Annotated in this window: 50 protein-coding genes, 2 tRNA genes and 3 rRNA genes (2 of these 55 only partly in view); 26 read left to right on the top strand and 29 right to left on the bottom strand. The window is 58.2% G+C overall.

The window, feature by feature from the left end; translation table 11 throughout:
* Positions 1 to 392: the 3' portion of an SOS-induced cell division inhibitor SulA gene (gene sulA / locus P3G59_RS19680; RefSeq protein ID WP_007910472.1), read on the top strand. The gene continues 82 nt to the left of window position 1, outside the view; the window shows 392 of its 474 coding nt (coding positions 83-474); its start codon lies beyond the left edge, outside the window; it ends in the stop codon at positions 390 to 392.
* A 94-nt stretch (positions 393 to 486) separates the two neighbouring features.
* On the opposite strand, the gene P3G59_RS19685 is transcribed toward sulA, so the two are convergent.
* The 7 genes from P3G59_RS19685 to P3G59_RS19715 all read right to left on the bottom strand — a co-directional run bounded on the left by P3G59_RS19685 (position 487) and on the right by P3G59_RS19715 (position 8894).
* Positions 487 to 720 (bottom strand): hypothetical protein, encoded by a 234-nt coding sequence (locus tag P3G59_RS19685; RefSeq protein ID WP_119427030.1) that lies wholly within the window; start codon positions 718 to 720, stop codon positions 487 to 489.
* A 106-nt stretch (positions 721 to 826) separates the two neighbouring features.
* Complete coding sequence (locus P3G59_RS19690; RefSeq protein WP_277758623.1) at positions 827 to 1351, bottom strand: DUF6586 family protein; 525 nt, start codon at positions 1349 to 1351, stop codon at positions 827 to 829.
* 143 nt (positions 1352 to 1494) lie between these two features.
* Complete coding sequence (gene topA, locus P3G59_RS19695; protein WP_277758624.1) at positions 1495 to 4125, bottom strand: type I DNA topoisomerase; 2631 nt, start codon at positions 4123 to 4125, stop codon at positions 1495 to 1497.
* Positions 4126 to 4239: 114 nt separating this feature from the next.
* Positions 4240 to 4476: a DUF1653 domain-containing protein gene (locus tag P3G59_RS19700; protein ID WP_007910467.1), complete on the bottom strand. Its 237-nt coding sequence runs from the start codon at positions 4474 to 4476 to the stop codon at positions 4240 to 4242.
* A gap of 99 nt (positions 4477 to 4575) precedes the next feature.
* Positions 4576 to 5751: an acetyl-CoA C-acyltransferase FadA gene (fadA, locus tag P3G59_RS19705; RefSeq protein WP_053122093.1), complete on the bottom strand. Its 1176-nt coding sequence runs from the start codon at positions 5749 to 5751 to the stop codon at positions 4576 to 4578.
* Positions 5752 to 5780: 29 nt separating this feature from the next.
* Entirely contained in the window at positions 5781 to 7928 is a 2148-nt protein-coding gene (gene fadB / locus P3G59_RS19710) for a fatty acid oxidation complex subunit alpha FadB (protein WP_277758625.1), read from the bottom strand.
* Positions 7929 to 8456: 528 nt separating this feature from the next.
* Positions 8457 to 8894: a hypothetical protein gene (locus P3G59_RS19715; protein ID WP_277758626.1), complete on the bottom strand. Its 438-nt coding sequence runs from the start codon at positions 8892 to 8894 to the stop codon at positions 8457 to 8459.
* Between the two features lie 103 nt (positions 8895 to 8997).
* Here P3G59_RS19715 and P3G59_RS19720 point away from each other — a divergent pair, with 103 nt between their 5' ends.
* Positions 8998 to 9435 (top strand): universal stress protein, encoded by a 438-nt coding sequence (locus P3G59_RS19720; protein ID WP_122595418.1) that lies wholly within the window; start codon positions 8998 to 9000, stop codon positions 9433 to 9435.
* 173 nt (positions 9436 to 9608) lie between these two features.
* Here P3G59_RS19720 and P3G59_RS19725 read toward each other — a convergent pair whose 3' ends face one another.
* Positions 9609 to 11528 carry an ATP-binding cassette domain-containing protein gene (locus tag P3G59_RS19725; RefSeq protein ID WP_277758627.1) on the bottom strand — a complete coding sequence of 640 codons (1920 nt, stop codon included), beginning with the start codon at positions 11526 to 11528 and terminating at the stop codon, positions 9609 to 9611.
* A gap of 214 nt (positions 11529 to 11742) precedes the next feature.
* On the opposite strand from P3G59_RS19725, the gene P3G59_RS19730 reads away from it, so the two are divergent.
* The gene (locus P3G59_RS19730) at positions 11743 to 13671 is read left to right on the top strand and encodes a transglycosylase SLT domain-containing protein (RefSeq protein WP_277758628.1); all 1929 of its coding nucleotides are present in this window, start codon (positions 11743 to 11745) and stop codon (positions 13669 to 13671) included.
* Between the two features lie 81 nt (positions 13672 to 13752).
* Here the strand turns inward: P3G59_RS19730 and P3G59_RS19735 are convergent, their stop codons facing one another.
* Positions 13753 to 15558, bottom strand: coding sequence for an ABC transporter transmembrane domain-containing protein (locus P3G59_RS19735; protein WP_277758629.1), 1806 nt, complete (start codon positions 15556 to 15558; stop codon positions 13753 to 13755).
* A gap of 256 nt (positions 15559 to 15814) precedes the next feature.
* Here P3G59_RS19735 and P3G59_RS19740 point away from each other — a divergent pair, with 256 nt between their 5' ends.
* Positions 15815 to 15994, top strand: coding sequence for a PA1571 family protein (locus P3G59_RS19740; protein ID WP_064588443.1), 180 nt, complete (start codon positions 15815 to 15817; stop codon positions 15992 to 15994).
* 168 nt (positions 15995 to 16162) lie between these two features.
* On the opposite strand, the gene pdxB is transcribed toward P3G59_RS19740, so the two are convergent.
* Entirely contained in the window at positions 16163 to 17305 is a 1143-nt protein-coding gene (gene pdxB, locus P3G59_RS19745) for a 4-phosphoerythronate dehydrogenase PdxB (RefSeq protein ID WP_277758630.1), read from the bottom strand.
* A 159-nt stretch (positions 17306 to 17464) separates the two neighbouring features.
* Here pdxB and P3G59_RS19750 point away from each other — a divergent pair, with 159 nt between their 5' ends.
* Positions 17465 to 18874 (top strand): MATE family efflux transporter, encoded by a 1410-nt coding sequence (locus P3G59_RS19750; protein WP_277758631.1) that lies wholly within the window; start codon positions 17465 to 17467, stop codon positions 18872 to 18874.
* 133 nt (positions 18875 to 19007) lie between these two features.
* Here the strand turns inward: P3G59_RS19750 and tusA are convergent, their stop codons facing one another.
* Complete coding sequence (gene tusA / locus P3G59_RS19755) at positions 19008 to 19259, bottom strand: sulfurtransferase TusA (protein WP_277758632.1); 252 nt, start codon at positions 19257 to 19259, stop codon at positions 19008 to 19010.
* 165 nt (positions 19260 to 19424) lie between these two features.
* A complete protein-coding gene (rlmM, locus tag P3G59_RS19760; protein WP_277758633.1) occupies positions 19425 to 20498 on the bottom strand; it encodes a 23S rRNA (cytidine(2498)-2'-O)-methyltransferase RlmM in 1074 nt (357 codons plus the stop codon).
* Between the two features lie 221 nt (positions 20499 to 20719).
* On the opposite strand from rlmM, the gene acnA reads away from it, so the two are divergent.
* Positions 20720 to 23461, top strand: a complete 2742-nt coding sequence (gene acnA, locus P3G59_RS19765) for an aconitate hydratase AcnA (RefSeq protein ID WP_277758634.1) — start codon at positions 20720 to 20722, stop codon at positions 23459 to 23461.
* A gap of 324 nt (positions 23462 to 23785) precedes the next feature.
* Here the strand turns inward: acnA and P3G59_RS19770 are convergent, their stop codons facing one another.
* Together P3G59_RS19770 and P3G59_RS19775 are read right to left on the bottom strand one after the other, a co-directional pair.
* Entirely contained in the window at positions 23786 to 24601 is an 816-nt protein-coding gene (locus tag P3G59_RS19770) for an aminoglycoside phosphotransferase family protein (RefSeq protein WP_277758635.1), read from the bottom strand.
* Positions 24588 to 25076, bottom strand: a complete 489-nt coding sequence (locus P3G59_RS19775; protein WP_095121031.1) for an SRPBCC family protein — start codon at positions 25074 to 25076, stop codon at positions 24588 to 24590. Before P3G59_RS19775 ends, P3G59_RS19770 begins: the two co-directional genes overlap by 14 nt.
* A 227-nt stretch (positions 25077 to 25303) precedes the next feature.
* Between P3G59_RS19775 and P3G59_RS19780 the strand changes: the two genes are divergently transcribed.
* Complete coding sequence (locus P3G59_RS19780; RefSeq protein ID WP_277758636.1) at positions 25304 to 25708, top strand: lysozyme inhibitor LprI family protein; 405 nt, start codon at positions 25304 to 25306, stop codon at positions 25706 to 25708.
* 167 nt (positions 25709 to 25875) lie between these two features.
* Here P3G59_RS19780 and P3G59_RS19785 read toward each other — a convergent pair whose 3' ends face one another.
* A complete protein-coding gene (locus P3G59_RS19785; protein ID WP_277758637.1) occupies positions 25876 to 26316 on the bottom strand; it encodes a MerR family transcriptional regulator in 441 nt (146 codons plus the stop codon).
* A gap of 114 nt (positions 26317 to 26430) precedes the next feature.
* Between P3G59_RS19785 and P3G59_RS19790 the strand changes: the two genes are divergently transcribed.
* From P3G59_RS19790 to P3G59_RS19805, 4 genes are all read left to right on the top strand, one after another.
* Complete coding sequence (locus P3G59_RS19790) at positions 26431 to 27069, top strand: NAD(P)H-dependent oxidoreductase (protein ID WP_110720545.1); 639 nt, start codon at positions 26431 to 26433, stop codon at positions 27067 to 27069.
* A gap of 308 nt (positions 27070 to 27377) precedes the next feature.
* On the top strand, positions 27378 to 27983 hold the full coding sequence (locus P3G59_RS19795; RefSeq protein ID WP_277758638.1) for a hypothetical protein: 606 nt from the start codon (positions 27378 to 27380) through the stop codon (positions 27981 to 27983).
* Positions 27984 to 27992: 9 nt separating this feature from the next.
* A complete protein-coding gene (locus tag P3G59_RS19800) occupies positions 27993 to 28199 on the top strand; it encodes a helix-turn-helix transcriptional regulator (RefSeq protein WP_016983714.1) in 207 nt (68 codons plus the stop codon).
* A gap of 84 nt (positions 28200 to 28283) precedes the next feature.
* Positions 28284 to 28955, top strand: a complete 672-nt coding sequence (locus tag P3G59_RS19805; protein ID WP_277758639.1) for a hypothetical protein — start codon at positions 28284 to 28286, stop codon at positions 28953 to 28955.
* 65 nt (positions 28956 to 29020) lie between these two features.
* On the opposite strand, the gene mrdA is transcribed toward P3G59_RS19805, so the two are convergent.
* The 6 genes from mrdA to P3G59_RS19835 form a co-directional block, all read right to left on the bottom strand.
* Positions 29021 to 30913, bottom strand: a complete 1893-nt coding sequence (mrdA, locus tag P3G59_RS19810; RefSeq protein WP_277758640.1) for a penicillin-binding protein 2 — start codon at positions 30911 to 30913, stop codon at positions 29021 to 29023.
* 223 nt (positions 30914 to 31136) lie between these two features.
* Positions 31137 to 31252, bottom strand: a 5S ribosomal RNA gene (gene rrf / locus P3G59_RS19815).
* A 157-nt stretch (positions 31253 to 31409) separates the two neighbouring features.
* Positions 31410 to 34303, bottom strand: a 23S ribosomal RNA gene (locus P3G59_RS19820).
* A 247-nt stretch (positions 34304 to 34550) separates the two neighbouring features.
* Positions 34551 to 34626: transfer RNA gene (locus tag P3G59_RS19825), tRNA-Ala, on the bottom strand.
* A gap of 30 nt (positions 34627 to 34656) precedes the next feature.
* Positions 34657 to 34733 (bottom strand) — tRNA-Ile (locus tag P3G59_RS19830).
* 81 nt (positions 34734 to 34814) lie between these two features.
* A 16S ribosomal RNA gene (locus P3G59_RS19835) occupies positions 34815 to 36351 on the bottom strand.
* Together the 16S, 23S and 5S rRNA genes with 2 tRNA genes alongside form the textbook arrangement of a ribosomal RNA operon.
* Positions 36352 to 36963: 612 nt before the next feature.
* Between P3G59_RS19835 and rhtA the strand changes: the two genes are divergently transcribed.
* Together rhtA and P3G59_RS19845 are read left to right on the top strand one after the other, a co-directional pair.
* Entirely contained in the window at positions 36964 to 37851 is an 888-nt protein-coding gene (gene rhtA, locus P3G59_RS19840) for a threonine/homoserine exporter RhtA (RefSeq protein WP_277758641.1), read from the top strand.
* 168 nt (positions 37852 to 38019) lie between these two features.
* Entirely contained in the window at positions 38020 to 38301 is a 282-nt protein-coding gene (locus P3G59_RS19845; protein WP_007917561.1) for a hypothetical protein, read from the top strand.
* 1 nt (position 38302) lies between these two features.
* Here the strand turns inward: P3G59_RS19845 and P3G59_RS19850 are convergent, their stop codons facing one another.
* Complete coding sequence (locus P3G59_RS19850) at positions 38303 to 38866, bottom strand: TetR/AcrR family transcriptional regulator (RefSeq protein ID WP_277758642.1); 564 nt, start codon at positions 38864 to 38866, stop codon at positions 38303 to 38305.
* A 91-nt stretch (positions 38867 to 38957) separates the two neighbouring features.
* Between P3G59_RS19850 and P3G59_RS19855 the strand changes: the two genes are divergently transcribed.
* Positions 38958 to 39686 (top strand): SDR family oxidoreductase, encoded by a 729-nt coding sequence (locus P3G59_RS19855; protein WP_277758643.1) that lies wholly within the window; start codon positions 38958 to 38960, stop codon positions 39684 to 39686.
* A gap of 39 nt (positions 39687 to 39725) precedes the next feature.
* The gene (locus P3G59_RS19860) at positions 39726 to 40322 is read left to right on the top strand and encodes a 2-hydroxychromene-2-carboxylate isomerase (RefSeq protein ID WP_277758644.1); all 597 of its coding nucleotides are present in this window, start codon (positions 39726 to 39728) and stop codon (positions 40320 to 40322) included.
* A 43-nt stretch (positions 40323 to 40365) separates the two neighbouring features.
* On the opposite strand, the gene P3G59_RS19865 is transcribed toward P3G59_RS19860, so the two are convergent.
* The 4 genes from P3G59_RS19865 to P3G59_RS19880 all read right to left on the bottom strand — a co-directional run bounded on the left by P3G59_RS19865 (position 40366) and on the right by P3G59_RS19880 (position 44575).
* Positions 40366 to 42174 carry an aminopeptidase P family protein gene (locus P3G59_RS19865; RefSeq protein WP_277758645.1) on the bottom strand — a complete coding sequence of 603 codons (1809 nt, stop codon included), beginning with the start codon at positions 42172 to 42174 and terminating at the stop codon, positions 40366 to 40368.
* A gap of 56 nt (positions 42175 to 42230) precedes the next feature.
* Entirely contained in the window at positions 42231 to 43397 is a 1167-nt protein-coding gene (locus tag P3G59_RS19870) for an aminotransferase class V-fold PLP-dependent enzyme (RefSeq protein ID WP_277758646.1), read from the bottom strand.
* A gap of 204 nt (positions 43398 to 43601) precedes the next feature.
* Positions 43602 to 44216, bottom strand: a complete 615-nt coding sequence (locus tag P3G59_RS19875; RefSeq protein WP_116030582.1) for a LysE family translocator — start codon at positions 44214 to 44216, stop codon at positions 43602 to 43604.
* A 101-nt stretch (positions 44217 to 44317) separates the two neighbouring features.
* A complete protein-coding gene (locus P3G59_RS19880) occupies positions 44318 to 44575 on the bottom strand; it encodes a hypothetical protein (protein ID WP_277758647.1) in 258 nt (85 codons plus the stop codon).
* 390 nt (positions 44576 to 44965) lie between these two features.
* Between P3G59_RS19880 and msuE the strand changes: the two genes are divergently transcribed.
* From msuE to P3G59_RS19900, 4 genes are read left to right on the top strand one after another with little or no spacing between them, the layout of a single operon-like run.
* Positions 44966 to 45529: an FMN reductase gene (gene msuE, locus P3G59_RS19885; protein ID WP_277758648.1), complete on the top strand. Its 564-nt coding sequence runs from the start codon at positions 44966 to 44968 to the stop codon at positions 45527 to 45529.
* 10 nt (positions 45530 to 45539) lie between these two features.
* Entirely contained in the window at positions 45540 to 46685 is a 1146-nt protein-coding gene (ssuD, locus tag P3G59_RS19890) for an FMNH2-dependent alkanesulfonate monooxygenase (RefSeq protein WP_277758649.1), read from the top strand.
* A gap of 46 nt (positions 46686 to 46731) precedes the next feature.
* Positions 46732 to 47943: an acyl-CoA dehydrogenase family protein gene (locus P3G59_RS19895; protein ID WP_277758650.1), complete on the top strand. Its 1212-nt coding sequence runs from the start codon at positions 46732 to 46734 to the stop codon at positions 47941 to 47943.
* 36 nt (positions 47944 to 47979) lie between these two features.
* A complete protein-coding gene (locus P3G59_RS19900) occupies positions 47980 to 49083 on the top strand; it encodes a sigma-54 dependent transcriptional regulator (protein WP_277758651.1) in 1104 nt (367 codons plus the stop codon).
* Here the strand turns inward: P3G59_RS19900 and P3G59_RS19905 are convergent.
* Positions 49080 to 49445, bottom strand: a complete 366-nt coding sequence (locus P3G59_RS19905) for an antibiotic biosynthesis monooxygenase (protein ID WP_277758652.1) — start codon at positions 49443 to 49445, stop codon at positions 49080 to 49082. The genes P3G59_RS19900 and P3G59_RS19905 overlap by 4 nt on opposite strands.
* A gap of 94 nt (positions 49446 to 49539) precedes the next feature.
* On the opposite strand from P3G59_RS19905, the gene soxR reads away from it, so the two are divergent.
* The 4 genes from soxR (at position 49540) to P3G59_RS19925 (ending at position 52620) form a co-directional block, all read left to right on the top strand.
* Positions 49540 to 49992: a redox-sensitive transcriptional activator SoxR gene (soxR, locus tag P3G59_RS19910; RefSeq protein WP_277758653.1), complete on the top strand. Its 453-nt coding sequence runs from the start codon at positions 49540 to 49542 to the stop codon at positions 49990 to 49992.
* Between the two features lie 105 nt (positions 49993 to 50097).
* Positions 50098 to 50556 carry a VOC family protein gene (locus P3G59_RS19915; RefSeq protein ID WP_277758654.1) on the top strand — a complete coding sequence of 153 codons (459 nt, stop codon included), beginning with the start codon at positions 50098 to 50100 and terminating at the stop codon, positions 50554 to 50556.
* A 213-nt stretch (positions 50557 to 50769) separates the two neighbouring features.
* Positions 50770 to 51645, top strand: coding sequence for an alpha/beta fold hydrolase (locus tag P3G59_RS19920; RefSeq protein ID WP_277758655.1), 876 nt, complete (start codon positions 50770 to 50772; stop codon positions 51643 to 51645).
* 24 nt (positions 51646 to 51669) lie between these two features.
* On the top strand, positions 51670 to 52620 hold the full coding sequence (locus tag P3G59_RS19925; RefSeq protein WP_277758656.1) for a LysR substrate-binding domain-containing protein: 951 nt from the start codon (positions 51670 to 51672) through the stop codon (positions 52618 to 52620).
* A gap of 84 nt (positions 52621 to 52704) precedes the next feature.
* Here P3G59_RS19925 and leuD read toward each other — a convergent pair whose 3' ends face one another.
* The gene (leuD, locus tag P3G59_RS19930) at positions 52705 to 53319 is read right to left on the bottom strand and encodes a 3-isopropylmalate dehydratase small subunit (protein ID WP_277758657.1); all 615 of its coding nucleotides are present in this window, start codon (positions 53317 to 53319) and stop codon (positions 52705 to 52707) included.
* Entirely contained in the window at positions 53316 to 54734 is a 1419-nt protein-coding gene (gene leuC / locus P3G59_RS19935) for a 3-isopropylmalate dehydratase large subunit (RefSeq protein WP_277758658.1), read from the bottom strand. Before leuC ends, leuD begins: the two co-directional genes overlap by 4 nt.
* A 405-nt stretch (positions 54735 to 55139) precedes the next feature.
* Here leuC and P3G59_RS19940 point away from each other — a divergent pair, with 405 nt between their 5' ends.
* The 3 genes in view from P3G59_RS19940 to P3G59_RS19950 are tightly spaced (each overlapping or abutting the next) and all read left to right on the top strand, a layout consistent with a single transcriptional unit that may run on beyond the window.
* Positions 55140 to 56339 (top strand): PepSY domain-containing protein, encoded by a 1200-nt coding sequence (locus tag P3G59_RS19940; RefSeq protein WP_277758659.1) that lies wholly within the window; start codon positions 55140 to 55142, stop codon positions 56337 to 56339.
* Positions 56336 to 56878, top strand: a complete 543-nt coding sequence (locus P3G59_RS19945) for a thiamine pyrophosphate-binding protein (protein WP_277758660.1) — start codon at positions 56336 to 56338, stop codon at positions 56876 to 56878. The genes P3G59_RS19940 and P3G59_RS19945 overlap by 4 nt, the downstream gene beginning before the upstream one ends.
* A protein-coding gene (locus P3G59_RS19950; protein ID WP_034155181.1) for a hypothetical protein crosses the window boundary here: on the top strand, positions 56875 to 57052 show its 5' portion. The gene runs 164 nt beyond the window's last position; only the first 178 of its 342 coding nucleotides appear in the window; the start codon lies at positions 56875 to 56877; its stop codon lies beyond the right edge, outside the window. Before P3G59_RS19945 ends, P3G59_RS19950 begins: the two co-directional genes overlap by 4 nt.

The following is a 57052-nucleotide window of genomic DNA, read 5'->3' on the forward strand; positions in this document are numbered from 1 at the left end:
AAGACGTGGTCGAACGCCCTTGGAATGCCGAACCCGAAGTATTCAGTGAGCTGTCACTGCGTGGTGCTGCCGGGAACTGCCTGAACCTGCTCGCCCCGATCCTGCGCGAACTCAGTGAAGATCAGGACGCGCGCTGGCTGACGCTGATCGCGCCACCTGCCAGCCTGACCCAGACATGGCTGCGGGATGCCGGGCTGAATCGCGAACGCATTCTGCTGTTGCAACCAAGGGGCGCTCAAAGCGCTCAGCAACTGGCGTGCGAAGCTCTGAAGCTGGGTCGCAGTCACACCGTGGTCACCTGGCTCAACCCGCTAAACACCCACTCGCGGCAACAACTGATCAGCGCTGCACGCACGGGCGACGCTCAGAGTCTAAACATTCGCTTGGGTTGATTGCTGGCAGCACGCGCTGTGTGAAGCGCAGGGCTTCTCCAGGGACAGAGAAGCCGATCTGAAGCGGTTACATCAAAAAGAAAAAAGACGGGGATCAATGAAGAACCCGCGCGCCCTCTTCCTTATCAAATTCGCCTTCGACCATACGGCCGGCCATCTGAACGCCAACGCTTAACATCGCCTTGGCGATTTCCACATGCTGACCTTGCAGGAACGCCTTGGCATCCTCGGAGAAATCCAGCGTCACCAAAGAACCCTCGTCCTCAGCCCTGCGCAGTTCGATTCGGCCGTCGGGTAACTCGACAATTTCTAGAAAGGACGTTGGCATATAGGTCTGTTCTCCACGAAAGGCAGGGATTATATAGACATCATTCAGGCTTCGCTCGGGATCTTGACCAGCAGCATGTTTCAGATTGCCACCGTGTCAATCGCCTTCAGCACTCGTTCAAGCCTTCGCGGAAACGTATCGCCAGACCTTTCAAGTTCTGCCGCCAGCTCTCCAGTTCCTCTCGACTCAACTCCTCTGGCGCTTCTTCTTCATCCAGATTAATCGCCTGAATCAACGGCTGCGTCACATCACCTTTCGGTTTGTGTGGCACCCGTGGCGGCTGGAACAGCGCCGAATGCGCAGCCAGCAGTTTTGCCAGCCAGGTTTCAGAGTTGCCCGCCAACTCAACCATTTCGGCCAGTTCGGGAATCGCAATCGACTCCAGCACTTCACGCGTCAGCAGCATCTCGGCCCGTGGCGCACTGGCCTGCGGCAGACGATAGAAACCCGCGATCTCATGGCAAAGACCCAGCAAGGCGCCGTACAGGTGAAACAGCGCCGATTCACGCCCGGCCTGAATCAACGCCAGAGAATTCATCGCCCGCCCCTCTTCAGCGCGAGCCAGGGCTTCGAGCGAAAGGCCAGCGAAATAGATCTTCTGATTGGTACGGGTATAGAGTTCGTGAGCCATGACGGCGCTCTCCACAACGAAATAATTGCTTCACACAGGCCGGACAGTGTCGTGGATCAGCCGATCCCACCGCAAGCACAAAACAAAAAGGCCGCATGAAAACCCAAGGGTTCTCATGCGGCCTTTCAATATCAGGCTAATGCTTATTCAGCTTTGGCCTTCGTACGCTTGTCTTCAACCGTCCACTTGCCACCGTCGTAGTAAGCCTTCCAGCCAGTAGGCTTGCCGTCGACTTCGGTCTGCACGTATTGCTCCTTGGTCTTGCGACTATAACGAATCACCGCTGGCAGACCATCAGGGTCTTTCTGCGGGGCTTCGCACAGGAAGTGATACTTCGGATCAATCTCGTCCTTGTGCGGCAGAATCTCGATCACCAGCGGAGCACGGGTCTCGCGGTTTTTCGGAAACTGACTGGCCGCCAGGAACAGACCAGACGCACCGTCGCGCAGGATGTAGGTGTCGTTGACCTTTTCGCATTTCAGCTCAGGCATCTTCACCGGATCCATCTTCGGCGGCGCCGCGTCACCGCTCTTCAACAGTTTGCGGGTGTTCTTGCAGGTCGGGTTGGTGCAACCGAAGAACTTGCCGAAACGGCCAGTCTTGAGTTGCATCTCGCTGCCGCACTTGTCACATTCCAGGCTCGGACCTTCGTAGCCCTTGATGCGATAGCTGCCCTCTTCGATTTCGTAGCCAGCACAATCCGGGTTGTTACCGCAGATGTGCAGCTTGCGCTTCTCGTCGAGCAGATAAGCGTCCATCGCCGTGCTGCAGATCGGGCAGCGATGCTTGCCGCGCAGAACCAGCGATTCCGACTCGCCCTCGTCGTCCGCAGCGATTTCGTCGCCCGGCACCAGGTTGACGGTGGCCTTGCAGCGTTCTTTCGGCGGCAGGCTGTAGCCCGAGCAACCGAGGAACACGCCGGTCGACGCAGTACGGATCTGCATCGGGCGGCCACAGGTCGTGCACGGAATGTCGGTCATGACCGGCTGGTTGGCGCGCATGCCGCTGTCCGGGTTTTCGGCTACTTCAAGTTTCTTTTTGAAATCGCCGTAGAACTCGTCCAGCACGCTTTTCCAGTCGCGTTCGCCCTGCGCCACATCGTCGAGGTTCTCTTCCATGCCGGCGGTGAAACCGTAGTCCATGAGGTTGGAGAAGCTTTCCGACAGTCGCTCGGTAACGATGTCGCCCATCTTTTCCGAATAGAAACGACGGTTATGCAGGGTCACGTAGCCGCGATCCTGAATGGTCGAAATGATCGCGGCATAAGTCGAAGGACGACCGATGCCACGTTTTTCCATTTCTTTCACCAGGCTGGCTTCCGAATAACGCGCTGGCGGCTTGGTAAAGTGCTGGGACGGATCGAGCTTGATCAGCTTCATCACATCGCCCTGCGCCATATCAGGCAGAACGTCGTCATCGCCTGGCTTGGCAATTTGCGGCATAACGCGGGTGTAACCGTCGAACTTGAGAATACGGCCCTTGGCACGCAGCTCGAAATCGCCAGCACCAACGCTGACGGTGGTCGACAGATATTGCGCCGGTAGCATCTGGCAAGCGAGGAACTGACGCCAGATCAGCTCGTAGAGACGCTCAGCGTCACGCTCCATGCCTGCAAGCTTGCTCGGAATGGTGTTGGCGTCGGACGGACGAATCGCTTCGTGAGCCTCTTGTGCGCCTTCCTTGCTGCTGTAGACGTTCGGCGTTTCCGGCAGGTACTTCTTGCCGAACTCGTCTTCGATATAAGTACGCGCCATCGCCACGGCATCAGCCGAGAGGTTGGTCGAGTCGGTACGCATGTAAGTGATGTAGCCGGCTTCGTAGAGACGCTGGGCCATCATCATGGTTTTCTTCACGCCGAAGCCCAGGCGGTTACTCGCAGCCTGTTGCAGTGTCGAGGTGATGAATGGCGCCGAAGGCTTGCTGCTGGTCGGCTTGTCTTCGCGCTTAACGATGCTGTAGCTGGAAGACTTGAGCTTTTCCAGCGCGGCCATGGCCTGGGCTTCGTTGAGCGGCTTGAAGGCCTCGCCTTTCTCGCGAGCCACTTCGAAACGCACGGTCGAGCCTTTGGTGGTGCCGAGATCGGCATGCACTTCCCAGTACTCTTCCGGGTTGAACGCACGGATTTCACGCTCACGCTCGACCACCAGTTTCACGGCAACCGACTGCACACGACCGGCAGACAGGCCACGGGCGATTTTCGCCCACAGCAGCGGCGAAACCATGTAACCCACAACGCGGTCGAGGAAACGACGGGCCTGTTGAGCGTTGACACGATCGATGTCCAGCTCGCCCGGTTCCGAGAAGGCTTCCTGAATCGCCTTCTTGGTAATTTCGTTGAACACCACGCGCTTGTAGCGGCTGTCATCACCACCGATGGCTTCGCGCAGGTGCCAGGCAATGGCTTCCCCCTCGCGATCCAAGTCGGTTGCGAGATAGATGGTGTCAGCATCTTTGGCGAGCCGGCGCAGCTCTTCGATGACCTTCTCTTTACCTGGAAGGATCTCGTACTTGGCTTTCCAGCCATGATCGGGATCGACACCCATACGCGAGACCAGCTGCTTGCGCGCTTTCTCTTTCGGCGAGAGCACCGGACCTTCGCCCGCAGCAGCCTTGCCGCGCTTGGCGGCTGGCTCTTTGCTGGCGCTAGCCGAACCGCTGGTGGGCAGGTCTCGGATATGGCCGATACTCGACTTCACCACGTATTGGTTACCCAGATACTTGTTGATGGTCTTGGCCTTAGCCGGGGATTCCACAATGACCAGCGATTTGCCCATGGATCAGAAAATTCCTGAATTCTAGAAGTGAAAGGCGGTTGGCGCCTGACGCGGCACCGCTATATATAGTTGATACAAGGTGAGGTCAAGCACAGGGTTCTGTGCACACTCGCCTCATGCCTTGGAAAAAAGGCTCGGTTCGGCTTGCACCAAAGCAAAGCGCGGCACCTGCTCGCCGTCAACTTCGACCGACTCGAGAAACATGCTCAGAGGGCGCACCCAAAAGCCGTAATCGCCATACAGGGCTTGGTAAAAGACCACTTCTTCTTCGGTCTCGGAGTGCCGCGCAACACTGAATACGCGGTACTGCGGACCTTTGTAATGTTGGTAGAGCCCAGGTTGTATCGGCATGCTTCGGCCCTCACTCAATTTTTTTTCAAAATAAAAACAAAATAAATCCACAAAAACAAAAACCGGGGCACTTGGCCCCGGCTTCCATCGACGAGACGCTTAAACGCGTTCGAAGACGGTAGAGATGCCTTGGCCGAGACCAATGCACATAGTGGCCACCCCGAAGGTGCCGCTATTCTGCTTCATCACGTTCAGCAAGGTGCCGGAAATACGGGCACCGGAGCAACCGAACGGGTGACCCAAGGCGATCGCGCCGCCGTGCAGGTTAACCTTCTCGTTCATCTTGTCGAGCACTTTCAGATCTTTCAGCACTGGCAGGGCCTGTGCGGCGAAAGCTTCGTTGAGCTCGAAGAAGTCGATATCGTTGATCCCGAGACCCGCACGCTTCAGGGCTTTTTGTGTTGCCGGAACTGGACCATAGCCCATGATTGCCGGATCCACACCCGCCACTGCCATCGAACGGATAACCGCCATTGGCTGGATACCCAGGTCCTGAGCACGCTGCGCCGACATCACGATCATGCACGACGCACCATCAGTGATCTGCGACGAAGTACCGGCAGTCACGGTGCCGCCCTTTGGATTGAAGGCTGGCTTGAGAGCCGCCAGACTTTCCAGGGTGGTTTCCGGACGAATGGTTTCGTCGTAGTCGAACAGTTTCAGGAAACCGTTCTCGTCGTAGCCTTGCATCGGGATGATTTCGTCTTTGAACTTGCCTTCCACGGTGGCCTTGTGGGCCAACTGGTGGGAACGCACGCCGAAAGCGTCTTGCTGCTCGCGAGTGATGCCGTGCATTTTGCCCAGCATTTCCGCGGTCAGGCCCATCATGCCCGAGGCTTTCGCCGCGTACAGCGACATGTGCGGGTTCGGATCGACACCGTGCATCATGCTCACGTGGCCCATATGCTCGACGCCACCAACCACGAACACGTCACCGTTGCCGGTCATGATCGCTTGCGCAGCGGTGTGCAGTGCGCTCATCGACGAGCCACACAGACGGCTGACGGTCTGGCCGGCCGAAGTGTGCGGGATCTGGGTCATCAGCGACGCCATGCGCGCGATGTTCCAGCCCTGCTCCAGGGTCTGGTTGACGCAGCCCCAGATCACGTCCTCGACTTCAGCAGGATCGACCTTGACGTTGCGTTCCAGCAATTTGCTGATCAGGTGCGCCGACATGTCTTCAGCACGGGTGTTGCGGTGCATGCCGCCCTTGGAGCGGCCCATCGGAGTACGACCGAAGTCGACAATCACGACGTCTCTAGGATTCAAGCTCATAAGTTCACTCTCACTCTAGTTGGGGGCGCTTAACCGAAGAAGCTCTGGCCGGTTTTGGCCATTTCACGCAGCTTCGCGGTCGGGTGGTACAGCGCGCCCAAATCAGCGTACTGGTCAGCCAGGGCAACGAACTCGGCAACACCGATAGAATCGATGTAGCGCAGCGCACCGCCACGGAATGGAGGGAAACCGATACCGTAGACCAGACCCATGTCGGCTTCGGCGGCGGTTTCAACGATACCGTCTTCCAGGCAACGCACGGTTTCCAGGCACAGCGGGATCATCATCCAGTTGATGATGTCTTCGTCAGTGACTTCGCGCTGCTCGTAAACGATCGGCTTGAGCACTTCCAGCACCGACGGATCGGCGACTTTCTTCTGCTTGCCTTTCTTGTCGGCCTCGTAGGCGTAGAAGCCCTTGCCGTTCTTCTGGCCCAGGCGCTTGGCTTCGTAAAGCACATCGATGGCCGAACGACGGTCATCCTTCATGCGATCCGGGAAGCCTTCAGCCATCACGTCACGACCATGGTGACCGGTGTCGATGCCGACCACGTCCATCAGGTATGCCGGGCCCATCGGCCAGCCGAATTTTTCCATGACCTTGTCGATACGGACGAAGTCCACACCGGCGCTGACCAGCTTGGCGAAACCGCCGAAGTACGGGAACAGTACGCGGTTGACCAGGAAGCCCGGGCAGTCGTTGACGACGATCGGGTTCTTGCCCATTTTCTTGGCGTAGGCAACGGTAGTGGCAACGGCCAGCTCGCTGGACTTCTCACCACGGATCACTTCCACCAGCGGCATCATGTGCACCGGGTTGAAGAAGTGCATGCCGACGAAGTTTTCCGGACGCTTGAGGGCCTTGGCCAGCAGGCTGATGGAAATGGTCGAGGTGTTGGACGCGAGGATGGTGTCCTCTTTGACCTGACCTTCGACTTCAGCCAATACGGCTTGTTTGACCTTTGGGTTCTCGACCACGGCTTCGACCACCAGATCGACGTGACCGAAGTCGCCGTAGGACAGGGTCGGACGAATGCCGTTGAGCACTTCAGCCATTTTCGCAGCCGTCATGCGACCTTTATCAACGCGGCCAACCAGCAGCTTGGCGGCTTCAGCCAGACCCTGCTCGATACCGTGCTCGTTGATGTCCTTCATCAGGATCGGCGTACCTTTGGAGGCCGACTGATAAGCGATACCGCCACCCATGATGCCAGCGCCCAGTACAGCGGCCTGCTTCACGTCTTTGGCGATTTCGTCGTAGGCCTTGGCCTTTTTCTTCAGTTCCTGATCGTTCAGGAACAGACCGATCAAGCTCTGCGCGGCAGAGGTCTTGGCCAGTTTGACGAAACCTGCAGCTTCGACTTCCAGCGCCTTTTCACGACCGAAGTTCGCTGCTTTCTGGATGGTCTTGATCGCTTCAACCGGCGCCGGGTAGTTCGGGCCAGCTTGCCCTGCCACGAAACCTTTGGCGGTTTCGAAAGCCATCATTTGTTCAATGGCGTTCAGCTTGAGTTTTTCAAGTTTCGGCTGACGCTTGGCCTTGAAGTCGAACTCACCGGAGATGGCGCGTTTGATCAGTTCAAGAGCCGCTTCCTGCAGCTTCTCCGGAGCAACCACGGCGTCGACGGCGCTGACTTTCAGGGCGTCTTCAGGGCGGTTTTCCTTACCGGAGGCAATCCACTCGATCGCGTTGTCGACACCGATCAGGCGCGGCAGACGCACGGTGCCGCCGAAGCCTGGGTAGATGCCCAGTTTGACTTCCGGCAGACCGATCTTGGCCTTGGTCGACATGACGCGATAGTCAGCCGCCAGGCACATTTCCAGACCGCCGCCCAGTGCGATGCCATTAATGGCCACTACGGTTGGGACGTTGAGGTCTTCGAAATCGCTGAAGATCTTGTTGGCTTCGAGATTGCCAGCAACCAGCTCGGCATCCGGCAGCTTGAAGTTGTCGACAAATTCGGTGATGTCGGCGCCGACGATGAACACGTCCTTGCCACTGCTGACGATCACGCCCTTGATCGAAGCATCTGCCTTGATGGTGTCTACGGCCTGACGCAGCTCGTTCAGGGTTAGACGGTTGAACTTGTTGACGGACTCACCCTTGAGGTCGAATTTCAATTCGACGATGCCACTTTCAAGAGCTTTAACCGTGATGGCTTTACCTTCGTAAATCATCAACTGATCTCCACGATATGGAAGCTGAACAGTACACGTCGGACGCAGGCGAATGGCTTGGCAGGACGCTTTTTCGTCGATGCTGGCGCCAATCCACCCGGCACACCCGCCAACGCGATAGTCGGGATTCTGTAGGAGCAGTCTGTAAGACAAACGCTCAATTCATACGCCCGTTTGATTTGGGTACGTCACCTTCACGGAATTTCCGACAATTGTCAATCGCCCAAAATACGGGTTGAAATGCGACTTTGCGGTCATTTCTGTAAGACGAAGACCCGCAACACGCGTTTGCATGTAAAGCCATTCATAGAATCAATAGTTAGAAAAGTCGCCCTAATTCACGGCAGCCCTTGTTTAAAGGGCTACGCTGGGGACTACAGGTAAATGCGCTGAGCGCTGCAAGCCGCATCTCAACATCAAAAAAGGTTTCCGGCCTGCCTGGCCAACCCCGCCCGATGAATCATGTCGGGCTTTTTATTGCGTGTCTGCCGGACGTTTCACACCATTGCAGTGCGAAAAGTCCGCGCGTCACGCCAGCGCTTTCAGAGTAGCGTCGATATCCTGTAAAACCGAGGCTTCGCCCTTCTCGCCCCAGTACAAAGCGATCATCTGCTTGTCTGCCTCGACTTTGAAAACGTTGCCCGGCAATTTTTCGAAATGATTGAGCAGCGCACGATCTTCACAGACTTCCTGCCACTGATTGACCCATACACCCGGCGATTTCTGCCAGTAAGTCCAACAGACAGGCTGCTTGCTGCGACGTGGCCGATGATACTGCGCACACGGATTCGGCGGCTCTTGCGCCAGCCAGTGCGGCCATTCCTGAGGTGCCAATTGCATGGCCAGACCGATACGTCGAGCCTCCATGCGCAACGCGATGCGGCCGCTTTGCGCGCGCGACGGGCGCAACCACGCCAGCGGACTTAAAACCACCAGCAGGATTGACACCACCAACCAGACCGTCATATCTCTATTCCCAATTCTTGGTGAGCGCACTGTGTCACTTTGGAACCAATGCGCTTGAAACCAGCCATACTTAACAATATTGAAACCTCACGAGGAGCACCTCATGCCCTACCACCACATCCTGGTCGCCGTAGATCTGACGGAAGAGTGCGACCCTGTGATTCACCGCGCCCGAGAGCTATCGGTGAGCAATGGCGCCAAGCTGTCGCTGGTGCATATTGTCGAGCCGATGGCCATGGCATTCGGCGGCGACGTGCCGATGGATCTGTCACAACTGCAACAACAGCAGTTCGATCAGGCCAAGGAACGCCTTGAGCGTCTGAAACTCAAGTACTCCGAACTCGAAGGCGCCAACTGCCATTTGACCTACGGCCAGCCGCGTCAGGAAATCCATCATTTCGCCAAGGAACAAACGTGCGATCTGATCGTGGTCGGCAGCCACGGGCGTCATGGCCTGGCATTGTTGCTCGGATCGACCGCGAACGACGTACTGCACGGTGCGCCTTGTGATGTATTAGCGGTACACCTGGTCAAACGCTGAAATACCGTTCCATGCAGGAGTGAGTCTGCTCGCGATAGCGTTGTGACAGTCGACGAATTCGTTGAATGCTAAACCATTATCGCGAGCGGGCTCACTCCTACAAGGGAACTGCGTTTACATATGAAAAGCCCGGCCTCATCACTGAGCGCCGGGCTTTTTTGTTACCGGATCAATCAGGCATCCAGCTCGGCCCAACGCTCCACCAACGCATCCAGCTCAGCCTGCAACTGCTCCAGCGAAGCAATCACCTTGGCCGTTTCAGCCGCCGGACGCTGATAGAAACCGGCTTCAGCCATTTCGGCCTCTACCGCAGCGATCTGCTGCTCTTTGGCATCGATATCGCCCGGCAACGCTTCCAGCTCGCGCTGCAGCTTGTAGCTCAGCTTCTTCTTGGCAGCCGGGGCGGCGGCAGGCGTTGCGACCACAGCAGGCTCAGCGGTCACCACCGCCGAATTCAAGTCAGCCTTGCCCGACTTGCTTTCAGTCACGCCCAGCAGGCGCGGCGAACCACCCTGACGGATCCAGTCCTGATAGCCACCGACGTATTCACGCACCTTGCCTTCGCCTTCGAAAACCAGAGTGCTGGTGACCACGTTGTCGAGGAATGCCCGGTCGTGGCTGACCATCAGCACGGTGCCGTTGAAAGTCAAAAGCACTTCTTCGAGCAGCTCAAGGGTTTCCACGTCGAGGTCGTTGGTCGGTTCGTCGAGGACCAGCAGGTTCGCCGGCTTGCTGAACAACTTGGCCAGCAACAGACGCGCACGCTCACCACCCGACAACGCCTTGACCGGCGTGCGGGCACGCTGCGGGCTGAACAGGAAGTCGCCAAGGTAGCTCAGCACGTGACGGCTCTGGCCGTCGATATCGATGAAGTCGCGACCTTCGGCGACGTTGTCGATCACGGTTTTTTCCAGATCCAGCTGATGGCGCAGCTGGTCGAAGTACGCCACGTCGATTCGCGTACCCTCCTCCACTTTGCCACTGGTCGGTTGCAGACCGCTGAGCATCAGTTTCAGCAGGGTGGTCTTGCCGGTACCATTGGCGCCGAGCAGACCGATACGGTCGCCGCGCGTCAGCACCATCGAGAAATCCTTGATCAGGAACGGGCCGCCCGGGTGCGCGAAACTCACGTTCTCGAGCACCATCACCTGCTTGCCGGACTTGTCGGCAGTGTCCAACTGAATGTTGGCCTTGCCAGTGCGCTCACGACGTTCGCTACGCTCGACGCGCAAGGCTTTCAGGGCGCGGACGCGGCCTTCGTTACGGGTGCGGCGCGCCTTGATGCCCTGGCGGATCCAGACTTCTTCCTGGGCCAGTTTCTTGTCGAACAGCGCGTTGGCGGTTTCTTCAGCGGCCAGCGCGGCTTCTTTGTGCACGAGGAAGCTGGCGTAGTCGCCGTTCCAGTCGATCAGGCCACCGCGATCCAGTTCGAGAATGCGCGTCGCAAGGTTTTGCAGGAAGGACCGGTCGTGCGTGATGAACAGCACGGCGCCCTGGAAATCTTTCAGTGCTTCTTCGAGCCAGGCAATTGCACCGATGTCCAGGTGGTTGGTTGGCTCGTCGAGCAGCAGCAGATCCGGCTCGGACACCAGCGCCTGCGCCAGCAGCACGCGACGACGCCAGCCGCCGGACAACTGGGCGAGAGTCTTGTCAGCCGGCAGTTGCAGACGGCTCAAGGTGCTTTCGACCAAAGTCTGCAAACGCCAGCCATCCCGGGCTTCGAGGTCTTGCTGAACATGCATCAGCTTGTTCAGGTCTTCTTCAGTGACGCAGTTCTGCGCGAGGTGATGGTACTCGGCGAGCAACGCGCCCACGCCATCAAGGCCTTCAGCGACCACGTCGAACACCGTCCGATCGTCGGCCACCGGCAGTTCTTGCGGCAATTCGCCGATTTTCAGACCGGGGGCACGCCACACCGAGCCGTCATCGGGCTTCTGGTCGCCCTTGACCAGTTTCATCATGCTGGACTTGCCAGTGCCGTTGCGGCCGATGATGCACACCCGCTCACCACGGGCGATCTGCCAGGACACCTTGTCCAACAACGGCATAGCGCCGAACGCAAGGGACACATCGCTGAATTTGAGCAGGGTCATGAGCTTCTCCAAAAACCGGGCGCGCATTCTACCTGAGTTAGGGCTTCAACAGGCCGGCAATTTGTCTGTCGAAGCACTCTGCACAACATTTGTTGCGAACTTGTGCTGCGAGGCCCGCAAAGCTTTCGCCGCTTGCTGGCAAAAGGCTAAGCTACAGACAATTCAGTGCTGACCGAGGTTGGCACTTGTCATGATTTCTCTGCCCGGATGTCTCATGCGCAGTCGCCTTTTCAGTGTTTTGTCCTGTTTGCTACTTACCGCCGCTGCCGCTCAATCCGCTCAGGCGGTGGACCTGTCCACCCAACGCCAGTACTACGATGAAGCCAAGCGCGCGCTGGCCAAGGGTGATACCGGCCCATACTTTCGCTACAGCCAGGCGTTGGCCGATTACCCGCTAGAACCGTACCTGGCCTACGACGAACTGACCGCGCGCCTGAAAACCGCGAGCAATGCGGAAATCGAAAAATTCCTCGCCGAACACGGCGATCTGCCCCAGGCCAACTGGATGAAACTGCGCTGGTTGCGCTGGCTCGCCGACCGTGGCGACTGGGCGACCTTCGTCAAGTACTACGACCCGAAACTCAACTTCACTGAACTGGACTGCCTGAATGCGCAGTACCAGATCAGCAGCAACCATAAGGCCGAGGGTTACGCCAACGCCGACAAGCTTTGGCTGACCGGTAAATCGCAACCTGCGGCCTGTGACGCGCTGTTCGGCATCTGGGCCGCTGACGGCCAGCTCACCGAACAAAAACGCTGGGAGCGCACCAAACTCGCCGCTCAGGCCCGCAACTATCCGCTGGCCAACAGCCTGGTCAACGGTTTGACCACCCTCGCACCGCGCGGTCGTTTGCTGGTCGATGTCGCGCAAAAGCCCGAGCTGCTCAACCAGCCTTCGCGCTTCACCCCGGCCGACGAGCCAATGTCCGACGTGGTCAGTCTCGGCCTGCGCCGCCTCGCGCGCCAGGATCCAGACAAAGCCATGGCCCTGCTCGACGGTTACGCCAGCAGCATGCATTTCTCCCGCGATGAAAAAGTCGCGATCGCCCGGGAAATCGGCCTGACCCTCGCTCGGCGTTTCGACAGCCGCGCGCTGGACGTGATGACCAAGTACGACCCCGAATTGCGCGACAACACCGTTTCCGAATGGCGTTTGCGCCTGCTGTTGCGTCTGGCGCGCTGGGACGATGCCTATCAGTTGACCCGCCGCCTGCCGCAGGATCTGGCCACCACCAACCGCTGGCGCTACTGGCAGGCGCGCAGTCTGGAGCTGGCCCAGCCGCAAAATCCGGAAGCGCAAACGCTGTACAAAGGCCTGGCGCGGGAGCGTGATTTCTACGGTTTCCTTGCCGCCGACCGCTCGCAATCGCCGTATTCGCTAGTCAACAAACCGCTAGTGCTCAGCCAGGCGACCATCAACAAGGTGCGCAACACACCGGGCGTGCGTCGTGCATTGGAATTCCATGCTCGCGGGCAGATCGTCGACGGTCGCCGCGAGTGGTATCACGTCAGCCGCCATTTCAACCGTGACGAAATGGTCGCCCAGGCCAAACTGGCCTACGACCTGAAATGGTACTTCCCGGCCATCCGCACCATCAGCCAGGCGCAGTACTGGGACGATCTGGATATCCGCTTTCCGATGGCCCACCGCGAAACCCTCGTGCGTGAAGCCAAGGTGCGCGGCCTGCATTCGAGCTGGGTGTTCGCCATCACCCGTCAGGAAAGCGCCTTCATGGACGACGCCCGCTCCGGCGTCGGTGCCAGCGGCCTGATGCAACTGATGCCCGGCACCGCCAAGGAAACCGCGCGCAAATTCAGCATCCCGCTGGCCTCGCCGCAGCAAGTGCTGGATCCGGACAAGAACATCCAGCTCGGCGCCGCTTACCTGAGCCAGGTGCACAGCCAGTTCAACGGCAACCGCGTCCTCGCCTCCGCCGCCTACAACGCCGGCCCGGGTCGAGTGCGCCAATGGCTGCGCGGCGCCGATCACTTGAGTTTCGACGTGTGGGTGGAAAGCATTCCGTTCGATGAGACCCGTCAGTACGTGCAGAACGTGTTGTCTTACTCCGTGATCTACGGCCAGAAGCTCAACTCACCGCAGCCGCTGGTGGATTGGCACGAGCGCTACTTCGACGATCAGTGATCACCCGACTGACGCCGACTAACGAAAAATGCCCGTATCGCGAGATACGGGCATTTTTTATGGGTACACCTGAGCGGCTATTTAGTGAATGGCAGGATCGGTGACAGGATTCGTTGAAGCGCTCTTGCCATCATTGAACTGCAACGCCGCCAGCCGCGCATACAGCGGATTGCTGGCAATCAGTTCCTGATGGGTGCCAATGGCCACAAGTTTGCCTTGATCCATCACCGCAATCCGGTCAGCGTTTTTCACCGTGGCCAGTCGATGCGCGATCACCAGCGTGGTGCGGTTCTGCATCAGGCTTGGCAAAGCTTCCTGAATCAGATGCTCACTCTGCGCGTCGAGGGCGCTGGTGGCCTCGTCCAGCAACAGGATAGGTGCGTCGACCAATAACGCCCGGGCGATCGCCAGACGCTGACGCTGCCCACCGGAAAGGCCGAGGCCACCATCGCCGAGATGGGTCTGGTAACCGTTGGGCATTTTCTCGATGAAGTCGTGGGCGTGAGCAATTTTTGCCGCTTCCTTGACTTGCTCCAGCGTCGCTCCCGGATTGCCGTAACGAATATTTTCTTCAACACTGCCGAAAAACAGCGCCGGCGACTGTGATACCAACGCGAAGTGACGGCGCAGGTCAAGCGGGTCGAGGCTGGTCAACGGCACGCCATCAATCAGGATCTGCCCCTCCAGTGGGTCATAAAAGCGCAACAGCAAGTCATACACCGTGGACTTGCCTGCACCGGACGGCCCGACCAACGCCAGTGTTTCGCCTGCGCGGATGGTCAGGTTCAAACCGTTGACGGCGTAGCTTTCCGGGCGCGAAGGGTAGGAAAAGCGCACGTCCTGCAATTGCAATTCGCCGTGCACGCGCTCCGGCAGGGTCACAAGCCCTGCGGTTGGCGGCTGGATGATATTTTCCGAACCCAGCAATTCAGCGATCCGCTCGGCGGCACCTGCCGCACGTTGCAGTTCGCCGATGACCTCACTCAGCGTGCCGATCGCACTGCCGACAATCAGGCTGTAAAAGACAAAAGCCGCCAGTTCGCCTCCAGTGATACGTCCGGCGATCACGTCCATGCCGCCGACCCATAACATCACCGCCACCGCGCCGAGCACCAGCACGATCACCATGGTGATCATCCATGAGCGCTGAAAGATGCGTTTGCGCGCCGTGTCGAAGGCGTCCTCGACCGTCGTCGCAAAACGTCGCTCATCCTGGACCTGGTGGTTGTAGGCCTGCACGGTTTTGATCTGGCCGAGGGTTTCCGACACATAGCTGCCGATATCGGCGACCCGGTCCTGACTCAATCGCGACAGATTGCGCACGCGCCGGCCGAAAATCAGAATCGGTGCCACCACGAACGGCAAGGCAATTACCACGATGCTGGTGAGTTTCGCGTTGGTCACGAACAACAGAATGACACCACCAATGACCATCAGCAGGTTGCGCAGGAACATTGAAAGCGACGAGCCGATCACCGATTGCAGGAGTGTCGTGTCGGCAGTCAGCCGCGACTGGATCTCCGAACTACGGTTGTTCTCATAGAAGCCGGGGTGCAGATAGACCAGATGGTTGAAGACCTCACGGCGAATGTCGGCGACGCAGCGCTCACCGATCCACGACACCCAGTAAAACCGTGCGAACGTACCGACTGCCAGGCCCAGCACCATCAACATGAAGATGCCGATAGTCTGATTGAGTTGATGCGGCGACTGCGTCATGAAGCCCAGGTCGACCAACAGTTTGATCCCCTGCCCCATCGACAACGTGACGGCGGCGGTGACGATCAACGCCAGCAGCGCACCGATGACTTGCCAGCGGTAAGGGGCCAGAAAGCGACTGGTCAGACGCAAGGCGCGCCGGTGCCTTGAAGAAAGCTTCGGGGTCATTCAGGTACGCATCCATGTTGATGAAAGGGCTAGCGTAAACCTTCTTTGGGGTGGAACTCTGTAAATCACAATGAGTCAGGTTAAATATGCCCCCAAAGACTAGGCCATAGTTGCTATCGGTCTAACGTCGCGGTTGAGACGAACGGTCATTTCTGTTGGACTGGAATGGCCGCTCATGACGGATCGAAAGGAGTTGTCACAGCCTGGTCACGTGGCGGTTTTAATCTGGGTACACAACCTGATGAGGAGACAGGCCATGTCCTTGCAACACAGCAGCGAAGACAAAATTGAAGTGATCCGCACCAAGCCCGGCCAACCTCTGGGTTGCTCGATTATCGATAAAGACGGGCGTGAAGTACCGATCACTGAAGACATGATCCAGGACGCGTGCCGCGAACTGGAGAAGCGATTGGTCAAGCCTGCCGAACAAAAGTGATATAGCCACCGTCTTCCTGACCCGGCCCCTTTGGCCGGGTTTTTTCTGTCTGCAGATCAGGTATTTGTGGGGCGGCCTTCGCGAGCAGGCTCGCTCCCACAGGGGATCTTCAGTGAATCACAGATCTATGTGGGAGCGAGCCTGCTCGCGAAAGGGCCGACTCGGTTTCTAGACAGCCACCGCTCCCAGCGCCGCCACGATCCTCGCCAACTCTGGCGACGCCCCTTCAATCCGCACCTTCAGCCCTTCAATCTCACGGCGCACTGGATACTGCTTGCGCAACACATCGAACGCCGCACGCTGCTCGCCGACATTGCCTACAAGGCTGCGGCGAAAATCCGCATCATCGCGGCGCGGGTCGTACACGCCACGGCACAACATCGCCAGCGCCCAGGCCGGATCGCTGTCAGCGTGCAGGGTGACTTCCGACAACCACGGAGCCGGCAACAGATCACTGAGCTGAATGCTCGCCGCTTGACCGAGGAATGTGCAGTAAGCCTGATAGATCTGCGCCGTTCCGCGCTGTTTGCCATCAAGGCTGTAACCGGCAATGTGCGGGGTGGCCAAGACGCAGAGTTCAGCCAGCGCCACATCAACCTCGGGCTCGGCCTCCCAGACATCGAGAACGGCTTGCAGGTCTTCACGCTCCAGCAACACTTCGCGCAGGGCAAGGTTATCCACCACCGGACCACGGGCCGCGTTGATCAGCCATGCGCCGGACTTGAGTTGCTGCAAACGTTGCTGATCAAACAGATGCCAGGTCGCGCCGTCGCCGCTTCGAGTCAGCGGCGTGTGCAGACTGATCACGTCGCACTGCTCAATGATTTGCTCGATACTGACGTAATCACCGCCCTCGGCGGCCTGCCGTGGCGGGTCGCAGACTTTGACATTCCAGCCCAGTCCCTTGAGGACCTTGATCAGCCGCCCCCCAACTTCACCGGCACCGACAATACCGTAGGTGCGCTGAGTGAGATCGACGCCCTCGATTTCGGCGAGCGTCATCAGACTGCCCAGCACGTAATCGACCACACCTCGGGCGTTGCAGCCGGGCGCACTCGACCAGGTAATGCCGGCCTCATTGAAGTAGTCGAGATCCAGATGATCAGTGCCGATGGTGCAGGTGCCGACAAAGCGCACCTTGCTGCCCTCAAGCAATGCACGGTTGACGTTGGTCACCGAGCGCACAAGTAATACGTCGGCCTGCTCGACCGTCGCGCGGTCGATGGACCGGCCCGGCACCCGGCGGATCTCGCCGAAACCGGCAAAAAAGGCATCGAGCAGCGGGATATTTTCGTCGGCAACTATCAGCATGGCGGGCTCCTTTGGCGGATCGGCAGTTTAGGTGCAGATCGGTCGCTGAGCCAGCGAGCTTTACGCTTACAAATCCGCAACAGAGGATTTTTCCTGACTGTAACGTCAGCGGCGTAGAATGCCGCGCCTTGCGCATCAACCTTTGTGGACGCTTTGCCTGTGAATTCTGTAACTGACCAACCTGTCGCCGTCTCCCTGACCCGCCCCGCGCGGATTCGTCTGGAGTTCAAGAACCTGCTGGCCCTCGCGCTGCCGATCATCATCGCGCAGTTGGCGACCACGGCCATGGGCTTCGTCGATGCAGTGATGGCTGGCCGCGTCGGGCCCAAGGATCTGGCCGCCGTGGCATTGGGCAACTCGATCTGGGTGCCGGTGTTTCTGCTGATGACCGGCACGCTGCTGGCAACCACGCCGAAAGTCGCCCAACGCTTCGGTGCCGGCACCCACAGCGAGATCGGCCCGCTCGTGCGCCAGGCGTTGTGGCTGGCGCTGGTGGTCGGACTGATCGCAACGGCGATGCTGGTCGCCGCCGAGCCGGTGCTGCATCTGATGAAGGTCGATCCCGAGCTGATCGGCCCGTGCATGCAGTACCTGCACGGTATCGCCAGTGGTCTGCCGGCGGTGGCGTTCTATCACGTGTTGCGCTGCACCAGTGACGGCATTGGCCGTACGCGTCCGGCAATGGTGCTGGGCCTGTGCGGTCTGGCGCTGAACATTCCGCTGAACTACGTCTTCATTTATGGCCACTTCGGCGTGCCGGCGATGGGCGGCGTTGGCTGCGGCTGGGCCACGGCGATTGTGATGTGGGTGATGGCGCTGGGGCTGGCCGGTTATGAGCGCTGGGCGCCGGCCTATCGTTCGAGCGAACTGTTCAGCCGTTTCGACTGGCCGCAATGGGCGGTGATCAAGCGCTTGCTGGCGATTGGTCTGCCGATCGGCATCGCCGTGTTTGCCGAGTCGAGCATTTTTGCCGTGATCGCGCTGTTGATCGGCAGCCTCGGCGCCACGGTGGTGGCCGGGCACCAGATTGCGCTGAACGTCAGTTCGCTGGTGTTCATGATTCCCTACTCGTTGGGCATGGCGGTGACCGTGCGCGTCGGTCAGGCGTTGGGTCGCGAAGAACCTCGCGAGGCGCGTTTTGCCGCTGGCGTCGGCATGGGTACCGCGCTGGCTTACGCCTGCCTGTCGGCGAGCATGATGCTGTTGCTGCGCGAGCCGATCGCGGCGATCTACACCGCTGACCCGACAGTGATTCACATCGCGGCGATGCTGATTGTGTATTCGGCGCTGTTCCAGTTTTCCGACGCCATCCAGGTGACCGCTGCCGGCGCGCTGCGTGGCTATCAGGACACTCGGGTGACGATGATCCTGACGCTGTTCGCTTATTGGGGCATTGGTTTGCCGGTGGGCTATGCCCTCGGCCTGACCGACTGGCTCGGTGAGCCACGCGGCCCTAGCGGCTTGTGGCAGGGTTTGATCGTTGGCCTGAGCTGTGCGGCGTTGATGCTGTCGATCCGCCTGACGCGCAGTGCACGCAAGCGTATTCGGATCAGTCGTAGCGTAGGCTAAGCCATTAACACAGGACAAAAAAGTGGGAGCGGGCTTGCTCGCGAATGCGGTGATTCAGTCGACATTTACAGTGACTGACACTCCGCTTTCGCGAGCAGGCTCGCTCCCACAGTTGCTTTAGGTAAAGCTGCGGTTACGCGTGTTTCTTGCGGATCCAGTACAGGTAAGTACCGGCCTCTTCGTGCTGGCTCACCAGTTCATGGTCGAGAAACACGCAGAACTTGGGAATGTCGCGACGGGTCGAGGGGTCGGTGGCGATCACCTTGAGCAGGCCGCCAGGCACCAGGTCACGGATGTGCTGGTGCAGCATCATCACCGGCTCCGGGCAATTGAGGCCGGTGGCGTCGAGGGTGCCGTCGACCGGGGTATCGATCATTTCACTCATGATTCACTCCTGAAACTGGCCGGCATTGTCGCGCATTGCCGGGTATTCGGTCATCTGTGGCGTTACGCCCCCCCCCTGTAGGAGCTGCCGAAGGCTGCGATCTTTGCTTTTCAAGATCAAAAGATCGCAGCCTGCGGCAGCTCCTACACAGGGTTTTGCAGTGTTTTAGCGGGATTTGGGCTTCTTGGTGTCATGCCGACGCAAGTGGCAGGTCACTTCCTCGCGGTCGTGATAGAGCTGTTTGCAGCCAATATCGACCTTGATCCCGCGAGCCTTGAAACCATCGGCAATGCGTTCGAGCAAGCGCTTCACTTCGGCGTAACGCTGCTTCATCGGCAACTTCAGGTTGACCACCGCCTCGCGGCAATGCCCCTCGCCGATCCACTCTTCCAGCATCGCGGCATTTCGCGCCGGTTTCTCGACAATGTCGCAGACCATCCAGTCCACCGGTTGCTTGGGCTTGAAGGTAAAACCGTCGGCCATCAAATGCTGCACCAGCCCCGTGTCCATCAGGCTTTCGGCCATCGGGCCGTTGTCGATGGCGGTCACCAGCATACCGCGATTGACCAGTTGCCAGGTCCAGCCGCCCGGCGCGGCGCCGAGGTCGACACCGGTCATGTCGCTGTGCAGACGATCGTCCCACTGATCACGCGGGATGAAGTGATGCCAGGCCTCTTCCAGCTTCAGCGTCGAACGGCTTGGCGCCTCACGCGGGAATTTCAGGCGCGGAATGCCCATTGGCCACATCGCCGAATTACCGGCATCGGCCATGCCGAGAAACACTTCACGACCGCTCTTGAAGGTCAGAAGCAGACGCGGTTTATTCGCGTCATCCACCAGTTTCCCGGCGCCGGTCAATGCCTTGCGCAGCGGGCCTTCGAACTTCTTGCAGAAGTTCGACAGTTCCTTGCCGTCGTTGGTGTCGACGACTTCCAGCCACAGGCTGCCGCACACCGGGAACTCTGCCATGTGCGCGAGGATCACGCTGATACGGTCGGTTTCCGGCAGATCGATGAACACCCCGCGCGCCCATTGGCGCGGGAAGATCAATTCGGCGAAACGCTGACCGCGCATCAGGCGCTCGGCGCCGTCTTCTTCGGTGCAGACAAACTCGGCGCACGCCGTGGCCGCTTTGGCCTTGGCGTAGCCAGCTACATTGAGTTGCGCGGCGAGGTCGGAAATCTCCGAACAGACTTCGCCTTCGAAGCCTGGCCGGCAATGCATGAATAGGGTGTTCATTCTTACTCCTGGGCAGCGGGCGATCATTCGGCCACTGCGCGATGTCCAGACCTTGCGTTGCAGCAATGCCTGTCACGAAAACCGGCGCATGATAGCCGATGTCGGAACCTTGGTTCCGCTCATAGAGTCCAGTTATTAGCCAGCTACCTAAAACAGGGCTAGGTTTAAAGCTCTATTCGTCCCCCGATCCGTAGCCGTGCGGATTCAAAGGAGTGATTGTAATGCCGTCCCTCGATAGCCTGAAAACGCTCAAAACCCTGCAAATCGACGACAAGACCTACCACTATTTCAGCCTGCCGGATGCCGCCAAAAGCCTGGGCGACCTCGCCCGGCTGCCGATGTCACTGAAAGTCCTGCTGGAGAACCTGCTGCGCTGGGAAGATGAAAAAACTGTCACCGGTGCCGACCTCAAGGCGATTGCCGCGTGGCTCAAGGAGCGCCGCTCCGATCGGGAAATCCAGTACCGCCCTGCCCGCGTCTTGATGCAAGACTTTACCGGCGTCCCCGCCGTGGTCGACCTCGCCGCCATGCGTGCAGCGATGGCCAAGGCCGGCGGCGATCCGCAAAGAATCAATCCGCTTTCACCGGTGGATCTAGTGATCGACCACTCGGTGATGGTCGACAAGTTCGCCACGCCCAGCGCTTTCGAACAGAACGTCGACATCGAGATGCAACGTAACGGCGAACGTTATGCCTTTCTACGTTGGGGCCAAAGCGCCTTCGACAACTTCAGCGTAGTGCCGCCGGGCACCGGCATCTGTCATCAGGTCAACCTTGAATACCTCGGTCGCACCGTGTGGACCAAGGATGAAGACGGCCGCACTTATGCGTTCCCCGACACATTGGTCGGCACTGACTCGCACACCACCATGATCAACGGCCTCGGCGTACTCGGCTGGGGTGTCGGCGGCATCGAAGCGGAGGCGGCGATGCTCGGGCAACCGGTGTCGATGCTGATTCCGGAGGTGATCGGTTTCAAACTCACCGGCAAACTCAAGGAAGGCATCACCGCTACCGACCTGGTGCTGACCGTCACGCAAATGCTGCGCAAGAAAGGTGTAGTCGGCAAATTCGTCGAGTTTTACGGTGACGGCCTCGCTGATCTGCCGCTGGCCGACCGCGCGACCATCGCCAACATGGCCCCGGAATACGGCGCAACGTGCGGTTTCTTCCCTGTCGACGACGTGACGCTGGAATACCTGCGCCTGTCGGGTCGGCCGCCAGAAACGGTGAAACTGGTCGAGGCCTACACCAAGGCGCAAGGACTGTGGCGCCTGCCCGGTCAGGAACCGGTGTTCACCGACAGTCTGGCGCTGGACATGGGCAGCGTCGAAGCCAGCCTCGCCGGACCGAAACGCCCGCAGGATCGCGTGTCGCTGCCGAACGTACCGCAGGCCTTCAGCGACTTCATCGATCTGCAATTCAAACCCACCAGCAAAGAAGAAGGACGCCTGGAAAGTGAGGGCGGTGGGGGTGTCGCGGTGGGCAATGCCGATCTGGTCGGGGAAACCGAGTACGAATACGAAGGCCACACCTATCGCTTGAAAAACGGTGCGGTGGTCATCGCTGCGATCACTTCTTGCACTAACACCTCCAACCCGAGCGTGATGATGGCCGCCGGGCTGTTGGCCAAAAAGGCCGTTGAGAGAGGCCTGACCCGCAAACCGTGGGTAAAGAGTTCGCTGGCACCGGGTTCAAAAGTGGTCACCGATTACTACAAAGCTGCGGGGCTGACGCAATACCTCGATCAGCTCGGGTTTTCACTGGTTGGCTATGGCTGCACCACCTGCATCGGCAACTCGGGACCGCTGCCCGAGCCGATCGAGAAAGCCATCCAGAAAGCCGACCTGACCGTGGCATCGGTGCTGTCCGGCAACCGCAACTTCGAAGGCCGCGTGCATCCACTGGTAAAAACCAACTGGCTGGCCTCGCCACCGCTGGTGGTCGCCTATGCCTTGGCCGGCAGTGTGCGCAGCGATATCAGCAGCGAACCGCTGGGCGAGGACCAGCAAGGTAATCCGGTGTACCTGCGCGATATCTGGCCATCGAGTAAAGAGATCGCCGATGCGGTCAATCAGGTCAACACGGCGATGTTCCACAAGGAATACGCCGAGGTGTTTGCCGGTGATGAACAGTGGCAGGCCATCGAGGTGCCCCAAGCGGCGACGTATGTGTGGCAGGACGACTCGACCTACATTCAGCATCCACCCTTCTTCGACGATATTTCCGGTCCGCTGCCGCAAATCCAGGATGTCAAAGGCGCGCGCGTCTTGGCCCTGCTCGGCGATTCGGTGACCACCGACCACATCTCCCCTGCGGGCAATATCAAGGCTGACAGCCCGGCCGGGCGTTATCTGCGCGAAAAGGGTGTCGAGCCTCGGGATTTCAACTCTTACGGCTCACGGCGTGGCAATCATGAAGTGATGATGCGCGGCACCTTCGCCAATATTCGTATCCGCAACGAAATGCTCGGCGGCGAAGAAGGTGGCAACACAATCTATATTCCGACCGGCGAGAAACTGGCGATCTACGACGCGGCGATGAAGTATCAGGCTTCGGGCACGCCACTGGTGGTGATTGCCGGGCAAGAATACGGCACGGGTTCCAGCCGTGACTGGGCAGCCAAAGGCACTAATCTGCTGGGGGTGAAAGCGGTGATCGCCGAAAGCTTCGAGCGAATTCACCGCTCCAACCTGGTGGGCATGGGCATATTGCCGCTGCAGTTCAAGCTCGATCAGAACCGCAAGAGCCTCAACCTCACTGGCAAGGAAACCTTCGAAATCCAGGGTCTGACCGGCGTCGAGCTGACACCACGGATGAACCTGCCGCTGGTAATCACCCGCGAGGACGGGCGCCAGGAGAAAATCGAGGTGTTGTGCCGGATCGATACATTGAACGAGGTGGAGTACTTCAAGGCGGGCGGGATTTTGCATTACGTCCTGCGCCAGTTGATTGCCTCGTAAAGCACAAGCCCATGCAGGAGCTGCCGCAGGCTGCGATCTTTTGATCTTGCTTTTAACAGCCAAAGTCAAAAGATCGCAGCCTGCGGCAGCACTTACACGCAGGCGAAAAAAAACCCGCCGAAGCGGGTTTTTCCCAAGACCATTATCGACTCCCTGTCGGCAGCGATCCTTGCAATGGTCGATCATCCGTGATCCTGAAACACTCCCTGTGTCTCAGTTGATGTGTGTAGATTACTCACTGGATCCAATCGGCAATAGTCGTAAAAGCTACCAGTGCGTGTAAGACATTCGCCATAGCAAGCCTTCCGAAAACCCCTAGCTGTGTCAGGCATCGAGCATGGACGCCGCGATCTGTGCGACTTTCAGCTGCCCTGAGGCCTGCTCCAGTTCGTCATCCTCCAGAAACCACGCTGCGGACAAACCGGCGAACGCCAGCACCCACTGCAGCAATCTGCGGCGATCGAGCCCGGCAGCCTCGACAATCACCGCAAGCTGGCGGCGAAAGCGCTGAGGATCGCCGGCCGTCGGCAGGTCCGGGTTGCAAATCAGGTTCGCATAGTCAAAACCGCGCTCACCCTTGACCCGTTTCGGATCGATTGCCAGCCAGCCACGCGATTCGAAATCCAGCACATTGTCGTGATGCATGTCGCCGTGCAGCACCACCACTTCCTGTGGATCGGCGAGCAGGGCTTCGGCGGTTTGCAGGCTCAGGCGGTAGAGACCGTCATGTTGCGCAGCAGCGCGTCGCAGCGATGCAAACCACGGCCCCAGCTCGACCAGCGGCGGCGCTGGCGTTTCGCGCGGTGCATGCAGGCGCTCCAGCGCCAAACACAGAATCCGGCCAGCCTCGTCATCTTCGCCATGCATTGCCATGTGCATCAGCGAGCGCCGGCCCATGGCACGCTCCATCAGCAGGCCATCCTCATGATGCGCCAACACTCGCGCAGCGCCGTCACCGTCCCACCAGGTCATCAGCCGATTGCCATACTTTTCGTCGACATCCAGCGCCACCTTGAGCATCGCCGGTGTGTCGTTCACGCGGACCGGCAACAGACGGCTGCCGGGCATGATGATCGGCGCACCGTCCGGGAGCAGTGCCCAGCGCTTGAGCCAAGGTTGGAAAATATCAGCCACCGTCACGCTCGCGAGCCTTGGCGCTTTCCGCCAGAAACTGTTCGAGCCGGCTCAATTGCTCCTCCCAACCCCGGCTGTCCATGAAATAGGCCTCTTTCTGGCGGACATCGGGAATGTGCGCGAAACCTGACTCGGAAACCTTGAGCAGCGTGCCGTCCTCGTAATCCTGCAGCTCGAACTTGACCAGCGTGGTCGGCTCCTGGGAATAGTCGATTTTCGGATTCACCGCATACGGATGCCAGCGAAACGAAAACAACTGCTGTGGCTCGACCCGCTCGATCAGCACATTCCACAACACATGTTCATAACCGGGATACGTGACCTGCCCTTGCGTCCATTCGCCGGCAATAAACCGCCTGCCCTCAAGCGCCACCCCAAACCACTGGCCAAACGCCTCGGCATCGACCAATGCACGCCAGACATGGGAACGCGACGCCTTGAGCGTGATCTTGCGTTCGAAACTATTGGGTACTGGTTTCATACGTCACCTCCTGTTCTGAACACTAGGCCTGTATGACCACATGTCCAATGTGAAGTTGTATCAAACAGCTATTTGGTAGCGTCGGCGCCGGAGTGGGTGACGGAATCGTGTTGGCCGAGAAACAAATCGACCTGACTAATGATTGCATGGGTCTGCGTGGCTACAGCGGCAGTTGAATCTCATCGCTACAATGCCTGTTATTCCTGATATCTACAGCGAGAACTCCGATGTCCCTACGCTTTCTTCTGGCCCTGACACCCTTTCTGTTCACTCCCCTCGCCCACGCCGCCGTCGACTGCGCCAATGCCAGCGATCAGGCGACGATGAACCAGTGCGCCGGGCAGGACTTCAAAGCGGCGGACAACGAGTTGAACACGGTGTACCAGCAGATCAGCGGGCGGTTGAAGGACAATCCGGAGGGCAAGAAGCTGTTGGTCAGCGCGCAGCGGGCATGGCTCGGGTTTCGGGATGCGGAGTGCAAGTTTTCATCGTCCGGGGTGACGGGCGGGAGTATTTATCCGTGGGTTTATAGCAATTGCCTGACCGGGGTGACCAAGGTGCGGGTTGAGGCGCTGAAACAGTATTTAAAGTGTGAAGAAGGCGACATGAGCTGCCCGGTGCCTGGGGCCTGATTTTTTCGGCGGTTTTGAGGGATCCTTCACGTGCAGGCTCGCCCCCACATCGGGAGCATTTCAAATCCGGGAGCGACGGCCTCCACCTTGGAGCGCTTGCGGCTCCGCCGGGTGGATCAAGCTATCGTTATCGCCAGCAGCCGATCCCCGCCGTCCGCTCGCAACGTTCAACGCCCCTGCAATGCGTTGCGCGTGATCATGGTTTGCTCAGGCCGATTCGACTCGGCCCTGTGTGCACTCGCGCACACGACAGGTGCACCACTGCGCAGACTTTCCTCCAGCACATGCCGTAGCCGTAACAATCCCTCACGTTGCATCGCCAGGTTGGCCTCGATCTGTCGTATCTCATCCATACGGATATCGATTTGCTCGATGGTCAGCGATTTCGAACAACTGCCATCCTGCAAAAACAGACCGCGAATGGTGTCGAGAGAAAAACCAAGGCGCTGGGCGTCGCGCACCAGTATCAGTCGTGCAACAGCCGCCTCGGCGTAGTGGCGATATCCATTGGCGTCACGGGTAGAAGGCTCCAATAACCCTTGTTCCTCGTAATAGCGGATGGCCGAAGCGGCAACACCGGTGCGCTTGGAAACTTCCCCAATCTTCATAAAAACTGCTTGACCTTCAAGTTGGCTTTAATCGTTAGCATAAGCCCAGGCTCAACACGACAGCCAGTCGTTATTGACCCACCTGAACATCTTTCACCTTTATGGAATTTGATGATGAGCACACTGACAGACCTGCTGAAATGGCGTTACGCAACGAAAAAGTACGACCCTTCGCGGACGGTGTCCGATGAAAAAATCGAGCGCATTCTGGAAGCGGTGCGGTTAACGCCGACATCAAGTGGACTGCAGCCTTTTGAATTGCTCGTAGTGACCAATGCAGAGGTTCGCGAAAAGATCAAAGCCGTCAGCTGGAATCAGCAGCAGGTGACCGACTGTTCTCATTTGTTGGTGTTTGCCGCGTGGGACGATATCACTGCGGAGCGGGTCAACATGATGTTTGACCTGACTAACGAAGTTCGTGGGACCGTTAACGAAGGATGGGAGAATTACCGTCAGATGCTCTTGGGCATCGTCGCTGGACGTGGCAAAGAGGCTAATTATCAGGCGGCTGCGCGCCAGGCTTATATCGGTTTGGGCTCGGCTTTGATCGCCGCGGCATTTGAAGAAGTCGATGCCACACCAATGGAAGGTTTCGACCCGGCAGCCATCGATGAAATCCTCGGACTCGCGGCCCGCAACCTGCGCAGTGTGGTGATTCTGCCGCTGGGCCATCGAGCCACTGAGGGAGACTGGTTGGTCAATTTGAAAAAGGTACGTCGATCGCGGGAAAACTTCATTACCGAGATCAAGTAAGCCCTAGACGAGCGGGCGACCGAAGCATGCCTGTGGCGTGTGTCCCCGCTCCCATCAATCCCTGACCCCGTCAGCGTTACCAGCGGCCCCGAGTGGATCGCGCGCCATCCTCTGCTCTCGACGTGCTTCGAATTCGAGAGCCTATCGACATTGAAATCCCCCAAAGCAAATGAACTGAAGATGGATGCTGTGGCAGCGGCATCCCCATGCCAAGCGCGATCTTCACAAAACAAGAACAATTTATTATTGTAATTCGATAATTTAACATCGAGAATTAGTCATTCCCAATGACACCGCAAGGATTTTTCATGAGTACTCGTAACAACGGATTGGCACTGCAGCGCATGCATTGGGTCGGACTACTGGCAGCGATTCTTGTCTGGGTTTTAGGAGTGACCGAGGTCGGTGGCAACGCTTCGATCTGGCTGTTTAAAACGGATGAAATGCTCGCGGCTTTGCTCTATGCCTTCGCCGAAAACTCGCCGCAATTACTTGACCCGTTTGTCGAAGGTGCGCTGCTTGCACCCGACACATGGCTCTCACCATGGGTCACTGCGCTGCTCGTGGTTCTGGATTTCCTGCCCGTTCTGCTTTCGACTTACGTGCTCTGGCTGACCGGGTTGTTCTTCCTGCGCTTGTCCCGCGGCGAAACCTGGACCGAGCGTAATATCAAGGTGCTGTGGCGAGTGGGGATTCTGTGCATCATTTCTCCGGCCGCTTACCCGCTGGTAGAGACCTTGCAAGGTTTGACACTGTCTATTGATCTGCCACCTGGGGATCGCATCTTTCAATTCTCGATTGGCCTGTCTTCCTCTTCTGCCTACGAGATTGTCAAAGGCGTATTGCTCTGTTTATTTTCAATTATCATGCGCGATGCAAAAGTACTCAGCGATGAGCAAAGTCAATACATATAGAACAATACAATGACCATTATCGTCCGCCTTGACGTTGTCATGGCCACGCAAAAAATTCGCTCAAAAGAGTTAGCCAGCCTGCTGGGCATCACCGAGGCCAACCTGTCATTACTGAAAAATGGCAAGGTCAAGGGCGTGAAAATGGCCACTTTGGACAAGCTCTGTGCTGCGCTCGATTGCCAGCCAGGCGATCTGCTGGAATTTCAGAAAGACTGAGCCTTGCGCACGAGCGCACGTTAATTGTCGCCAGTCCCCACCGTTTAACTCTTATTCAATCCTTTGTTGCAAGGCGGCTTTGTCATGACCCGGTTTTTATTCTGCGCGCTGTTTTTACTGACAGCGTTGATCAGCGGCTGCGCCACGCAAATGGACGTAGCGCTAAATGCCACACCTGATCCGGACTATCACTTCGACCGAAAAGCGACTGTGCTGGTGACTTCTGCGGACGGTAGTGACGAAAACGCACTTAATGCCCGCTACTATCTTCGCGACATGGTTAATGCGCTCAAAGACAGGGGCTACAAGGAGGTCTATACCGACGCCAGTCTGCCAAAGAACCATGCGCCGATAAAAATGACCATCAGCCTCGATATCGGCAGCCGACAAGTGACTTACCGCTATACCGCAACCGATTATGGGCAGGTGCCGACCAGCACCTCTACCGTGTGCAAGAACACCAAGAAAAAGGACGATCGACTGATCTGTACAAGTAGACCCAACACGACCTATGGCCCGATAGGTACTTCGGAGCGAACCGGCTACACCACGCTCAGTACCTTCAACGTCACTGCCCGGGATGAAGCCAGCAGGCGCTCGGTCTTCCTGCTTCGGGCCTCGTCCTACAATGAGGACTGCCAGGCAGCCAAGGTCGAAGCCTTTCTGGTGGAGCAGGGTCTGCAGAACCTGAACTTTGAGGACCGCATGCAGCGCAACTATACCGTCACGATGCCCGAAGGTTACCGCTGCAAATAGGCTTTGCCGAACAGCTGACAGCACCGGCTTTAGTGGCGTGACCCGGTGCTGTCAGCTGTTGAAGGTTAAACGTGCGGGTCACCCGGCGCTTTGGTCGGCGCCGCGTATTGCGGCTTGAGATGACCATCCTGATCGAGTAACCAGGCGTCCATGATCTGCCGCACCACGGGGCCTGCGACACGACCACCGGCCTCGCCGTTTTCGATCATCACCGAAATCGCGATCTTCGGATGCTCGGCCGGGGCGAAACCAACGAACAAGGCGTTGTCGCGGTGGCGTTCGAGGGTTTTCTCACGGTTGTAGCGTTCGCCCTGCTTGATTGCCACCACTTGCGCCGTACCACTCTTGCCGGCGATGCGGTATTGCGCCCCCGCCGCTGCCGCGCGGGCGATGCCGCGGGCATCGTGCATCACCATCTGCATACCGTGGTTAACCTGTTCCCAGTCACGCGGATCCTTGAGCAGGATGTTCGGCATCGGATGCTCGTCGACCGGAGCGACACCATCGACAGTCTTGGCCAGGTGCGGCCGATTCCACACGCCTTTATTGGCGATCAGCGCCGTGGCTTGAGCCAGTTGTAGCGGCGTTACCTGCATGTAGCCTTGGCCGATGCCGAGGATGACGGTTTCGCCCGGGAACCAGGCTTGCCGGCGGGTCGCGCGCTTCCAGGCCTGCGATGGCATCAAACCCGGCGACTCTTCAAACATGTCCAGCGAGACTTTCTCACCAAGGCCGAACATGGCCATGTAATCGTGCAGACGATCAATGCCGAGCTTATGCGCGAGGTCGTAGAAATAGGTGTCATTGGAACGCATGATCGCCGCGTCCATGTCCACCCAACCATCGCCGCTGTGGTTCCAGTTGCGGTACTTGTGATCGAAATCCGGGAGCTGGTAGTAACCGGGGTCGAAGACGCGAGTCTGCGGCGTCACTACACCGGCGTCGAGGCCGGCGATAGCCACTTCTGGCTTGATCGTTGAACCCGGCGCATAGAGCCCGCGCAGCACACGGTTGAACAGAGGCCGGTCGATCGAATCTCGCAGTGCCGAGTATTCCTTGGAGCTGATACCGGTGACGAACAGATTCGGATCGAAGCTGGGATTGCTGACCATGGCCAACACTTCGCCGGTTGACGGATCGAGCGCTACCACGGAACCACGGCGATCACCCAGAGCTGCTTCGGCCGCTTCCTGCAGCTTGATGTCGAGGCTCAGGACAATGTTCTGACCAGGCACCGGATCGGTGTGCTTGAGCACACGGAGTACGCGACCCTGGGCGTTGGTTTCGACTTCCTCGTAACCGACGTGGCCGTGTAACTGCGCTTCGTAGAAACGCTCGATGCCAGTTTTACCGATGGATTGGGTACCACGATATTCAACCGAGTCGAGACTCTTGGATTCCTTTTCATTGATTCGGCCGACGTAGCCGATCGAATGGGCGAAATGCGCGCCGAGCGGGTAGTGGCGGACAAACTGCGGCTCGACATCGAGGCCCGGGAGGCGGAACTCGTTGACGGCCAATACCGCGATTTGCTCTTCCGTCAGCTCATAGAACAGCGTCACAGGCGTAAACGGGTGGCGGGACTGCTTCATGGCTTTATCGAAGACTGTGCGATCTTCTGCGGGCAGGTGCAGGAGATTGATGACCTCGTCCAGTTCTTGATTGACGTCGTTGGCGCGTTCGCGGGTGATGGTCAGGTTGAAACTGGGGCGGTTATCGGCGAGCAACACGCCATTGCGGTCGTAGATCAAGCCGCGCGTCGGCGGGATTGGCAAGACATGGACGCGGTTGTTTTCAGAGATAGTCGAGTGGTAGTCGAATTCCACCACTTGCAGAATGTACAGGCGCACGACCAGGGCGCAACTGACGGCGAAGACGAATAAGGCACAGGCGATCAACCGCTTGTTAACCAGGCGCGTCTCTTTTTCGTGATCCTTGATCGGGATGGGTTCAGGCATTTCTACAGCAACTCTTTGACATAAATGAGTGCCGATCCGTAGGCATGACATCAGTCCTTGAAAAAGCGAGCTGCACCATACCAAAAACTGTGCGGTCACTTCAGAAGGAATTTCCCCAATGGCAGTTCTTGCGACGGTTGGGCCGGATCCAGGCGTTGTAAAAACTTTCCTGCAGGCAAAACAAAACCCCAACTGCTTTCGCAATTGGGGTTTCGGAATTTAATCTTGACGATGACCTACTCTCACATGGGGAAACCCCACACTACCATCGGCGATGCATCGTTTCACTGCTGAGTTCGGGATGGGATCAGGTGGTTCCAACGCTCTATGGTCGTCAAGAAATTCGGGTACCGAATCGTGGCCAGAGGGCCTCGCTTCAGCAAATTGGGTATGTGACAGCTTTCGGTGTTTTGTGAGCATCGAACTTTCGGTTCGTTTCGTCTTCACACACCGCAATCTGATGCTCTCTCGAGTAGTCAAATTGCTTGGGTGTTATATGGTCAAGCCTCACGGGCAATTAGTATTGGTTAGCTCAACGCCTCACAGCGCTTACACACCCAACCTATCAACGTCGTAGTCTTCGACGGCCCTTCAGGGAACTCAAGGTTCCAGTGAGATCTCATCTTGAGGCAAGTTTCCCGCTTAGATGCTTTCAGCGGTTATCTTTCCCGAACATAGCTACCCGGCAATGCCACTGGCGTGACAACCGGAACACCAGAGGTTCGTCCACTCCGGTCCTCTCGTACTAGGAGCAGCCCCTCTCAAATCTCAAACGTCCACGGCAGATAGGGACCGAACTGTCTCACGACGTTCTAAACCCAGCTCGCGTACCACTTTAAATGGCGAACAGCCATACCCTTGGGACCGGCTTCAGCCCCAGGATGTGATGAGCCGACATCGAGGTGCCAAACACCGCCGTCGATATGAACTCTTGGGCGGTATCAGCCTGTTATCCCCGGAGTACCTTTTATCCGTTGAGCGATGGCCCTTCCATACAGAACCACCGGATCACTAAGACCTACTTTCGTACCTGCTCGACGTGTCTGTCTCGCAGTCAAGCGCGCTTTTGCCTTTATACTCTACGACCGATTTCCGACCGGTCTGAGCGCACCTTCGTACTCCTCCGTTACTCTTTAGGAGGAGACCGCCCCAGTCAAACTACCCACCATACACTGTCCTCGATCCGGATAACGGACCTGAGTTAGAACCTCAAAGTTGCCAGGGTGGTATTTCAAGGATGGCTCCACGCGAACTGGCGTCCACGCTTCAAAGCCTCCCACCTATCCTACACAAGCAAATTCAAAGTCCAGTGCAAAGCTATAGTAAAGGTTCACGGGGTCTTTCCGTCTAGCCGCGGATACACTGCATCTTCACAGCGATTTCAATTTCACTGAGTCTCGGGTGGAGACAGCGCCGCCATCGTTACGCCATTCGTGCAGGTCGGAACTTACCCGACAAGGAATTTCGCTACCTTAGGACCGTTATAGTTACGGCCGCCGTTTACCGGGGCTTCGATCAAGAGCTTCGCGTTAGCTAACCCCATCAATTAACCTTCCGGCACCGGGCAGGCGTCACACCCTATACGTCCACTTTCGTGTTTGCAGAGTGCTGTGTTTTTAATAAACAGTCGCAGCGGCCTGGTATCTTCGACCGGCATGAGCTTACGGAGCAAGTCCTTCACCCTCACCGGCGCACCTTCTCCCGAAGTTACGGTGCCATTTTGCCTAGTTCCTTCACCCGAGTTCTCTCAAGCGCCTTGGTATTCTCTACCCAACCACCTGTGTCGGTTTGGGGTACGGTTCCTGGTTACCTGAAGCTTAGAAGCTTTTCTTGGAAGCATGGCATCAACCACTTCGTGTTCTAAAAGAACACTCGTCATCAGCTCTCGGCCTTAAGATCCCGGATTTACCTAAGATCTCAGCCTACCACCTTAAACTTGGACAACCAACGCCAAGCTGGCCTAGCCTTCTCCGTCCCTCCATCGCAATAACCAGAAGTACAGGAATATTAACCTGTTTTCCATCGACTACGCTTTTCAGCCTCGCCTTAGGGACCGACTAACCCTGCGTCGATTAACGTTGCGCAGGAAACCTTGGTCTTTCGGCGTGGGTGTTTTTCACACCCATTGTCGTTACTCATGTCAGCATTCGCACTTCTGATACCTCCAGCAAGCTTCTCAACTCACCTTCACAGGCTTACAGAACGCTCCTCTACCGCATCATCCGAAGATGATACCCGTAGCTTCGGTGTATGGTTTGAGCCCCGTTACATCTTCCGCGCAGGCCGACTCGACTAGTGAGCTATTACGCTTTCTTTAAAGGGTGGCTGCTTCTAAGCCAACCTCCTAGCTGTCTAAGCCTTCCCACATCGTTTCCCACTTAACCATAACTTTGGGACCTTAGCTGACGGTCTGGGTTGTTTCCCTTTTCACGACGGACGTTAGCACCCGCCGTGTGTCTCCCATGCTCGGCACTTGTAGGTATTCGGAGTTTGCATCGGTTTGGTAAGTCGGGATGACCCCCTAGCCGAAACAGTGCTCTACCCCCTACAGTGATACATGAGGCGCTACCTAAATAGCTTTCGAGGAGAACCAGCTATCTCCGAGCTTGATTAGCCTTTCACTCCGATCCACAGGTCATCCGCTAACTTTTCAACGGTAGTCGGTTCGGTCCTCCAGTTAGTGTTACCCAACCTTCAACCTGCCCATGGATAGATCGCCCGGTTTCGGGTCTATTCCCAGCGACTAGACGCCCTATTAAGACTCGCTTTCGCTACGCCTCCCCTATTCGGTTAAGCTCGCCACTGAAAATAAGTCGCTGACCCATTATACAAAAGGTACGCAGTCACAGAACAAAGTCTGCTCCCACTGCTTGTACGCATACGGTTTCAGGATCTATTTCACTCCCCTCTCCGGGGTTCTTTTCGCCTTTCCCTCACGGTACTAGTTCACTATCGGTCAGTCAGTAGTATTTAGCCTTGGAGGATGGTCCCCCCATATTCAGACAAAGTTTCTCGTGCTCCGTCCTACTCGATTTCATGACCAAGAGATTTTCGCGTACAGGGCTATCACCCACTATGGCCGCACTTTCCAGAGCGTTCCGCTAATCTCAAAGCCACTTAAGGGCTAGTCCCCGTTCGCTCGCCACTACTAAGGGAATCTCGGTTGATTTCTTTTCCTCAGGGTACTTAGATGTTTCAGTTCCCCTGGTTCGCCTCTTGCACCTATGTATTCAGTACAAGATAACCATCTTATGATGGCTGGGTTCCCCCATTCAGACATCTCCGGATCAAAGTCTGTTTGCCGACTCCCCGAAGCTTTTCGCAGGCTACCACGTCTTTCATCGCCTCTGACTGCCAAGGCATCCACCGTATGCGCTTCTTCACTTGACCATATAACCCCAAGCAATCTGGTTATACTGTGAAGACGACATTCGCCGAAAATTCGAATTTCTCAACTAAGAGAACTCACAAATTTTACCTTAGCCTGATCCGTTACCAGTGAAAGTAACGTTCAGTCTATCTTTCTATCACATACCCAAATTTTTAAAGAACGAACTAGTCAAAGACTAGAAATCAACATTCATCATCACAGCGATGGAATGCTCATTTCTAAGCTTTCAAACTTCAGAAGCAGTAGTGGTGGAGCCAAACGGGATCGAACCGTTGACCTCCTGCGTGCAAGGCAGGCGCTCTCCCAGCTGAGCTATGGCCCCGTATTTCTACAGGCGTTTCCCACACAAAATTGGTGGGTCTGGGCAGATTCGAACTGCCGACCTCACCCTTATCAGGGGTGCGCTCTAACCAACTGAGCTACAGACCCAATTTCGGGCTGCTTCTTTCGTCTTCTTCAATGAATCAAGCAATTCGTGTGGGAACTTATGGAGCAGCTGATGTCGTCGATTAAGGAGGTGATCCAGCCGCAGGTTCCCCTACGGCTACCTTGTTACGACTTCACCCCAGTCATGAATCACACCGTGGTAACCGTCCTCCCGAAGGTTAGACTAGCTACTTCTGGTGCAACCCACTCCCATGGTGTGACGGGCGGTGTGTACAAGGCCCGGGAACGTATTCACCGTGACATTCTGATTCACGATTACTAGCGATTCCGACTTCACGCAGTCGAGTTGCAGACTGCGATCCGGACTACGATCGGTTTTATGGGATTAGCTCCACCTCGCGGCTTGGCAACCCTTTGTACCGACCATTGTAGCACGTGTGTAGCCCAGGCCGTAAGGGCCATGATGACTTGACGTCATCCCCACCTTCCTCCGGTTTGTCACCGGCAGTCTCCTTAGAGTGCCCACCATAACGTGCTGGTAACTAAGGACAAGGGTTGCGCTCGTTACGGGACTTAACCCAACATCTCACGACACGAGCTGACGACAGCCATGCAGCACCTGTCTCAATGCTCCCGAAGGCACCAATCCATCTCTGGAAAGTTCATTGGATGTCAAGGCCTGGTAAGGTTCTTCGCGTTGCTTCGAATTAAACCACATGCTCCACCGCTTGTGCGGGCCCCCGTCAATTCATTTGAGTTTTAACCTTGCGGCCGTACTCCCCAGGCGGTCAACTTAATGCGTTAGCTGCGCCACTAAGAGCTCAAGGCTCCCAACGGCTAGTTGACATCGTTTACGGCGTGGACTACCAGGGTATCTAATCCTGTTTGCTCCCCACGCTTTCGCACCTCAGTGTCAGTATCAGTCCAGGTGGTCGCCTTCGCCACTGGTGTTCCTTCCTATATCTACGCATTTCACCGCTACACAGGAAATTCCACCACCCTCTACCATACTCTAGCTCGACAGTTTTGAATGCAGTTCCCAGGTTGAGCCCGGGGATTTCACATCCAACTTAACGAACCACCTACGCGCGCTTTACGCCCAGTAATTCCGATTAACGCTTGCACCCTCTGTATTACCGCGGCTGCTGGCACAGAGTTAGCCGGTGCTTATTCTGTCGGTAACGTCAAAATTGCAGAGTATTAATCTACAACCCTTCCTCCCAACTTAAAGTGCTTTACAATCCGAAGACCTTCTTCACACACGCGGCATGGCTGGATCAGGCTTTCGCCCATTGTCCAATATTCCCCACTGCTGCCTCCCGTAGGAGTCTGGACCGTGCCTCAGTTCCAGTGTGACTGATCATCCTCTCAGACCAGTTACGGATCGTCGCCTTGGTGAGCCATTACCTCACCAACTAGCTAATCCGACCTAGGCTCATCTGATAGCGCAAGGCCCGAAGGTCCCCTGCTTTCTCCCGTAGGACGTATGCGGTATTAGCGTTCCTTTCGAAACGTTGTCCCCCACTACCAGGCAGATTCCTAGGCATTACTCACCCGTCCGCCGCTGAATCCAGGAGCAAGCTCCTCTCATCCGCTCGACTTGCATGTGTTAGGCCTGCCGCCAGCGTTCAATCTGAGCCATGATCAAACTCTTCAGTTCAAACATCTTTGGGTTTTTAAGAAACCCTAAACTTGGCTCAGCAATCGTTGGTTACATCTTTGATTTCTCGCGGAGTAACTTGTGATGCTGATAATCTTGTTGACTATCAGTCTGACCCCACAAGCACCCACACGAATTGCTTGATTCAGTTGTTAAAGAGCGGTTGGTTAAGATCTTTCGTCTCAACCGAGGCGCGCATTCTACAGCAGCCTCATTTGCTGTCAAGTGATTATTTTCAGAAGTTTTCGAAGAATTCTTCAACAACTTCAACCACTTGCGCTTCCGATCTCTCGTCAGCGGGAGGCGAATTCTACAGCGTTACACGCTGCTGTCAACACCTCTTTTTCAACTTCCTTCTGGCTTCGATGAACTGAAGCAACCTGCCGCCGAAACCTACATAACTCATTGAATCTCAAGGAGTTTTCCGTTTCGACTGCGCCGGAAGTGGGGCGAATTATAGACATCTGAAATTCGCCGTCAACTGTTAATTGCGCTTTTCTATCGATCCAAGGAAAAAGCATTCTTCTATATAGACGTAACTCGATCGAATGCGCAGTATATTGCCCAACACTAATAAAAATGCCCTGCTCTCACCTTGGACGATGCCACGTAATGAATGACCAGCCACGCTCCCTTGCCTCAATGCTGTTCCCGGTTGGCTTGCTATTAATAGCCATGGCGTCGATCCAGTCAGGAGCGTCTCTGGCCAAAAGCATGTTCCCCATCGTTGGCGCTCAGGGAACCACCACGCTGCGCCTGATCTTCGCCAGCGTGATCATGCTGTTAATCCTGCGTCCATGGCGCGCCAGGCTGACCGCCAGATCACTGCGCACAGTCATCGTGTACGGCATGGCATTGGGCGGCATGAATTTCCTCTTCTATATGTCATTACGCACGGTGCCGTTGGGAATTGCCGTCGCCCTCGAATTTACCGGGCCACTGGCCGTCGCCATCTATTCTTCCCGCCGCGCCATCGACTTTCTCTGGATTGCCCTGGCCGCCGCCGGCTTGATGTTGCTGATTCCAACAGGCGCAACCAGCGCCGGAATCGATCTGGTAGGCGCCGGGTATGCACTGGGAGCGGGTGTCTGCTGGGCGCTATACATCCTGTTTGGTCAGAAGGCCGGCGCCGATAACGGTGTAACGACGGCAGCTTTGGGGGTAATGATCGCGGCGTTATTCGTGGCCCCTATCGGCATCGTGCATGCAGGTGCAGCCCTGTTGACCCCTTCGTTGATCCCGATTGCCATCGGTGTGGCCATCCTGTCCACCGCCCTGCCCTATACACTGGAGATGGTCGCCCTCACCCGCCTCCCGGCACGCACCTTCGGCACATTGATGAGTATCGAACCGGCCTTCGGAGCCCTGTCGGGCCTGTTGTTCCTGCATGAATTCCTCACACTGTCACAATGGATGGCGATCCTGTGCATTATTCTGGCATCCGTCGGCGCAACCATGACCATGGGGAGTGCTGCGAAACCCGCAATCGCGGCTGATTGAAAGAGGATATGACGAAGGTCTGGCAATTGGCGCGCATTTAGGCCATGTTTAGACCTGTAACCCAATGCCAGACATGGATTTTTTCGGACAGGGATTTCAAAACGCTTAGAGCGCAAGCGAACACAGGCAAACCCGAGCGTCAGACTCGTGGCCGCTATAAGGACGGTAATGAAACGAATTTTGATACTGATCGCCATTCTGGCTGTTGCAGGTTGTGCGGCGACTTCGGAAACTCAGGTAAAACGCGGAAAAAAAGGGCTGCACATCAACTGCTCCGGGCTATCGTCCTCCTGGGACAAGTGCTACGCCAGTGCCGCCAATGCCTGCTTGCCGAAAGGGTACAAGGTCATCGCAAAATCCGGTGACGCCGTGGAAGAACCCGGCGATTACCCGTTCGGTCTCAATCCTGCGGGCTACACCAGCCGCAGCATGATTGTCATCTGTAAATAGATCAGCGTTGGCCGGCAATCTGCCGGCCGATCTCTTCATGGCTGGACTTCAGCACCGCTTGCTGAACGTCCGGCGTGGCCAACATGCGCGCCACCACCAACGCCCCGACGCATTGCGACAGTACCGACCACGCCAGGGTCTCGCTTTCAAGTATCTGTGCCCAACGCTGCTGAAGCCGGCAAATCCACAGCTCGGCTTGCTCGCGCACCTGAACATCCGATCGGGCAATTTCTGCGCCCAGCGCCGGCAACGCGCAACCGGCCTCAGGTTGCTCTACGTGGGCCATGCTCAGGTAGTGCTTGAGACAGCGCTCCATTCGCTGACGATCCTGCGTGCCCTCCCCGCCCAATCGTTCAAGGCTTTGACCCAACTCGCGCTCGACGATGGCAGTGAATAACGCATCTTTTGACGAGAAATGGCTGTAGAACGCCGCACCGCTCAATCCGATAGCCTTCATCAAACCATCAACGCCCACCGTGGAAAAACCGGAGCGCTTTGCTGACAGCGCGCTGCTCTGCAGCAGCTTTTTCCGGGTTTCCAGCTTGTGACTGGCGGAGTAACGCATGTGTTTGCCCTCGAATCGACTGCCTTGACGTTGCCTGGATCCTAGCATAACGTTCGTTCACTTAACGATCGTTTAATAAAGGGACTCACCCATGAACAACAAGAAGGTCGTATTGGTTGTCGGCGCCGGTGATGCCACGGGCGGAGCGATTGCCAAGCGTTTTGCCAGTGAGGGATTCATCGCCTGCGTGACGCGGCGCAGCGCCGACAAATTGCAACCGCTGGTGGACGCGATCAAGGCTGAAGGCGGCGAAGCCCATGGCTTTGCCTGCGATGCGCGCAAGGAAGAAGACGTCATCGCCCTGATTGAAGACATCGAAACCCGTCTGGGGCCGATCGAAGCCTTTGTGTTCAATATCGGCGCCAACGTGCCGTGCAGCATTCTTGAAGAAACCGCGCGCAAGTATTTCAAGATTTGGGAAATGGCCTGCTTCTCAGGCTTCCTCAATGCTCGTGAAGTGGCCAAACGCATGGTCACTCGTCAACGCGGCACGATTCTCTTCACCGGTGCCACCGCCGGACTTCGCGGCGCTTCCGGATTCGCCGCATTTGCCGGTGCCAAGCACGGCATTCGCGCACTGGCGCAAAGCATGGCGCGGGAACTAGGGCCGATGAACATCCACGTCGCCCATGTGGTGGTCGATGGTGCGATCGACACCGATTTCATTCGCAACAGTTTCCCCGAGAAGTACGCGACCAAAGAACAGGATGGCATCCTCAATCCCGAGCACATCGCCGAGAACTACTGGTATCTGCACAGTCAGCCACGGGACGCCTGGACGTTCGAGCTGGACCTGCGTCCCTGGAACGAACGCTGGTAAGCCCCCCCCCGCCATAACAATAACGACAGAGACGCGAAAATGACGAAAACCGTGGAGTTCTATTTCGACCTCGGCAGCCCTGCCACCTATCTGGCCTACACCCAACTGCCGAAGATTTGCGCGCAGACGAACAGTGAGCTGCTCTACACCCCGATGCTGCTCGGTGGCGTCTTCAAGGCAACCGGCAACGCATCACCGGCAATGATTCCGGCGAAGGGTCGGTACATGTTTGAGGATCTGGATCGCTACGCGAAACGCTACGGGGTGCCGCTGACATTCAATCCGCATTTCCCGATCAACACATTGATGTTGATGCGTGCCGTCACTGGCATCCAGTTGCGCCAGCCAGAACGCTTTCAGGCGTTTATCGATTGTCTGTTCACGGCGCTATGGGTTGAAGGACGCAGCCTCGACGAGCCCGCGACTGTCGCCGCTGTGCTGAGCGAATACGGTTTCGATCCGCAGGAAGTACTGGCGCTGAGCAACGATGAATCTGTCAAGGCAGCGCTTAAGGAGAACACCGAAACCGCGGTTAAACGTGGTGTATTCGGAGCACCCAGTATGTTTATCGGCAATCAGCTGTTCTTTGGCCAGGATCGGCTCGACTTCGTTGAGCAAGCCTTGCGCCAAGGCTAAGCGATCATTCAGGCGCTGAACACAGCGCCTGAATTCCGACCGATCAGATAGCCGCAGTCCGGGTGTTCAGCCATTCCAGCGCCGCACCCTCAAGCAATGGACTCAAGCGCTCACGCACTTGCGCGTGGTAAGCATTGAACCACTGCTTCTCTTCCTCAGTCAGCAGCGCGGGCAGCAGGCAACGCGTGTCGATCGGGCACAGCGTCAAGGTTTCAAACTTGAGGAATTCACCGAATTCGCTGCTGCCCGCTTCGCGGTTCATTGCCAGGTTCTCGATACGCACACCCCAACGGCCCGGACGGTAGGTGCCGGGCTCGATCGAAGTGATCATCCCAGGCTGCATGGCCGTCTGCGGTGCAGGCGCGGCCTGATACGCAATCACCTGTGGACCTTCATGGACGTTGAGGAAGTAGCCAACGCCATGACCGGTGCCGTGACCGTAATCCACGCTGTCGGCCCAGATCGGCGCGCGGGCAATGGCATCCAGCAGTGGTGACAGAATGCCTTTCGGGAACTGCGCGCGCGACAGCGCAATCACGCCTTTCAACACGCGCGTGCAATCGCGCTTCTGCTCTTCGGTCGGCGTACCGACGGGCACCATTCGCGTGATATCCGTGGTGCCGCCCAGGTATTGACCGCCCGAGTCGATCAGCAGCAGGCCGTCGCCTTCGATCACCGCGTGTTCTTCTTCGGTGGCGTGGTAATGCGGCATCGCGCCGTTGGCGTTGAACGCGGCGATGGTGTTGAAACTCAGCGACACATAATCCGGACGACGCTCACGGGCAGCGGTGAGCTTTTCGTCGATGGTCAACTCGGTAATTCGCTCACGCCCCCAGGCAGATTCCAGCCAGGCGAAGAATTCGCACAGCGCCGCACCGTCCTGCTCCATGGCTTTGCGGATGTGCCGGGCATCGGCTTCACTTTTCTGCGACTTGGCCAACGTAGTCGGGTTCAAGCCTTCAACCAGTTTCACGCCGCTGTCGAGGTTATCCAGCAAACCACTGGTCACTCGCGCCGGGTCGACCAGCAGGCTCGCACCCTTCGGTACGGCACGCAGGGCATCGGCGACTTCGCTGTAGTCGCGCAGCGTCACGCCATCCTGTTCCAGTACCGCGCGTAAATCCGCGTCGACTTTGCTCAGCGCCACGAACAATGTGGCCCGCTGTTGATCGATCAACGCAAACGAAACAAACACCGGGTTGAACGACACATCGCCGCCACGCAGATTGAACAGCCAGGCAATGTCGTCGAGGGTGGCGATGAAGTGCCAGTCGGCCCCGCGTTCCTGCAAGGTTTCGCGCAGTTTGGCCAGTTTTTCGCCACGGCTGACGGTCGCTTGCGGCGGCAGATGCTGATAGATCGGTGCATTCGGCAGGCTCGGGCGATCGCTCCAGACTTCCTGCAGCAGATCGATGTCGGTACGCAGACGCGCACCGCGTGCCTCCAGCTTGCTGCTCAGTGTCCGCGCCGAAGCCACGGCCATGACCGCACCGTCAACCGCGACCACACCACCTTGCGGTGTCTGCTCGGCCAGCCAGTCCAGCGGACTCGGTTGACCGGGTTGCAACTTGACCAGTTCGATGCCGCTGCCCTTGAGTTCCTTGCTCGCCTGCTCCCAGTAACGACTGTCGGCCCAGACGCCGGCGAAATCAGCGGTGACGATCAATGTCCCGACCGAACCATGGAAGCCCGACAACCACTGCCGGCCCTGCCAGTAACCCGGCAGATATTCCGACAGATGCGGGTCGGCGGACGGCACCAACAGCGCATGAATGCCTTCGCGGCGCATCAGTTCACGGGTGTGCGCCAGGCGCTGGGGCACCGATCCTTCGGTCGAGGTCTGGGTACTCATCATGTCTCCTGCTAATCACTTCATCGTTATTGTTCGTAGCCGTGAGGTCGGCTCGTTTAAAGCCCTGTCGTCCAAAATGCCGGAGCACTGGCGCAGGCGGTCTTGATCAGTTGAACAGCCTTGTCGATATCTTCGGCGGTGGTAAAACGGCCGAGGCTCAAGCGAATGGTGCGACCTGCCAGATGCGCGTCATGCCCCAACGCCAACAGCACGTGGGACGGCGCGTTACTCGCCGAATTGCAGGCCGAGGTCGCGGAAAAGGCGATCGAATGGCTCAAGACCGCGCTGTTGAATTCGCCTTCGCTGAAGGTCAGGCTCAAAGTGTGCGGAATGCGCGCAGTGGCGCAGCCATTGAGGCGCACGCCCGGCAGGCTGAGCAGTTGTTCGAGCAGGCGTTCACGCAGCGCGACGATGGATTGTTTCTCGGCCTCGAAGGCCTCGGCGGCCAAGGCAAACGCGGCGCCCATGCCGGCAATCTGATGAGTCGCCAGGGTCCCGGAGCGCAAACCACCTTCGTGTCCGCCACCGTGAATCTGCGCCTGTAAACGCTGCTGCGCCCGTGGGCCGACGTACAACGCGCCGATGCCTTTGGGACCGTAAAGTTTGTGCGCCGAAAACGACATCAAATCCACCGGCCACTGCGCCAGATCGATTGCCACTTTACCGGCGCCTTGCGCCGCGTCGACATGGAACAGCGCCTCTCGACTGCGCACCACTTCGCCAATTGCTTGAACATCATTGACGGTGCCCAACTCGTTGTTCACCAGCATCAGCGACACCAGAAAGGTGTCGTCGCGCATGGCTTCGCTGACCGCTTGCGGCGTGATCAGGCCGTCGACGTCCGGCACCAGATAGGTCACGGCGATGCCGGCGTCCTGCAATTGGCGGGCGGTATCGAGGATGGCTTTGTGTTCAATCTGACTGGTAATGATGTGGCCGCCAGCAATCCCGCGCGCTTGGGCTACACCTTTAAGGGCGAGGTTGTTGGACTCGGTGGCACCGGAGGTCCAGACGATCTGTTCGGCCTGAGCGCCGACCAGTTCGGCGACCTGTTGGCGGGCCTGCTCGACCGTGTGCCGGGCCTGCTGGCCGAACGCGTGGGAGCTGGAAGCCGGGTTGCCGAAGTTACCGTGAAACCCCAGACACTCGATCATCACCTGGATGACCCGCTCGTCCACCGGGGTGGTGGCGGCGTAATCGAAATACAACGGACGTGTGTTCATAAAAGACTCGCAGAGCGTGTTCCGGGATCAGGAGGCTCGTGTCTGCAAACGGCACTGCGCAGCCTTGTGAGCTGCGCGTCGGTTCGAGAGCGTCATCAATACCTGATCGGATGCCGTTAAAGAAGAACAACTTCATTCAAAGTGCGTAGGAACGCTCCTGAAGTCGAGCTTAACAGGCATCCGGCCTGCGGTTGAAGCGATGCGTCAGCTAAAGCTTTCGAGAAGTAACGGGTACAGCGAAATCACCAGCAATGCGGCCATGCCCCAGTTGAACACGCGCAACCAGCGCGGATCCTTCAGCACATTGCGCAACAACGTACCGCAGGCCGCCCAGACGCCGACGCTCGGCAGGTTAATGATGGCGAATACCGCAGCAATCACTACGACATTGGTGAAATAACCCTGCATCGGCGTGTAGGTGCTGATAGCGCCGATGGCCATGATCCACGCCTTGGGATTGACCCACTGAAACGCGGCCGCGCCCAGATAGCTGATCGGCTTCGCCTCGCCTTCGGCACTGTCACCGACCGGTCCCGAGTGAGCGATTTTCCACGCCAGATACAGCAGATACGCCGCGCCGACATAGCGCAGAACCGTATAGAGAATTGGATAGCTCTGAAACACCGCACCCAGGCCAAAGCCCACGGCCACGACCAGAACGAAGAAGCCGCAAGTGATCCCGAGCATGTGCGGGATGGTGCGGTTAAAGCCGAAATTCACCCCCGATGCCAGCAACATGGTGTTGTTCGGCCCCGGCGTGATCGAGGTGACAAGAGCAAACAGGGCAAAGCCCAACAGCAGATCAAGCGAGAGGTTCATGGCAGGCAGTCCATCCGGGTCATTCAGGTGTTGACCCTATCCCACGCCGCCCGGCAAGCCCACGGACAGTTGGGTAAAACTTCAAGCAGTACAGTTTGTTTTCAGCTTGGGCGACCGTGCAGCTGTACGGCACGTTCGGCACTCATTTCTGCTTTCTTGTCGAACTGCGACTGACCGAGCAGGCGGGCTTTTTTCGCGTGGTATTCGTCGAAGGACAAGCCGCTGCGGTTCAGCGCTTCCATCGCCAATTCGCGGGATTCTTCATCGGTGTAAGGGCGCAATTCCGGCGAAACGTGTCCGGCACAGCCGGCGAGCACGGAGACAGCGAGCAACAAGGAGAGCGTCAATAAACGATTCATGGGGGCGTCCTGGCGAGCAATGGGGAGTCGATGGACAAAGGCTACGCCCGGGCACGCTCGCGCAGAAATCAACGCTCTCAATAGTGGCTATCAGGAAATCGACAGCCGTCGCCGCATATCTCTTAACGATCTATAAATATCGATTAACGTTCTTTTACGGAATAACAAACAGCCTTTATAACTCTCGCCATGCGCTCACCACTGTTGCTCCAGCAACTGTTGCTCAGCCAACACCGATTCAACAAAGCGACCTGCTACTCACAGGGACGACAACCGCCCTTAAGCTCAACGCCTTGTAAACCGGGGCTTGCAGGAATTGGTACAGCGCTTGCTCTGACCCGGTGACTCACTCACTGCTCGCTGAGCAACTGTTGAAAAAAGGAACTGATCATGTCGCGTCCCCTGAAAGTTGTCGCCCTCTCCGGCGGCACCTGGCGTCCGTCCCGTACCCTGGTGCTGACCCAAGCCTTGCTCGCCGAACTGGCCGGGCACTTGAGCATCGAAAGCCATGTGATCGAACTCGGTGATATCGCCCGTCCGCTCGGCGGCGCGCTGTCGCGTCAGGAACTCAGTGCAGAGGTTGAAGCCGAGCTGCAGGCCATCGAACAAGCCGATCTGCTGATCGTCGCCGCACCGGTTTATCGCGGTTCTTACCCGGGTCTGCTCAAGCACTTGTTCGACCTGATCGACCTCAACGCCCTGATCGACACGCCGGTACTGCTCGCCGCTACCGGCGGCAGCGAACGCCATGCGCTGGTCCTCGATCACCAATTGCGCCCGCTGTTCAGCTTCTTCCAGGCCATGACCTTGCCAATCGGCGTATACGCCACCGAAGCCGACTTCGCCGATTACCAGATCACCAGCGAACTGTTGAAGGCGCGCATTCGCCTGGCCGCCGAACGCGCCGCGCCGTTGTTCGCCACACAAATCAAACCCTTGCTGAAAATCGCCTGAGGAGCCATTCATGGATGTTTTCTGGTTCCTGCCAACCCACGGTGATGGCCACTATCTGGGCACCACCCAAGGGGCGCGCCCGGTCACTCTCAACTATCTGAAACAAGTGGCGCAGGCTGCTGACAGCCTTGGCTATCACGGCGTACTGATTCCCACCGGGCGTTCCTGCGAAGACTCGTGGGTGATCGCCTCGGCACTGGTGCCGTTGACCGAACGCTTGCGTTATCTGGTGGCGATTCGACCCGGGATCATTTCTCCGACGGTTTCGGCGCGCATGGCCGCCACGCTGGATCGTCTGTCCAACGGGCGTTTGCTGATCAACGTGGTGACCGGCGGCGATCCGGATGAAAACCGAGGCGACGGCAGTTTCCTCAGCCACGCCGAGCGCTATGAAGTCACCGATGAATTCCTGAAGATCTGGCGTCGGGTGCTGCAAGGCGAGGCAGTAGATTTCGACGGCAAGCATCTGCAGGTACAAAACGCCAAGGCGTTGTACCCACCGGTGCAGAAGCCCTATCCGCCGCTGTACTTCGGTGGCTCCTCCGATGCGGCGCATGATCTGGCCGCCGAACAAGTCGATGTCTATCTGACCTGGGGCGAACCACCCGCCGCCGTCGCGGAAAAACTCGCCGACGTGCGCGAACGCGCGGCGCGGCATGGGCGCAAGGTGAAGTTCGGCATCCGCCTGCATGTGATCGTGCGCGAGACCGCCGAAGAGGCGTGGAAAGCCGCAGACAAACTGATCGAACACATCAGCGACGAGACCATTGAGGCGGCACAGAAATCCTTCTCACGGTTCGACTCCGAAGGTCAGCGGCGCATGGCCGCGTTGCACGATGGTCGTCGCGATAACCTCGAAATTGCCCCCAATCTGTGGGCCGGCGTCGGTCTGGTGCGCGGCGGTGCCGGTACGGCATTGGTCGGCGATCCGCAGCAGGTCGCGGCACGGATCAAGGAATACGCGGACCTGGGCATCGAGAGTTTCATCTTCTCCGGTTATCCGCACCTGGAAGAGGCTTACCGCTTTGCCGAGCTGGTGTTCCCGCTGCTGCCCGAGCCTTACGCGAGTCTGGCCGGGCGTGGCGTGACCAATCTGACCGGGCCGTTTGGCGAAATGATTGCCAACGACGTGTTGCCCGGCAAAGCCTCGGCATAAACCGAATCCCCTGTGTAGGAGCTGCCGCAGGCTGCTCCTACACGGGATGAGTGAATTCAGGAGTGTTGGTGTGACCGCCAAACCGCAAAGTACTTTGTTATCCCCGCTGCAGACTGCCCGCCAACTGGCCGCCGAGTTTGCCCTGACCGCCGTCGAACGCGACGAACGCGGCGGCACGCCGAAAACCGAGCGCGATGCCCTGCGCGACAGCGGCCTGCTGGCCCTGAGCATTCCCACCCGCTACGGCGGCCTCGGCGCGAGCTGGAGCGAAACCCTGCAAGTCGTTCGCGAGTTCGCCAAGGTCGATAGCTCGATCGCCCACGTGTTCGGTTTTCATCATTTGATGCTCGCCACCGTACGCCTGTTTTCCCGGCCCGAACAATGGCAGCCGTGGTTCGAACAGACCGCGCGGCAGAACTGGTTCTGGGGCAACGCGCTCAATCCGCTCGACACCCGCACCGTGGTCAAGGATCTCGGTGGCTGGCGCGAATTTTCCGGGAAGAAAAGCTTCTGTTCCGGTGCCAGCGACTCGCAAATGCTGATCGCTTCAGCCGTCGATGAAAGCGCGGGTGGCAAGTTGCTGATCGCAGCGATTCCCAGCGGCCGCAGTGGCATCACCCTGCACAACGACTGGAACAACATCGGCCAGCGCCAGACCGACAGCGGCAGCGCCACGTTTGAACGGGTGCGCGTCGAAGAGTCGGAACTGCTGCTCGATCCCGGTCCGCTGAGCACACCGTTCGCTTGCTTGCGACCGTTGATTGCGCAACTGACCTTCACGCATATGTTTCTCGGGATTGCCGAAGGCGCCTTTGAAGAAGCGCGGCACTACACCCTCAGTGAAACCCGCCTCTGGCACAAATCCACGGCGCGCGATGTGCGTGAAGATCCGTACGTGCTCGCCCATTACGGCGAGTTCTGGGTGGCGCTGGAAGGCATTCGTCTGTTGGTCGAACGCGCGGCGACGTTGCTCGACGAGGCCTGGGCCAAGGGGCCGAATCTCAGCGCCGAAGAGCGCGGTCATGTCGCCACCGCGATTGCCACCGCCAAAGTCGCCGCCAGCCGCCAAGGCCTGGAAATCTGCAGCCGTTTGTTCGAAGTGACCGGCGCGCGTTCGACCCACGCCTCCCTGCGCCTCGACCGCCACTGGCGCAACCTGCGCACGCAAACCCTGCACGACCCGCTGGACTACAAACTCCATGAGTTGGGCGACTGGGCGCTGAATCAGTCGCTGCCGGTGCCAACCTTCTATTCCTGACCTGCCTGCATTTGAACTAAAAAGAAGGACGAGCCCATGCAACTGCTGACCCTACCGCCCTCCCCCGCGCTCGCCACGTCGATCCGCGCCACCGCGCAGGTGTTCGAAGACCCGAAGTCCCAGGCCCTGCTCGCGCATTTGCAACAGGTCGCACCCAGTGAAGCGAGTGTGCTGATCATCGGCGAGACCGGAACTGGCAAAGAACTGGTGGCGCGGCATATTCATAACCTCAGCCACCGTCGTCATCGGCCGTTTATCGCGGTCAATTGCGGGGCGTTTTCCGAATCGCTGGTGGAAGCGGAATTGTTCGGTCATGAAAAAGGCGCGTTCACCGGTGCGCTGAGCGCCAAGGCCGGATGGTTCGAGGAAGCGGATGGCGGCACCTTGTTTCTCGATGAGATCGGCGATCTGCCGATGGCGATTCAGGTGAAGTTGCTGCGGGTTTTGCAGGAGCGCGAAGTGGTGCGACTGGGCTCGCGCAAAAGCATTGCCATCGATGTGCGGGTGCTGGCAGCGACCAATGTGCAGCTGGAAAAAGCCATCAATGCCGGCAATTTCCGCGAGGATCTGTACTACCGCCTCAATGTGGTCAATCTGGAACTGAGTCCGTTGCGCGACCGTCCCGGCGATATCCTGCCGCTCACCCGACATTTCATCGAGGCCTACAGCCAGCGCCTCGGTTATGGCCGTGTCAGCATCAGCCCCGGCGCCGAGCACAAGCTACGTGCTTATAGTTGGCCGGGCAATATTCGTGAGCTGGAAAACGTTATCCACCACACCCTGCTGATCTGCCGCAACGGCGTGATCGAACGCGATGATTTGCGTCTGTCGAACCTGCGTATCGATCGCCCGGACGATCATCACAGCAGTGCCGATGACTCACCGGAGGCGTTGCTGGAACAGGCCTTTCAAAAACTGTTCGCGCAACAGGCCGGCGCTTTGCACGAAAAAGTCGAAGACGCCCTGCTGCGCGCGGCCTATCGCTTTTGCCATTACAACCAGGTCCACACCGCAGCGCTGCTCGGTCTGAGCCGCAACGTCACCCGCACGCGACTGATCAAGATTGGCGAACTGGCGGTGAACAAGCGGCGAGTGACCGATAACTTGCAGGGCGAGCGCTTGCTCCAGTTATCGATCTAGCCGACCAGACTGCAGTGCAGCGCATCGTCGTGACTGCGGGCGATGCTGCTGAGCACCTGAAACGAATTGAAGGTGATGGTTCTCGCCTGATGGGTGTGAATCAGTTGCCAGAAATCCTGCTCGCCACTCTCGAAGCTGCGAAACGCCGCCTCACCCGCCTCGCGGGATTGCCATTGCAAAAAACTCAACACGCGCCGGCCATCATCGCTGGCCTGCACGCTGGCGCTGAGAAAACCTGCATAGCGTTGAGCCAGGCGCTCGGTCTGTCTCGATAACGCAGTGACCAGGGCTGGCTGCTGACGCGGTTCTATCTCGAATTCGATCAACTGGGTGAAGCTGCGGTTTTTCGCTGATGCTTGCATGAAAGTCCCCACTTATCGGTCAGACGAATCTTGCGACTCGAAGGCCTGCAGGGTAAAACCTCCAGTTAAGTCAAGGTCAAGAGCATTTTTTGCAATGATCACCAAGGAAAACCTGCACAAGCAACTCACGGTCGGCGAAGTCGCGGCGCGCAGCGGCGTGGCGGTCACTGCCCTGCACTTTTATGAATCCAAAGGCCTGATCAAGAGCCAGCGCAATGCTGGCAACCAGCGCCGCTATCCGCGCGAAGTGCTGCGTCGGGTAGCGTTGATCAAAGTCGCCCAGCGCCTGGGGATTCCATTGGCGGAGATTGGCGAAGCACTGAAAATCCTGCCGGACGATCGTGCACCCAGCGCGGCGGACTGGAAAATTCTCTCGCAGCAATGGCGCCAGGAGCTGGATGAACGGATCGAACAACTGACGCTGCTGCGCGACCGGCTCAATGGCTGTATCGGTTGTGGCTGTTTGTCGATGGAGGCCTGTCCGCTGCGAAATCAGGGCGATGTGCTGGCAGAACAGGGGCCGGGGCCGCACTTTCCAATGGATTGACTGCTCGTCGGGCAAAAATCTGCACGGCGAGGACAGTTCTATAGTGAATCTTCCACAAATCCAGTGGAGTCCTGTCCCATAGAACAACAATTCAGGGAGAACGTCATGAGCGTCAAACCCATTCCCGAGGGGTATCACAGCATTACCCCGTATCTCGGCATCCACAAAGCGGCCGAGGCCATCGATTTCTATAAAAAAGCCTTCGGCGCCACCGAGGTCATGCGTCTGGCCATGCCTGACGGCGGCATTGGCCACGCCGAGCTGCGCATCGGCGACAGTGCGATCATGCTCGGTTCACCGTGCGATCAGGGGCCGTTGAGCAATCCGGATAACGCCGTGTCAGTTGGTTTGCATTTGTATGTGACTGATGTCGACAAATCGTTTCAACGAGCGGTGGATGCCGGGGCGACGGCGGTGTCCGAGGTCAAGGATCAGTTTTATGGTGATCGCAGCGGGACGTTGAAGGATCCGTATGGGCATCTGTGGTTTCTGGCCACGCGCAAGGAGGATCTGACCGAGGAACAGATCAAGCAGCGGGCGATGGAGATGTTTCAGCAGGGTTGAGCATTTCAGTGTCTGCAATGGTGCTATCGCGAGCAGGCTCACTCTTACAGGGGAACGCATTCCAACTGTAGGAGTGAGCCTGCTCGCGATGAGGCCATAACTATCAACACCCATCACACTTCATGAACCCGCCCACCACGCTTTGCCCCTTGTCCCGAACGCCGGACGATTTCAGGATGCATCCAACAAGCCCCCTGAAAAAGGATCAGCCCGATGTTTGCCGGATTCCTCAAAGACCAGCGTCACGTCAACGGCGTCGACATTGTCTACCGCCTCGGCGGCAGCGGGCCGGGCCTGCTGCTGTTGCACGGGCACCCGCAGACCCACGTGATCTGGCACAAGATTGCCGAACAACTGGCCGAACATTTCACCGTGGTCGCTGCCGACCTGCGCGGTTACGGCGACAGCGCTCGCCCGATCGCGGATGACCTGCACGCCAATTACTCGAAACGCGAAATGGCCCGCGACAATGTCGAGCTGATGCACTCGCTGGGCTTCGAGCAGTTCTCGATTCTCGCCCACGACCGTGGTGCACGGGTTGCCCACCGCCTGGCGCTCGATCACCCCGCCGCCGTGCAGCGCATGATGCTGCTCGACATCGCGCCGACCCTGTCGATGTACGCGCAAACCAACGAAACCTTCGCCCGCGCCTACTGGCACTGGTTTTTCCTGATCCGCCCGGCGCCGCTGCCGGAAACCTTGCTCGAAGCCGATCCCGAAGCGTATTTACGCAGCGTGATGGGCAGTCGCAGCGCCGGGCTCAAGCCGTTTACCGACGCAGCCTTCGGCGAATACCTGCGCAGCCTGCGCCAACCGGGCAGCGCCCGTGGCATCTGCGAAGACTATCGCGCCAGCGCCGGCATCGATCTTGAGCACGACCGCGCCGACATCGCCGCCGGGAATCATCTTGATCTGCCGCTGCGCGTGTTGTGGGGAGCTGAAGGCACGGTCGGACGCTGCTTCGATCCGCTCAAGGAATGGCAACAAGTGGCGACCGACGTCAGCGGTCAGGCATTGCCCGCCGGCCATTACATTGCCGAAGAAGTCCCGGAACTGTTGCTTGCCGAAGCACTGGCCTTTTTGCGCTGAGCCGAGCCGCCGGATCTCAGTGCTATGCTGGCGGCTTCTGCCGCCAGTGTTCGTTTTCACATGTCCCAGAAGAAAGACCCCGTGCCCCTGCCCGAAGACCTGCGTGTGTTGCTCACCGTGATCCGCAAGAACGGCTTTGCCGCCGCAGCGGATGAATTGGGCCTGTCACCGGCCTATGTCAGCAAACGCATCCAGATTCTTGAAACCACCCTGGGCACTCGCCTGCTGCACCGCACCAGCCGGCGCGTCTCGCTGACCGAGGACGGTGAACGGGTGCAGCGCTGGGCATTACGCATTCTCGATGATTTCCAGCAACTGCACGACGAACTCTGCGACGCCCACGACAGCCCGCGTGGGCGTTTGCACATCTGCAGCAGTTTCGGTTTCGGTCGCAATCACGTAGCGCCGGCGGTGTCGTTGCTGGCCGAACGTTATCCAGATCTGGAGATTCGCCTCGACCTGTTTGACCGGGTGGTGGACATCATCAACGAAGGCTTCGACCTGGAGGTCCGCGTCGGCGATGACATTCCCGGCCAGCACATTGGTCGGCGTCTGGTCAGCAATCGGCGCGTGCTGTGTGCCGCCCCCGGCTATCTGCAACGTCGCGGTACGCCGCAAACCCTGGACGAACTGCAACAGCACGACTGTCTGGTGATCAAAGAGCGCGACAACGCCTTCGGCATCTGGAATCTGGATCGCGATGCCGGGCAAGAGAGCGTGCGCGTCAGTGGGCCGTTGTCGTCAAACAACGGTGAGATTGTTTTGCAGTGGGCACTGGATGGCCGTGGGGTGTTGTTGCGCTCGTTGTGGGATGTGAAGCCGTTGCTGGAGCAAGGACGCTTGGTGCAGGTACTGGACGATTACAGCCAGAGCGCCAATGTCTGGGCGGTGTACCCGACGCGGCTGGCGCATTCCGGGAAGTTGCGCGCGTGTGTGGAGTTTTTGCAGGAGCATTTCAAAGGCTTGTCTGTTTAGAGGATCAAAAGATCGCAGCCTGCGGCAGCTCCTACAGGGCAATGTGTTCCATGCAGGAGCTGCCGCAGGCTGCGATCTTTTTTGTCAGGACAACCAGGGATTATTGGCCAGGTGTTGGCGTTCGAAGGCTTTGATCTGTTCACGCCTTTGCAAGGTGCTGCCGATGGCATCCAAGCCGAGCAGCAACGCGGTTTTGCGCAGGGTATCGATCTGGAACTCGATCACCGTGCCATCCGCCAAACCAATCTGCTGCGCCTGTAGATCAATGCTGATCCGCGCCGTTTCCGGCTGACCAACCAACTGCCCAATGCGCTGCACCTGCGCCTCTTCCAGCGTGATCAACAACACCCCGTTGCGCTGGCAATTGTCGTAGAAAATTCCGGCGAAACTGCTGCCGATCAACGCGCGGATGCCCATCTGCTGCAGGCCCCAGACTGCATGCTCACGGCTCGATCCGCAGCCGAAATTCGGCCCGACGACAAGGAAGTTCGCAGCTTTCCAGACGTGCTGGTTCAGCACGAACTCAAGGTTGGGCGTGCCATCGCGCTGAAATCGAAGATCGAAAAACAATCCGCGATCCAGGCCTTTTCTATCGATACCCTTGAGGAATTGCTTGGGCATGATCACGTCCGTGTCGACATTGGCCGCCAGTAACGGCGCAGCCTGGCCACTGACTTGAGTGAAGGGTTGCAGGCTCATGGGCGTACTCCAAAGTGGCGGATATCGGTGAGTCGACCGCTAATGGCCGCAGCCGCGACCATGGCCGGGCTCATCAGATGAGTACGGGCGCCGGCGCCCTGACGGCCTTCAAAGTTGCGGTTGGTGCTGGACGCGCAGCGGTCGCCGGGCGCGAGCACGTCGTCGTTCATCGCCAGGCACATCGAGCAGCCGGACTGACGCCATTCGAACCCGGCGTCGATAAAGATCTGCGCCAGCCCTTCGGCCTCGGCCTGCGCGCGAACTTCGCTGGAGCCTGGGACAATCATCGCGCGTACATGCCCGGCCACTTTTTGACCGCGCACGACGCTGGCGGCATCGCGCAAGTCTTCGATCCGCGCGTTGGTGCACGAGCCGATAAAGGCGTGGCTGATCACGATATCGCTGAGCGCCATGCCCGCTTCGAGGCCCATGTAGTTGAGGGCGCGGCGCATGTCCTGGCGCAGGATCGGATCGCTGATCGCTTGCGGATCCGGCACCCGCGCACCGATCGCGGCGGCCTGATCGGGGCTGGTGCCCCAGGTGACCATCGGTTCCAGCACGCTGGCATCGAGATGAATCTCGCGGTCAAACAGTGCACCGGGATCACTGCGCAGTTCGCGCCACTTCTTCACGCCTTGTTCCCACAGCTCTCCTTGCGGCGCTCGCGGCTTGCCCTTGAGATAGGCGAAGACCTTGTCGTCCGGCGCCATGAATGCACCGCGCGCGCCGGCCTCGACGGCCATGTTGCAGATGGTCATGCGCGCTTCCACGCTGAGGGCATCGATGGTCGAGCCGCAGAACTCGATCGCATAACCGCTGGCCCCGGAAGCGCCGATGCGACCGATCAGGGCCATGATCACGTCTTTGGACGTCAGGCCCGCCGCCAAGGCGCCGTCGACGGTCACACGCAGGCTTTTCAGACGTTTGTAGACCAGCGTCTGCGAGGCCAGCAGGTGTTCGATCTCGGAGGTGCCGATGCCGAAACCGAAGGCGCCGAGCGCGCCATAGGTGGTGGTATGGCTGTCACCGGCGGCGATGACCATCCCGGGCAGAATGAAACCCTGCTCGGGCGCGATCACGTGTTCAATGCCCTGACGTTTGTCGAGGATATCCAGCAACTCGATGCCGAAGTCCCGGCAGTTCTCCGCCAGATACGACACTTGCCGCGCGCCGCCCGCATCAGGCATTGCCGCGATGCGCACAGGTGTGGTCGGGTTGACGTGATCGACCACCGCCAGCGCCGTGCCAGCACGCCAGACCTCGCGCCCGGCAGCGCGCAAACCGCTGAAGGCCTGCGGGCTGGTGTATTCGTTAATCACCTGACGATCGATATACAACAGGACATGGCCCTGATCGTCGAGGCGGCACACGGTGTGCGAATCGATGTGTTTGTCATAGAGCGTTCTGGCGGTCATCAAGGCGCTCACTCAGGCAAATCAGGTGATTCCCATCATAGGGAGCGCGGGTCGGCCATCAATTGGCAGACAGTGATGGCGTCATCCATGAATCGTGTTTGATCTGTCGCTCAGCGAGCCCGTGCAGGAGCTGTCGAGTGCAACGAGGCTGCGATCTTTTGCTTTTGTTTTTAAAGATCAAGATCAAAAGATCGCAGCGTGCCGCAGCTCCTACAGTGGGATCTCATCGCCCCTGCGAATTGGGAAACATTTGCTTTCATATCGCCCTTCGGGATTTTCCGCGCTCATCCGTCCTATATAGATGCAGGCCGTTCGCGTAGGCAAAAGCCACGTTCGGTCTTTCAGGTCCCCGTGCTGCGAAGCCCGTAGCTACGCGCCCTTTCACCGCTATCAAGACGCGCAATCATGTCGAAGAAATCCCGCTCCAAACTGTGGTTCCTCGTTCATAGCTGGCTGGCGTTACCGATCTGGTTCTTTGTCCTGATCGTCTGTGTCACCGGCACACTGGCGGTGGTCAGTCAGGAAATCGTCTGGCTGGCCAACCCGCAGATGCGCGCCAGCCAGCCTGCCGACGATGCGCCGCTGCTCAGCTATGACCAGATTCTCGCCGCTATCAAGAAGGCCGAACCGCAAACGGTCGTGCAGAGCATCAGCCGCCCCGACGAATCTCATTTCGCTCTGGACGTCGACGTCAGCTACCCCGATGGTCGCTCGCAGACCGTTTACGTCAATCCGTACACCGGCGTGATTCAGGGCGGTGCACCGGATTTCAACTTCAAGGCCTTCACCCGTGCGCTGCATGGCTGGTGGCTGGTGCCGTTCACCAATGGTTACAGCTGGGGCTGGTACCTGGTCTCGTTCCTCGGTCTGCCGTTGCTGGCCTCGCTGATCACCGGGCTGGTGGTCTATAAGCGCTTCTGGAAGGGTTTCTTCAGCCCGACCCTGCGGTTTCGCCACGGTGCGCGGATTTTCTGGGGCGACTTCCACCGTCTGAGCGGCATATGGTCGATCTGGTTCATTGCGGTAATTTCGGTCACCGGTACCTGGTTCCTGATCGAGGCGATGCTGTCCGATAACCACATTTCCATCTCCAGCGAGCCGATCATTCCGGCGATGGCCCGAGAAGCCGTGCCGATTTCGGCTGACGGCACACCACCGCCGCGCATCAGTCTGGATCGCGCCATCGAAGTCGCCCAACAGAAAATTCCCGGTCTGGAAGTCAGCTTTGTCAGCTTGCCGGGCAACGCCTACAGCCATATGAGCCTCGGCGGCCGTGGCTGGTATCCGCTGATGTTCCAGACCGCGACGCTCAACCCGTTCAACGGCGACGTGGCGGCTTCGCGTCTGTTGTCCGATCGCACTTCGCTGGAGTTCGTCACCGAATCCATGCGCCCCCTGCATACCGGTGATTTCGGCGGGCTGTGGATCAAGCTGATCTGGTTCTTCTTCGGCCTGTTGCTGAGCATGATGGTGCTCAGTGGCTTGTTGATCTGGACCAAACGCACCGCGCTGGCCACGGCCAATGCACTCAAGCGTGAGTCGAAGAAAAACCGCCTTCAGGCACAACCGGCCATGAACCATGAAGCATCGGAGGTCAACGCGTGAGCAAGTCCACTGCTGCACCTCAACCGTCGCGTCTGAACCTGTTCTGGCACAAATGGCGCTTTCACATCAACGTGCTGTTGCTGCTGATCCCGCTGGGCTTCATGCCCAAGTACTTCGCCGATGCCGCACTGTTTCGTGGCGACATCGGTCTCGGGGAACGGGACGTCGGTGAAGTCACGGTCGGTCCCTGGAGCCTGCGCCTGGCCGAACTGCGCAACGAAGCGCCACGCCTGGAAGGCCCGGCGGGCCACATGAAAGGTTTCAACGCCGCCCTCTGCGATGCCTGCATCGACCAGGTCAAAGCCACGTATCTGCGTATCGGCAAACCCCGCAGCCTGCGTGCCGCCGGGGTGATTTTCTTCGGCACGCCCTACCGCATGGGCGCGCAATTGCCCGTGCCGGAAAAGACCAAAACCGACGCCGAACTGTGGATCACCATGGAAGGCTGGGACGGCAGCATGCATCAGGCGTCGATTCCTCTGAGTCAGGCCTCCCCCGCCACCATTGCCTGGTTGAACCAACAAGGAGCCAAACGATGACCCGCCCGCAACGCCCTTTCCGCCTGCGGCTGAGCGCCGCGCTGCTGGTGCTCGGCGCCGGCTTCAGTGCCAGCGCTCTGGCGCACAACCCGATGTGCGAATGCAAAGCCATCGACGCCGAGCAGATCAAATGCACCGGCGGGTTCTCCGACGGCAGCGGTGCGCCGGGGGTGA

Source organism: Pseudomonas sp. A34-9 (genome assembly GCF_029543085.1).
In the GTDB taxonomy this organism is placed as follows: domain Bacteria; phylum Pseudomonadota; class Gammaproteobacteria; order Pseudomonadales; family Pseudomonadaceae; genus Aquipseudomonas.

Bases quoted from the DNA above. Each gene is read 5' to 3' on its own strand.
- P3G59_RS19685 (WP_119427030.1), bottom strand. From the start codon at position 720: ATGCCAACGTCCTTTCTAGAAATTGTCGAGTTACCCGACGGCCGAATC.
- P3G59_RS19775 (WP_095121031.1), bottom strand. From the start codon at position 25,076: ATGAAACCAGTACCCAATAGTTTCGAACGCAAGATCACGCTCAAGGCG.
- P3G59_RS19920 (WP_277758655.1), top strand. From the start codon at position 50,770: ATGTTTGCCGGATTCCTCAAAGACCAGCGTCACGTCAACGGCGTCGAC.
- P3G59_RS19805 (WP_277758639.1), top strand. From the start codon at position 28,284: ATGACCCGGTTTTTATTCTGCGCGCTGTTTTTACTGACAGCGTTGATC.
- fadB (WP_277758625.1), bottom strand. From the start codon at position 7,928: ATGATTTACGAAGGTAAAGCCATCACGGTTAAAGCTCTTGAAAGTGGC.
- leuD (WP_277758657.1), bottom strand. From the start codon at position 53,319: ATGAGCCTGCAACCCTTCACTCAAGTCAGTGGCCAGGCTGCGCCGTTA.
- P3G59_RS19880 (WP_277758647.1), bottom strand. From the start codon at position 44,575: ATGAATCGTTTATTGACGCTCTCCTTGTTGCTCGCTGTCTCCGTGCTC.
- rlmM (WP_277758633.1), bottom strand. From the start codon at position 20,498: ATGAACACCCTATTCATGCATTGCCGGCCAGGCTTCGAAGGCGAAGTC.
- P3G59_RS19700 (WP_007910467.1), bottom strand. From the start codon at position 4,476: ATGCCGATACAACCTGGGCTCTACCAACATTACAAAGGTCCGCAGTAC.
- P3G59_RS19925 (WP_277758656.1), top strand. From the start codon at position 51,670: ATGCTGGCGGCTTCTGCCGCCAGTGTTCGTTTTCACATGTCCCAGAAG.
- P3G59_RS19940 (WP_277758659.1), top strand. From the start codon at position 55,140: ATGTCGAAGAAATCCCGCTCCAAACTGTGGTTCCTCGTTCATAGCTGG.
- ssuD (WP_277758649.1), top strand. From the start codon at position 45,540: ATGGATGTTTTCTGGTTCCTGCCAACCCACGGTGATGGCCACTATCTG.
- P3G59_RS19915 (WP_277758654.1), top strand. From the start codon at position 50,098: ATGAGCGTCAAACCCATTCCCGAGGGGTATCACAGCATTACCCCGTAT.
- P3G59_RS19720 (WP_122595418.1), top strand. From the start codon at position 8,998: ATGCCCTACCACCACATCCTGGTCGCCGTAGATCTGACGGAAGAGTGC.
- P3G59_RS19875 (WP_116030582.1), bottom strand. From the start codon at position 44,216: ATGAACCTCTCGCTTGATCTGCTGTTGGGCTTTGCCCTGTTTGCTCTT.
- P3G59_RS19690 (WP_277758623.1), bottom strand. From the start codon at position 1,351: ATGGCTCACGAACTCTATACCCGTACCAATCAGAAGATCTATTTCGCT.
- P3G59_RS19845 (WP_007917561.1), top strand. From the start codon at position 38,020: ATGAAACGAATTTTGATACTGATCGCCATTCTGGCTGTTGCAGGTTGT.
- P3G59_RS19730 (WP_277758628.1), top strand. From the start codon at position 11,743: ATGCGCAGTCGCCTTTTCAGTGTTTTGTCCTGTTTGCTACTTACCGCC.
- P3G59_RS19865 (WP_277758645.1), bottom strand. From the start codon at position 42,174: ATGAGTACCCAGACCTCGACCGAAGGATCGGTGCCCCAGCGCCTGGCG.
- P3G59_RS19795 (WP_277758638.1), top strand. From the start codon at position 27,378: ATGAGTACTCGTAACAACGGATTGGCACTGCAGCGCATGCATTGGGTC.
- acnA (WP_277758634.1), top strand. From the start codon at position 20,720: ATGCCGTCCCTCGATAGCCTGAAAACGCTCAAAACCCTGCAAATCGAC.
- rhtA (WP_277758641.1), top strand. From the start codon at position 36,964: ATGAATGACCAGCCACGCTCCCTTGCCTCAATGCTGTTCCCGGTTGGC.
- P3G59_RS19895 (WP_277758650.1), top strand. From the start codon at position 46,732: ATGAGTGAATTCAGGAGTGTTGGTGTGACCGCCAAACCGCAAAGTACT.
- P3G59_RS19905 (WP_277758652.1), bottom strand. From the start codon at position 49,445: ATGCAAGCATCAGCGAAAAACCGCAGCTTCACCCAGTTGATCGAATTC.
- msuE (WP_277758648.1), top strand. From the start codon at position 44,966: ATGTCGCGTCCCCTGAAAGTTGTCGCCCTCTCCGGCGGCACCTGGCGT.
- P3G59_RS19735 (WP_277758629.1), bottom strand. From the start codon at position 15,558: ATGACCCCGAAGCTTTCTTCAAGGCACCGGCGCGCCTTGCGTCTGACC.
- P3G59_RS19790 (WP_110720545.1), top strand. From the start codon at position 26,431: ATGAGCACACTGACAGACCTGCTGAAATGGCGTTACGCAACGAAAAAG.
- P3G59_RS19800 (WP_016983714.1), top strand. From the start codon at position 27,993: ATGACCATTATCGTCCGCCTTGACGTTGTCATGGCCACGCAAAAAATT.
- P3G59_RS19855 (WP_277758643.1), top strand. From the start codon at position 38,958: ATGAACAACAAGAAGGTCGTATTGGTTGTCGGCGCCGGTGATGCCACG.
- fadA (WP_053122093.1), bottom strand. From the start codon at position 5,751: ATGAGCTTGAATCCTAGAGACGTCGTGATTGTCGACTTCGGTCGTACT.
- soxR (WP_277758653.1), top strand. From the start codon at position 49,540: ATGATCACCAAGGAAAACCTGCACAAGCAACTCACGGTCGGCGAAGTC.
- mrdA (WP_277758640.1), bottom strand. From the start codon at position 30,913: ATGCCTGAACCCATCCCGATCAAGGATCACGAAAAAGAGACGCGCCTG.
- tusA (WP_277758632.1), bottom strand. From the start codon at position 19,259: ATGAGTGAAATGATCGATACCCCGGTCGACGGCACCCTCGACGCCACC.
- P3G59_RS19725 (WP_277758627.1), bottom strand. From the start codon at position 11,528: ATGACCCTGCTCAAATTCAGCGATGTGTCCCTTGCGTTCGGCGCTATG.
- P3G59_RS19850 (WP_277758642.1), bottom strand. From the start codon at position 38,866: ATGCGTTACTCCGCCAGTCACAAGCTGGAAACCCGGAAAAAGCTGCTG.
- pdxB (WP_277758630.1), bottom strand. From the start codon at position 17,305: ATGCTGATAGTTGCCGACGAAAATATCCCGCTGCTCGATGCCTTTTTT.
- P3G59_RS19780 (WP_277758636.1), top strand. From the start codon at position 25,304: ATGTCCCTACGCTTTCTTCTGGCCCTGACACCCTTTCTGTTCACTCCC.
- P3G59_RS19900 (WP_277758651.1), top strand. From the start codon at position 47,980: ATGCAACTGCTGACCCTACCGCCCTCCCCCGCGCTCGCCACGTCGATC.
- P3G59_RS19715 (WP_277758626.1), bottom strand. From the start codon at position 8,894: ATGACGGTCTGGTTGGTGGTGTCAATCCTGCTGGTGGTTTTAAGTCCG.
- P3G59_RS19870 (WP_277758646.1), bottom strand. From the start codon at position 43,397: ATGAACACACGTCCGTTGTATTTCGATTACGCCGCCACCACCCCGGTG.
- P3G59_RS19785 (WP_277758637.1), bottom strand. From the start codon at position 26,316: ATGAAGATTGGGGAAGTTTCCAAGCGCACCGGTGTTGCCGCTTCGGCC.
- leuC (WP_277758658.1), bottom strand. From the start codon at position 54,734: ATGACCGCCAGAACGCTCTATGACAAACACATCGATTCGCACACCGTG.
- P3G59_RS19740 (WP_064588443.1), top strand. From the start codon at position 15,815: ATGTCCTTGCAACACAGCAGCGAAGACAAAATTGAAGTGATCCGCACC.
- topA (WP_277758624.1), bottom strand. From the start codon at position 4,125: ATGGGCAAATCGCTGGTCATTGTGGAATCCCCGGCTAAGGCCAAGACC.
- P3G59_RS19860 (WP_277758644.1), top strand. From the start codon at position 39,726: ATGACGAAAACCGTGGAGTTCTATTTCGACCTCGGCAGCCCTGCCACC.